At 60.6% G+C, this 55,188-nt stretch carries 57 protein-coding genes, 3 tRNA genes and 2 pseudogenes (2 of these 62 only partly in view); 22 read left to right on the forward strand and 40 right to left on the reverse strand.

What is annotated here, in order from left to right:
• Positions 1 to 1,116, forward strand: the 3' portion of a protein-coding gene (locus tag AC5QPF_RS24640; protein WP_494960289.1) for a conjugal transfer protein TraG N-terminal domain-containing protein. 426 nt of this gene lie to the left of the window's left edge; 1,116 of the gene's 1,542 nt are visible here — the last part of the coding sequence; its start codon lies off the left edge, out of view; the stop codon is at positions 1,114 to 1,116.
• Between the two features lie 47 nt (positions 1,117 to 1,163).
• On the opposite strand, the gene AC5QPF_RS24645 is transcribed toward AC5QPF_RS24640, so the two are convergent.
• The gene (locus AC5QPF_RS24645; protein WP_494960290.1) at positions 1,164 to 1,508 is read right to left on the reverse strand and encodes a hypothetical protein; all 345 of its coding nucleotides are present in this window, start codon (positions 1,506 to 1,508) and stop codon (positions 1,164 to 1,166) included.
• Positions 1,509 to 1,619: 111 nt separating this feature from the next.
• Between AC5QPF_RS24645 and AC5QPF_RS24650 the strand changes: the two genes are divergently transcribed.
• The 6 genes from AC5QPF_RS24650 to AC5QPF_RS24675 all read left to right on the forward strand — a co-directional run bounded on the left by AC5QPF_RS24650 (position 1,620) and on the right by AC5QPF_RS24675 (position 7,089).
• A complete protein-coding gene (locus AC5QPF_RS24650; protein ID WP_494960291.1) occupies positions 1,620 to 1,898 on the forward strand; it encodes a type II toxin-antitoxin system ParD family antitoxin in 279 nt (92 codons plus the stop codon).
• 8 nt (positions 1,899 to 1,906) lie between these two features.
• The gene (locus AC5QPF_RS24655; protein ID WP_494960292.1) at positions 1,907 to 2,254 is read left to right on the forward strand and encodes a type II toxin-antitoxin system RelE/ParE family toxin; all 348 of its coding nucleotides are present in this window, start codon (positions 1,907 to 1,909) and stop codon (positions 2,252 to 2,254) included.
• 123 nt (positions 2,255 to 2,377) lie between these two features.
• Complete coding sequence (locus tag AC5QPF_RS24660; protein WP_494960293.1) at positions 2,378 to 3,073, forward strand: hypothetical protein; 696 nt, start codon at positions 2,378 to 2,380, stop codon at positions 3,071 to 3,073.
• Between the two features lie 128 nt (positions 3,074 to 3,201).
• On the forward strand, positions 3,202 to 3,828 hold the full coding sequence (locus tag AC5QPF_RS24665; RefSeq protein ID WP_494960294.1) for a hypothetical protein: 627 nt from the start codon (positions 3,202 to 3,204) through the stop codon (positions 3,826 to 3,828).
• Positions 3,829 to 3,943: 115 nt separating this feature from the next.
• On the forward strand, positions 3,944 to 5,839 hold the full coding sequence (gene mobH / locus AC5QPF_RS24670; protein ID WP_494960295.1) for a MobH family relaxase: 1,896 nt from the start codon (positions 3,944 to 3,946) through the stop codon (positions 5,837 to 5,839).
• Positions 5,836 to 7,089, forward strand: a complete 1,254-nt coding sequence (locus tag AC5QPF_RS24675) for a tyrosine-type recombinase/integrase (RefSeq protein WP_494960296.1) — start codon at positions 5,836 to 5,838, stop codon at positions 7,087 to 7,089. Before mobH ends, AC5QPF_RS24675 begins: the two co-directional genes overlap by 4 nt.
• A gap of 337 nt (positions 7,090 to 7,426) precedes the next feature.
• On the opposite strand, the gene AC5QPF_RS24680 is transcribed toward AC5QPF_RS24675, so the two are convergent.
• The 18 genes and pseudogenes from AC5QPF_RS24680 to AC5QPF_RS24765 all read right to left on the reverse strand — a co-directional run bounded on the left by AC5QPF_RS24680 (position 7,427) and on the right by AC5QPF_RS24765 (position 21,064).
• Positions 7,427 to 7,502: transfer RNA gene (locus AC5QPF_RS24680), tRNA-Lys, on the reverse strand.
• A gap of 61 nt (positions 7,503 to 7,563) precedes the next feature.
• Complete coding sequence (gene queC, locus AC5QPF_RS24685; RefSeq protein ID WP_494960297.1) at positions 7,564 to 8,238, reverse strand: 7-cyano-7-deazaguanine synthase QueC; 675 nt, start codon at positions 8,236 to 8,238, stop codon at positions 7,564 to 7,566.
• 14 nt (positions 8,239 to 8,252) lie between these two features.
• Positions 8,253 to 8,900 (reverse strand): 7-carboxy-7-deazaguanine synthase QueE, encoded by a 648-nt coding sequence (gene queE / locus AC5QPF_RS24690; RefSeq protein WP_494960298.1) that lies wholly within the window; start codon positions 8,898 to 8,900, stop codon positions 8,253 to 8,255.
• A gap of 157 nt (positions 8,901 to 9,057) precedes the next feature.
• Positions 9,058 to 9,886 (reverse strand): annotated as a pseudogene (gene ybgF, locus AC5QPF_RS24695) (tol-pal system protein YbgF).
• A 6-nt stretch (positions 9,887 to 9,892) separates the two neighbouring features.
• Entirely contained in the window at positions 9,893 to 10,390 is a 498-nt protein-coding gene (gene pal, locus AC5QPF_RS24700; protein ID WP_003178634.1) for a peptidoglycan-associated lipoprotein Pal, read from the reverse strand.
• Between the two features lie 52 nt (positions 10,391 to 10,442).
• Positions 10,443 to 11,693: a Tol-Pal system beta propeller repeat protein TolB gene (gene tolB / locus AC5QPF_RS24705; protein WP_494960299.1), complete on the reverse strand. Its 1,251-nt coding sequence runs from the start codon at positions 11,691 to 11,693 to the stop codon at positions 10,443 to 10,445.
• A 47-nt stretch (positions 11,694 to 11,740) separates the two neighbouring features.
• Positions 11,741 to 12,829, reverse strand: a complete 1,089-nt coding sequence (tolA, locus tag AC5QPF_RS24710) for a cell envelope integrity protein TolA (RefSeq protein ID WP_494960300.1) — start codon at positions 12,827 to 12,829, stop codon at positions 11,741 to 11,743.
• Positions 12,829 to 13,281, reverse strand: a complete 453-nt coding sequence (tolR, locus tag AC5QPF_RS24715) for a protein TolR (RefSeq protein WP_494960301.1) — start codon at positions 13,279 to 13,281, stop codon at positions 12,829 to 12,831. Before tolR ends, tolA begins: the two co-directional genes overlap by 1 nt.
• Before the next feature lie 14 nt (positions 13,282 to 13,295).
• Positions 13,296 to 13,991 (reverse strand): protein TolQ, encoded by a 696-nt coding sequence (tolQ, locus tag AC5QPF_RS24720; RefSeq protein WP_494960302.1) that lies wholly within the window; start codon positions 13,989 to 13,991, stop codon positions 13,296 to 13,298.
• Positions 13,992 to 13,993: 2 nt separating this feature from the next.
• Positions 13,994 to 14,449, reverse strand: coding sequence for a tol-pal system-associated acyl-CoA thioesterase (ybgC, locus tag AC5QPF_RS24725; protein ID WP_494960303.1), 456 nt, complete (start codon positions 14,447 to 14,449; stop codon positions 13,994 to 13,996).
• A gap of 126 nt (positions 14,450 to 14,575) precedes the next feature.
• Positions 14,576 to 15,631: a Holliday junction branch migration DNA helicase RuvB gene (gene ruvB / locus AC5QPF_RS24730; protein ID WP_494960304.1), complete on the reverse strand. Its 1,056-nt coding sequence runs from the start codon at positions 15,629 to 15,631 to the stop codon at positions 14,576 to 14,578.
• On the reverse strand, positions 15,632 to 16,240 hold the full coding sequence (ruvA, locus tag AC5QPF_RS24735) for a Holliday junction branch migration protein RuvA (RefSeq protein ID WP_330076400.1): 609 nt from the start codon (positions 16,238 to 16,240) through the stop codon (positions 15,632 to 15,634).
• A gap of 67 nt (positions 16,241 to 16,307) precedes the next feature.
• Positions 16,308 to 16,832 (reverse strand): crossover junction endodeoxyribonuclease RuvC, encoded by a 525-nt coding sequence (gene ruvC / locus AC5QPF_RS24740; protein WP_494960305.1) that lies wholly within the window; start codon positions 16,830 to 16,832, stop codon positions 16,308 to 16,310.
• Between the two features lie 82 nt (positions 16,833 to 16,914).
• Complete coding sequence (locus AC5QPF_RS24745; RefSeq protein WP_494960306.1) at positions 16,915 to 17,661, reverse strand: YebC/PmpR family DNA-binding transcriptional regulator; 747 nt, start codon at positions 17,659 to 17,661, stop codon at positions 16,915 to 16,917.
• 122 nt (positions 17,662 to 17,783) lie between these two features.
• Complete coding sequence (gene aspS / locus AC5QPF_RS24750) at positions 17,784 to 19,559, reverse strand: aspartate--tRNA ligase (RefSeq protein ID WP_494964244.1); 1,776 nt, start codon at positions 19,557 to 19,559, stop codon at positions 17,784 to 17,786.
• Positions 19,560 to 19,653: 94 nt separating this feature from the next.
• Positions 19,654 to 19,869, reverse strand: coding sequence for an FmdB family zinc ribbon protein (locus AC5QPF_RS24755; RefSeq protein ID WP_494960307.1), 216 nt, complete (start codon positions 19,867 to 19,869; stop codon positions 19,654 to 19,656).
• Positions 19,870 to 19,992: 123 nt separating this feature from the next.
• The gene (locus AC5QPF_RS24760) at positions 19,993 to 20,352 is read right to left on the reverse strand and encodes a ribbon-helix-helix domain-containing protein (protein ID WP_494960308.1); all 360 of its coding nucleotides are present in this window, start codon (positions 20,350 to 20,352) and stop codon (positions 19,993 to 19,995) included.
• Positions 20,353 to 20,590: 238 nt separating this feature from the next.
• Complete coding sequence (locus tag AC5QPF_RS24765) at positions 20,591 to 21,064, reverse strand: ferritin-like domain-containing protein (RefSeq protein ID WP_494960309.1); 474 nt, start codon at positions 21,062 to 21,064, stop codon at positions 20,591 to 20,593.
• A gap of 299 nt (positions 21,065 to 21,363) precedes the next feature.
• Here AC5QPF_RS24765 and AC5QPF_RS24770 point away from each other — a divergent pair, with 299 nt between their 5' ends.
• Positions 21,364 to 21,957, forward strand: a complete 594-nt coding sequence (locus AC5QPF_RS24770; protein WP_494960310.1) for a cold shock domain-containing protein membrane protein — start codon at positions 21,364 to 21,366, stop codon at positions 21,955 to 21,957.
• A 71-nt stretch (positions 21,958 to 22,028) separates the two neighbouring features.
• On the opposite strand, the gene AC5QPF_RS24775 is transcribed toward AC5QPF_RS24770, so the two are convergent.
• Together AC5QPF_RS24775 and AC5QPF_RS24780 are read right to left on the reverse strand one after the other, a co-directional pair.
• Complete coding sequence (locus AC5QPF_RS24775) at positions 22,029 to 22,235, reverse strand: SlyX family protein (protein WP_494960311.1); 207 nt, start codon at positions 22,233 to 22,235, stop codon at positions 22,029 to 22,031.
• A gap of 3 nt (positions 22,236 to 22,238) precedes the next feature.
• On the reverse strand, positions 22,239 to 22,664 hold the full coding sequence (locus AC5QPF_RS24780; RefSeq protein ID WP_494960312.1) for an HIT domain-containing protein: 426 nt from the start codon (positions 22,662 to 22,664) through the stop codon (positions 22,239 to 22,241).
• Between the two features lie 782 nt (positions 22,665 to 23,446).
• On the opposite strand from AC5QPF_RS24780, the gene AC5QPF_RS24785 reads away from it, so the two are divergent.
• The 3 genes from AC5QPF_RS24785 to AC5QPF_RS24795 all read left to right on the forward strand — a co-directional run bounded on the left by AC5QPF_RS24785 (position 23,447) and on the right by AC5QPF_RS24795 (position 27,618).
• Entirely contained in the window at positions 23,447 to 24,757 is a 1,311-nt protein-coding gene (locus tag AC5QPF_RS24785; RefSeq protein WP_494960313.1) for an OprD family outer membrane porin, read from the forward strand.
• Positions 24,758 to 24,923: 166 nt separating this feature from the next.
• Entirely contained in the window at positions 24,924 to 26,639 is a 1,716-nt protein-coding gene (locus AC5QPF_RS24790; RefSeq protein WP_494960314.1) for a proline--tRNA ligase, read from the forward strand.
• Positions 26,640 to 26,664: 25 nt separating this feature from the next.
• Positions 26,665 to 27,618, forward strand: a complete 954-nt coding sequence (locus tag AC5QPF_RS24795) for a hypothetical protein (RefSeq protein WP_494960315.1) — start codon at positions 26,665 to 26,667, stop codon at positions 27,616 to 27,618.
• A gap of 40 nt (positions 27,619 to 27,658) precedes the next feature.
• Here the strand turns inward: AC5QPF_RS24795 and dinB are convergent, their stop codons facing one another.
• Positions 27,659 to 28,723, reverse strand: coding sequence for a DNA polymerase IV (dinB, locus tag AC5QPF_RS24800; RefSeq protein WP_494960316.1), 1,065 nt, complete (start codon positions 28,721 to 28,723; stop codon positions 27,659 to 27,661).
• A 216-nt stretch (positions 28,724 to 28,939) separates the two neighbouring features.
• On the opposite strand from dinB, the gene AC5QPF_RS24805 reads away from it, so the two are divergent.
• From AC5QPF_RS24805 to AC5QPF_RS24820, 4 genes and pseudogenes are all read left to right on the forward strand, one after another.
• A tRNA-Met gene (locus AC5QPF_RS24805) sits at positions 28,940 to 29,016 on the forward strand.
• A 135-nt stretch (positions 29,017 to 29,151) separates the two neighbouring features.
• A tRNA-Met gene (locus AC5QPF_RS24810) sits at positions 29,152 to 29,228 on the forward strand.
• 232 nt (positions 29,229 to 29,460) lie between these two features.
• Positions 29,461 to 32,087, forward strand: a pseudogene (mprF, locus tag AC5QPF_RS24815) (bifunctional lysylphosphatidylglycerol flippase/synthetase MprF).
• Entirely contained in the window at positions 32,087 to 33,382 is a 1,296-nt protein-coding gene (locus AC5QPF_RS24820; protein WP_494960317.1) for an AcvB/VirJ family lysyl-phosphatidylglycerol hydrolase, read from the forward strand. The pseudogene mprF and the gene AC5QPF_RS24820 overlap by 1 nt, the downstream one beginning before the upstream one ends.
• A 109-nt stretch (positions 33,383 to 33,491) precedes the next feature.
• On the opposite strand, the gene AC5QPF_RS24825 is transcribed toward AC5QPF_RS24820, so the two are convergent.
• Positions 33,492 to 35,390: a KUP/HAK/KT family potassium transporter gene (locus AC5QPF_RS24825; RefSeq protein WP_494960318.1), complete on the reverse strand. Its 1,899-nt coding sequence runs from the start codon at positions 35,388 to 35,390 to the stop codon at positions 33,492 to 33,494.
• A 268-nt stretch (positions 35,391 to 35,658) separates the two neighbouring features.
• On the opposite strand from AC5QPF_RS24825, the gene rimO reads away from it, so the two are divergent.
• The 4 genes from rimO to tsaA all read left to right on the forward strand — a co-directional run bounded on the left by rimO (position 35,659) and on the right by tsaA (position 39,142).
• Complete coding sequence (gene rimO / locus AC5QPF_RS24830; protein ID WP_494960319.1) at positions 35,659 to 36,996, forward strand: 30S ribosomal protein S12 methylthiotransferase RimO; 1,338 nt, start codon at positions 35,659 to 35,661, stop codon at positions 36,994 to 36,996.
• A 224-nt stretch (positions 36,997 to 37,220) separates the two neighbouring features.
• Positions 37,221 to 37,931: a S4 domain-containing protein gene (locus AC5QPF_RS24835; RefSeq protein ID WP_494960320.1), complete on the forward strand. Its 711-nt coding sequence runs from the start codon at positions 37,221 to 37,223 to the stop codon at positions 37,929 to 37,931.
• 43 nt (positions 37,932 to 37,974) lie between these two features.
• The gene (locus AC5QPF_RS24840) at positions 37,975 to 38,436 is read left to right on the forward strand and encodes a DUF1456 family protein (RefSeq protein WP_494960321.1); all 462 of its coding nucleotides are present in this window, start codon (positions 37,975 to 37,977) and stop codon (positions 38,434 to 38,436) included.
• 7 nt (positions 38,437 to 38,443) lie between these two features.
• Positions 38,444 to 39,142 (forward strand): tRNA (N6-threonylcarbamoyladenosine(37)-N6)-methyltransferase TrmO, encoded by a 699-nt coding sequence (gene tsaA / locus AC5QPF_RS24845; RefSeq protein ID WP_494960322.1) that lies wholly within the window; start codon positions 38,444 to 38,446, stop codon positions 39,140 to 39,142.
• Positions 39,143 to 39,325: 183 nt separating this feature from the next.
• Here tsaA and fpr read toward each other — a convergent pair whose 3' ends face one another.
• Entirely contained in the window at positions 39,326 to 40,105 is a 780-nt protein-coding gene (gene fpr / locus AC5QPF_RS24850; protein ID WP_330076184.1) for a ferredoxin-NADP reductase, read from the reverse strand.
• Positions 40,106 to 40,225: 120 nt separating this feature from the next.
• Here fpr and AC5QPF_RS24855 point away from each other — a divergent pair, with 120 nt between their 5' ends.
• Positions 40,226 to 41,152, forward strand: coding sequence for a LysR family transcriptional regulator (locus tag AC5QPF_RS24855; RefSeq protein WP_494960323.1), 927 nt, complete (start codon positions 40,226 to 40,228; stop codon positions 41,150 to 41,152).
• Here AC5QPF_RS24855 and AC5QPF_RS24860 read toward each other — a convergent pair.
• The 3 genes from AC5QPF_RS24860 to AC5QPF_RS24870 form a co-directional block, all read right to left on the reverse strand.
• A complete protein-coding gene (locus AC5QPF_RS24860; RefSeq protein WP_494960324.1) occupies positions 41,149 to 41,511 on the reverse strand; it encodes a diacylglycerol kinase in 363 nt (120 codons plus the stop codon). The genes AC5QPF_RS24855 and AC5QPF_RS24860 overlap by 4 nt on opposite strands.
• 74 nt (positions 41,512 to 41,585) lie before the next feature.
• The gene (gene erdR / locus AC5QPF_RS24865) at positions 41,586 to 42,236 is read right to left on the reverse strand and encodes a response regulator transcription factor ErdR (protein WP_494960325.1); all 651 of its coding nucleotides are present in this window, start codon (positions 42,234 to 42,236) and stop codon (positions 41,586 to 41,588) included.
• A 231-nt stretch (positions 42,237 to 42,467) separates the two neighbouring features.
• A complete protein-coding gene (locus AC5QPF_RS24870) occupies positions 42,468 to 43,178 on the reverse strand; it encodes a DTW domain-containing protein (protein ID WP_494960326.1) in 711 nt (236 codons plus the stop codon).
• A 215-nt stretch (positions 43,179 to 43,393) separates the two neighbouring features.
• Between AC5QPF_RS24870 and AC5QPF_RS24875 the strand changes: the two genes are divergently transcribed.
• The gene (locus AC5QPF_RS24875; RefSeq protein ID WP_494960327.1) at positions 43,394 to 43,813 is read left to right on the forward strand and encodes a PA3611 family quorum-sensing-regulated virulence factor; all 420 of its coding nucleotides are present in this window, start codon (positions 43,394 to 43,396) and stop codon (positions 43,811 to 43,813) included.
• A 10-nt stretch (positions 43,814 to 43,823) separates the two neighbouring features.
• Here AC5QPF_RS24875 and AC5QPF_RS24880 read toward each other — a convergent pair whose 3' ends face one another.
• Entirely contained in the window at positions 43,824 to 44,024 is a 201-nt protein-coding gene (locus AC5QPF_RS24880) for a hypothetical protein (protein ID WP_494960328.1), read from the reverse strand.
• Between the two features lie 424 nt (positions 44,025 to 44,448).
• Between AC5QPF_RS24880 and AC5QPF_RS24885 the strand changes: the two genes are divergently transcribed.
• Positions 44,449 to 45,570 carry a TIGR00730 family Rossman fold protein gene (locus tag AC5QPF_RS24885; protein ID WP_494960329.1) on the forward strand — a complete coding sequence of 374 codons (1,122 nt, stop codon included), beginning with the start codon at positions 44,449 to 44,451 and terminating at the stop codon, positions 45,568 to 45,570.
• Between the two features lie 82 nt (positions 45,571 to 45,652).
• Here AC5QPF_RS24885 and recX read toward each other — a convergent pair whose 3' ends face one another.
• The 12 genes from recX to AC5QPF_RS24945 form a co-directional block, all read right to left on the reverse strand.
• Positions 45,653 to 46,120: a recombination regulator RecX gene (gene recX / locus AC5QPF_RS24890; protein ID WP_494960330.1), complete on the reverse strand. Its 468-nt coding sequence runs from the start codon at positions 46,118 to 46,120 to the stop codon at positions 45,653 to 45,655.
• 8 nt (positions 46,121 to 46,128) lie between these two features.
• Positions 46,129 to 47,196, reverse strand: coding sequence for a recombinase RecA (gene recA, locus AC5QPF_RS24895; RefSeq protein ID WP_042121862.1), 1,068 nt, complete (start codon positions 47,194 to 47,196; stop codon positions 46,129 to 46,131).
• 104 nt (positions 47,197 to 47,300) lie between these two features.
• Positions 47,301 to 47,783, reverse strand: coding sequence for a nicotinamide-nucleotide amidohydrolase family protein (locus AC5QPF_RS24900; RefSeq protein ID WP_494960331.1), 483 nt, complete (start codon positions 47,781 to 47,783; stop codon positions 47,301 to 47,303).
• A 40-nt stretch (positions 47,784 to 47,823) separates the two neighbouring features.
• Complete coding sequence (locus tag AC5QPF_RS24905; RefSeq protein WP_494960332.1) at positions 47,824 to 48,321, reverse strand: lysis system i-spanin subunit Rz; 498 nt, start codon at positions 48,319 to 48,321, stop codon at positions 47,824 to 47,826.
• Positions 48,318 to 48,869, reverse strand: coding sequence for a glycoside hydrolase family 19 protein (locus tag AC5QPF_RS24910; protein ID WP_494960333.1), 552 nt, complete (start codon positions 48,867 to 48,869; stop codon positions 48,318 to 48,320). The genes AC5QPF_RS24905 and AC5QPF_RS24910 overlap by 4 nt, the downstream gene beginning before the upstream one ends.
• Positions 48,866 to 49,921 (reverse strand): contractile injection system protein, VgrG/Pvc8 family, encoded by a 1,056-nt coding sequence (locus tag AC5QPF_RS24915; RefSeq protein WP_494960334.1) that lies wholly within the window; start codon positions 49,919 to 49,921, stop codon positions 48,866 to 48,868. The genes AC5QPF_RS24910 and AC5QPF_RS24915 overlap by 4 nt, the downstream gene beginning before the upstream one ends.
• 58 nt (positions 49,922 to 49,979) lie before the next feature.
• Entirely contained in the window at positions 49,980 to 50,186 is a 207-nt protein-coding gene (locus tag AC5QPF_RS24920) for a tail protein X (RefSeq protein WP_494960335.1), read from the reverse strand.
• Entirely contained in the window at positions 50,161 to 51,003 is an 843-nt protein-coding gene (locus tag AC5QPF_RS24925) for a phage tail protein (protein ID WP_494960336.1), read from the reverse strand. The genes AC5QPF_RS24920 and AC5QPF_RS24925 overlap by 26 nt, the downstream gene beginning before the upstream one ends.
• 9 nt (positions 51,004 to 51,012) lie before the next feature.
• Entirely contained in the window at positions 51,013 to 53,544 is a 2,532-nt protein-coding gene (locus AC5QPF_RS24930) for a phage tail tape measure protein (RefSeq protein ID WP_494960337.1), read from the reverse strand.
• Between the two features lie 141 nt (positions 53,545 to 53,685).
• Positions 53,686 to 53,985 carry a phage tail assembly protein gene (locus AC5QPF_RS24935; RefSeq protein WP_494960338.1) on the reverse strand — a complete coding sequence of 100 codons (300 nt, stop codon included), beginning with the start codon at positions 53,983 to 53,985 and terminating at the stop codon, positions 53,686 to 53,688.
• Positions 53,986 to 54,002: 17 nt separating this feature from the next.
• On the reverse strand, positions 54,003 to 54,512 hold the full coding sequence (locus tag AC5QPF_RS24940) for a phage major tail tube protein (protein ID WP_494960339.1): 510 nt from the start codon (positions 54,510 to 54,512) through the stop codon (positions 54,003 to 54,005).
• A gap of 13 nt (positions 54,513 to 54,525) precedes the next feature.
• Positions 54,526 to 55,188: the 3' portion of a phage tail sheath subtilisin-like domain-containing protein gene (locus tag AC5QPF_RS24945; protein WP_494960340.1), read on the reverse strand. Its footprint extends 504 nt past the window's final position; 663 of the gene's 1,167 nt are visible here — the last part of the coding sequence; its start codon lies beyond the right edge, outside the window — the gene reads right to left on this strand; it ends in the stop codon at positions 54,526 to 54,528.

Here is a 55,188-nt window from a genome sequence, read left to right on the forward strand (position 1 = left end):
TTGAATAGCGGCGCTGTTGCAGCAATCCCCTGCGGTACAGATCTCAGGCAAATGCGCATGGAGGTCGACGCGATGAGGATCGGTAACCCCCTGCTCGCGCAAGAGGTAGCAGACTTCACCCATGATTGCTTCGGCCCATCTCGGGCGCGCCTGTTCATGCGTCAGCCCGACATTGGATCGATAGCCAAGGACCAGAAGGCCCTGCAGGACCTGAACTGGATCGGGTCCCACTATCTGCTGAATACAGCGGGGTACTACGACACGGACTACTCCAGAACTCCCCGTACATCCTGGCCGTATGACACGAAACGTGATGACGGGATGCCCCAGGTGACCGGTGGTGGTGGGTACCCCACCTGCAAGCAGTGGTGGTCAGACGGGAACATCGGCCTACGGGACCGACTGAAAGCCCAGGTCGATCCGAGCCTGCTGAACCAGTTTCTTGGATGGGCAAAGTGGCTGTCCCAGGAAGAAGTAACCGACTCGATGATTCGCCAGCTCGTGTCGCCATCCAGCCAGATCAGCGGCGACGTCTACACCGACTATGGCGGGCAGGTCGATGGAACCGTATGGAATGGCCTTGCTCGTGCAGGGGGAACACTAGGGGTCGCAATCGGGTCAGTTGCTTACTTCCCAGGCATGGACATGGTTAGGCAAGCGTTACCCATGATCATGGCATTCCTCAAGATGGCTCTAATTATCTGCATTCCGCTTGTGCTGATAATTGGCGCATACAGGATTGAGGTTGCGATTACTATATCCGTGACGATGTTCGCCTTAATCTTTTTAGACTTCTGGTTTCAACTAGCCAGATGGGTCGATAGCACAATTATCGACGTTTTGTACGGCTCAGGCTCACCGCATTTGTCCTTCGATCCCGTGATGGGTCTGAACACCACTACTCAAGATGCTATTCTTAACTTTGTAATGGGGTCCATGTTCATCATGCTGCCTACCTTCTGGGTTCTAGCTCTGGGCTGGGCTGGAGTGAACACTAGCGGTGTAATAAATGGACTATCCAACGGAGTTAAAGGCGTACAAGGCGCCGGTGAGGCCGGTGGAAAATTCGCGACAGGCGCAATATCAAAAGTAGGAAATTCAGTTATAAAACCATAAATAAAATTGCCGTTAACGCTAGTTAACGGCATACCCTTCTAGAAACATTAAGAAGTCAGGTCGTAAGGATTCTCAACATCCCCCCGTACGGTCAAAGGACGACCCAAAACATCACGACCATAAGGTGCCTGAAAACTCTCCCACTCCTCATCAGTCCAAGCTTGCCCAGGGCTTCTGTACCCATATGCTGCCAACGCAATGATACCGACCCAGATCGCAGCCGAGGCCAGCCAACTGAAGGAGCTAACCAAGACGGCCAGCAATATAGTTCCAACTAACGCTCTTTTGATCCAGCGCAAAACAATGCTTCGATCATGCATGCAGAAGCGAGCCACGCCTCCCAGAGCCCGGCCTAAGCGAAAGGCAATCGAGTGTTTGGTGGCAACAGTCATGATCCATCTCCTTGCTCGGTGAGAGCATCTTGCCATCAGATATACGACACCTTTGGCATTTTCGCAAGGGTATGGCATAAAACGCCATCACCACTTATCAGGTCCACATTCATGGCCACCCACAACGTCGTCGTTCCTAAGCCGATGGAGCAGTCCATAGATGATCTCGTCAACACAGGTCGCTACCAGAACTTCAGCGAGGTCGTACGGGCAGGCATACGGATGTTGCTCGAGCACGAAGCAGCTGAGGCAGCCCGGCTCGAAGCCCTGCGAAACGCTACATCACTTGGCATCATGCAGGTCGAAGCGGGCCAGTACGAAGAAATTGATCCAGCTAACCTCACGGCCTATCTCGACAACCTTGGAAGCCGAGCGAGCAGTAAAGCATGAGTAGGGCCATGATTCGCATAGCTCCCCAAGCATGCACCGACATCGCCGATACCCTCCGTTTTACCCACGTGAGATTAGGCGAGTCTGTCAGGAATCGGTATCAAGACCTGCTACAGACAACATTCCATCGCATTGCAGAACAACCAGCGCTCCCCGGCAGCAGAATTCGCGATGAGCTTTCACCTGGACTTCGCAGCCTGCATCTGTCATTCAACGTGCTGGAGACTACTGAAGGCCGCGCAATCAGTCCTCGTCACATTGTCTTCTATCGCATAGGGACAGACCAGGTTATTGAGATCATCCGAGTCTTACATGATGCGATGGAGGATACCAGGCACTTGCAGCATCTACTGTAAGGTGCAGAGCGCTCAAAAGGAGACGGTTTGAATGTCATACAGCAGAAACCCCATAGCCTCAGGGCATCGATGCTAAACGACGAGATATTATCTTCAGAAGTGACCAATCAGAATAGATAAATCATGACAGACGAAACCCAGAACAAAATAGACTACCACTACTCCCTGATAGCCAGCGTCATCAACCGAGATAGCCGCGCAAAAATAAAAGACATAAAAGACTACAGAGAACTTATTGACAAAACACTCCGTCCTCTAGACGAAAAATACACAAACCGCTACAAAGTCGAAGAAAATGACGACCCTGAAACGATAGCAATTCTGAACAATATCACACGAAGAATACACTACAGCAGACACAATGAAATCCTGATAAAAACTTTAGTTCTAAGCATTTTTAGCACCTTTGAATCAATATTCGTTTCCGCCAGCACATTCATTATAGCGATAAACGATCAGACAGAAGAATTTAAAAAAGATCTAAGAACAACAAAATACCGCTTCAAAAAGAACATAACACGCCACAAGCTATTTCTCACAAGATTCGGCATCGAACTCAACCCGGAACATTGGCGTGCAATTGAAAATCTTAGCAACCTAAGAAACATCATCGCACATGCTGACTGCCAAATAACCGACGAGTACAAGAATACCGCCAAGACACTCGCAAATTCATCTACACACATACACAACAAAAAATATTGGCTAGATATTGACGCTGCCTATATTGACGAGATAATCCCTATTGTGGAGTCGACGTTTTCTCTTTTCCAACAACAAATCCTTAAATTACCTCCACTGAAATCCCAAGCTGAGTAAGCCCTCTTCAAAAGGGATAAATGGGCCAAAATGGAAATGGGATTGAATGGATAATGGAATGGATGACAAGGGTAAAAGCCCTACCCCAAAAGGTCACAACCCAAAATGAACTGTAAAAAGGAAAAGCTATGACAAAGGCACCCGTATGGTTTGAAAAGACTGTCGAATACGCGTATGTGGCTCGGCTAGTTCTCAGTCGAAAAATGGGATTTGCAGCTCCGCTGGCAGGTGTACACGAGAGATATGCAGGCGACGCAGTTTTCGGGGTGGCGGATAAGTTTGTTCTCATTGAGTTCAAGAGAACTCGTGAGGTCCTACCATCTGAATTATCTTTATTTCTTGATTACGAAAAAGCAAAAAAAGAGCTTTCAAACTACACTCATCACTATTTTATTTATGGCGTACTTGAAGAGGGTGCTCTCCAATTGAGAGCCGAGTATTATTTCGACACCAACGAAGAAAAGTCTTATTACAACCCTATTGAAATTCTGGCCTGCGGCATTCCAAAACAGGAGTTTGACATATACATTAAATTGTTGGCAGCACATAAAGTTCCAGATGGGCGTGTAGGGAGCGCGGGAGGGATGACACCAGAAACGTTTTCAACGGTCCTCGGAGTTAGCCAAAAGGGAGATGTAGTAGAAACCCATGCGCTGCATGAATATGCACCGGATTTGTTCCCCCCACCTCCTAGACCAGACCATACTCCTAGCCCGCAACAGAAGCAGGCGACCACTCCGACCCCCAAGTTTTAGTGAGTTTCTGCCCATGAATGATGGCCATATGCCAAGAAATCCATAACCGCAGAAATTCGCTTTTCCGTTGATGCCATCTTGGCATTAGGAGAAAAGCCCGCTCCATGCACACGCCATGGAGCAACCTATGCAACTCCTCTCCTGGTTCAGTCGCAAACCGGCTAAACCAACACCAGAAGCCTCACCGCGGGGCTTCCACCTGCCCACGAAGGCTGCTGCTCTGCTGCAGAGCCCACTCCGTCAGCAGCTCCTGGAGAATATCTGGCGCAGGGCTTCGCTCTCACGAGCTCAGTTCAATACTCTCTACCTCAAGCCCCTCGAGCGCTACGCAGAGCTGGTGCAACTGCTCCCTGCTTCAGAAAACCATCACCATGCCCACCTTGGGGGCCTTCTGGACCACGGCCTGGAGATCATGGCTTACGCCCTCAAAATCCGTCAGACGCATCTTCTACCGATCGGAGCCCCACCGGAGTCGCAGTCGGCCCAAGCTGAAGCATGGACCGCAGCCGCAGCGTATGGTGCGTTGCTGCACGACTTAGGAAAGATCGCTGTTGACCTCCGCGTGGAGCTGGAGGATGGCCGAGCGTGGCACCCGTGGCATGGACCGATCAGCCGCCCCTACCGGTTCAAGTACGTCAAAGGCAGAGAGTACCAGCTACACGGTGCTGCTTCGGCCTTGGTGTATATGCAGATCTTGGACACCGGAATCCTTGACTGGCTGAGTGGCTTCCCTGAGCTATGGAGGCAACTTATCTACCTCCTCGCAGGCCAGTACGAGCATGCCGGCATCCTTGGCGAGATTGTGGTGCAGGCGGACAAAGCCTCCGTTGCCCAGGAACTGGGGGGGAATCCAGAACGCGCACTCGCAGCTCCCAAACAGTCGCTCCAGAGGCAACTGGCGGAGGGTCTTCGATTCTTGGTGCGAGAGAAGCTCAAACTCAACCACCCGGACGGGCCAGCGGATGGGTGGCTGACGCAGGATGCGCTATGGCTGGTGAGTAAACCTGCAGCAGACCAGCTCCGGGCATACATGCTGACCCAGGGCATAGAGGGAGTTCCTACCTCCAATGCCCCGTTTTTCAACATGCTGCAAGACCAGGCCATCATCCAGACCAACTCGCAGGATAAGGCGATCTGGAAAGCCACCATCGATAACGGCCGCGGCTGGAAAAATAGCTTCACCTTCTTGAAGATCTCGCCCGCACTCGTCTGGCCCAAACCGGACGATCGCCCGCCCCATTACAGTGGCACCCTGACCCTGGAGCAGGAACCAGGAGCAGTCACGCAGTTGAGTCCGAGTGAAGAAACAGTCTGCGCGGTACCGGATGAGCCAGTCGACTTGGATCGCAACTCTCCTCAGCCGCCGGCCCGGCCTCCAGCTTTGGTACAGCCAGCCCCAAGCGAATGGATCCAATCGTCGGAACGTGAAGAACTCCTGTCACTGTATAGTAATATTACTACGCCATCAGAAGAGCTAATTGCTAGCCAAGGCTCAGCAGCCGCCTCCCCTCCCAATCAAGGACCCGGAGAGGTAGAGCCGGCTGACGATTCTCTAGCAGTCATAGCAAGGAATGCTGCACCAAAAGATGTCACAAAAATGCCTACGAGTAGTTCGCTGGGAGTGGCTTTCATCGCTTGGGTGAAAGCAGGCGTCGCCTCCCACAAATTGATCATCAACGACACAAAAGCCCTGATTCATACCGTCGACGACACCGCAATGCTCGTTACACCCGGGATCTTCAAGCGATATGTGCTGGAGCATCCTGAGCTTGAGAAAACTGTCGGTAAACCGGGGACAGCGGCCTGGCAACAAATCCAACGCGCATTTGAGAAAGAGAAGAGGCACCTGAAGACCAGCAAGCAGTTGAACATCTGGACCTACGATGTAATAGGTCCAAGGAAGACCACCCAATTGAGGGGTTACCTGCTTCTCGACCCGAAGCTGTTATTCCCTGAGCAGCCCATGAATAACCCGAGCTTGAAGCGGGTGACGGAAGGGGCCGCTGAATGACACCCGAGAAACTGCTCCGGGAATACCTGGTCGATCACGAGCTCCGCCCTGCCAGCGCGAAGATCTATGGCGCGGCAATGAAGACGCTGGAGAAGAACTTCGGCAAGGATGTGGACGTCGAATCACTCGATCGACGGGACATTCTCGGCTTGAGAAACAAGCTGATTGAGGGTGGCCTATCAAAGCGCAGCTGGAACACCTACTCCAATCACCTCCGAACCATCTGGGGCTACGGCATCGAGTACGGGATTCTGCCCAACACTGATGTGAACCCATTCAAGAAGACGACGGTAATTGCCCCGAAACGACCGAGCAAAATCATTGCCGGCGAGGCGATCGTCCGTGCGCGGCGATGGCTCAGAAGTCTGGCCGACCAGGAAGAGTCAACGGGCGAGCGCGCAAAAATCACGCCTGGGTGGTTCTGGCTCGTAACATTCGAAATATTCTATTACACCGGCATTCGACTGAACGCGCTGCTGTGCATTCGGTTGAAGGACGTCGACTGGGATCGACAGCTCATCCTGGTACGAGGTGAAACAGAAAAGACCCACCGGGAATTCCGGATCCCGATCATGGACGGCCTTGCGCCTCATATGCGCCGGCTCATCGATGAAGCTGCTCAGGCTGGCTTTACCGCCGAAGACCAACTCTTCAACGTCAATCGTTTCTCTCGCCATTACAAGCGTCGCGAAATGAATTCCGACCAGGTCGAGGCGATGTACAAGAAGCTGATCATCAAACTCGGAGTTCGGATGACTCCGCACCGGTTCAGGCACACGCTTGCGACCGATCTGATGAAGCAGCCGGAAAGAAACATCCACCTAACCAAGAACCTGCTGAACCATTCGAACATCGCTACCACGATGAGCTACATCGAGGCCGACTATGACCACATGCGAGACGTGTTGCACGAGCGGAGCATGCAGCAGGGAGCATTACGTCTTGTGCGGCGGGTGGATGACAGTGGGGCACCAAAACCGCGAACAGAAGAAAACCAGGCACGTAAAGAACCTGGTCAGCGACGAACAAACCAACAAGATCATTACGGAGGTGGCGCGACTGCACCAGAACATCTGCTGATTGAGTTCAAGCAGGTCTGTGCCAGCGCTTTGCTACCGCCTGAAGATCTCTTCCAGCCTAGCCTTCTATTCAGCCTGATGGCATCGACGACAGGTTCCACACCCTTTGCTCGATCTCATTCGGCTGACGCAGGCACCGTCTACAACGCACGTGCCTCCCCGAAGCGATGAATCGACGAATGGCAATCAGCCACTAAATCGACAGCTCAAGAAAGTCAGATAGGCAAAGCTGTCCCAGGTTTTTGGTGCTAGGAAACTGGCGCCATGCCTTTGGCTGCGCGGGTTTTAGCGGCAACTTGAATGGAGGCTTTGCAGAGCTGAGCACCCCGCAAATCCGCTAAGTCATTGAGTTTTTTGGCCCAGACACGAAAAAGCCCGCCATAAGCGGCGGGCTATTCCATATTGACATCACGCTGAAGCGAGCCTAAGGTTCGCTCCAGACGGCTGCAAGACTAGAAACTGGCTGGCAAGCCCCCCTTCCTAGTACATCACGAACCGCTGTGAATAGTGGTGGGTCGTGTAGGATTCGAACCTACGACCAATTGGTTAAAAGCCAACTGCTCTACCAACTGAGCTAACGACCCGTTGGATGGCGCGTATATTACTGTTTTCTAACAGGAAATCAACACCCCACAGCAAAAAAAATCAAAAATATCGCGTTGGGTCCTGAACACCGGCCACAGCAAAGCCTTCCGCGCGCAGGCGGCAACTGTCGCATTTGCCGCAGGCACGACCCTCATCGTCCGCCTGGTAGCAGGAAACGGTGAGGCTGTAGTCGACGCCGCGGGCCATGCCGGCCTGGACGATCTGCGCCTTGCTCAGGTTCTGCAGCGGCGCCTGAATACGGAACCCCCGCCCTTCCACACCAGCCTTGGTCGCCAGGTTGGCCATGCGCTCGAAGGCTGCGACGAACTCAGGGCGGCAATCCGGATAGCCGGAATAGTCCACCGCGTTGACGCCGATGAAGATGTCCCGCGCTTCCAGCACCTCGGCCCAGCCCAGGGCCAGGGACAGGAACACGGTGTTGCGTGCCGGCACGTAGGTCACCGGGATACCTTCGCTGGGCGCTTCCGGTACGTCGATGCTGCTGTCGGTCAGCGCCGAACCACCAATACCGTTCAGGTTCAGGCCGATGACCTTGTGCTCCACCACGCCAAGGTCGCGGGCTACCTGGGCCGCCGCGTTCAGCTCGGCACGATGGCGTTGGCCGTAGTCGAAGCTCATGGTGTAGCAACTGTAGCCTTCGGCCTTGGCCATGGCGACCACCGTGGCCGAGTCCAGGCCGCCGGACAGCAGGATTACCGCGCGTTTCTCAGTCATTGCTCAAACTCCTCTCAGCGTCCCGGCTCGTCGTTCCAGAGCAGCTTGTGCAACTGCATCTGCAAGCGAACCGGCAGGTTGTCGGCGACGATCCAGTCGGCCAGGTCGGTGGCGCTCAATTCATGGTGGCTCGGGGAAAACAGCACTTCGCCCGCGCGTCTGTCGAGGCCGTACTGGATCAGTTTGGACACCGCCCAATCGTAGTCCTCGCGGGAGCAGAGAACGAACTTGACCTGGTCGTTGGCGGTCAGCAGATCGATGTTCTCGTAGCGGTTGCGATGGACCTCGGCGGAGCCCGGGGTCTTCAGGTCCACGACGCGGCTGACGCGGGTGTCTACGGCGGAAATATCCATCGAGCCGCTGGTTTCCACAGAAACCTCGTAGCCGGCGTCGCAGAGTCGCTGCATCAGGGGAATGGCATTCGGCTGGGCCAGGGGCTCGCCACCCGTGACGCAGACATAGCGCGGCCGGAAGCTGGCGACCTGTTCGAGAATCGAATCGAGAGTGCGGATCGTACCGCCGCTGAAGGCATAGGCGCTGTCGCAGTATTGGCAGCGCAACGGACAACCGGTGAGACGCACGAATACCGTGGGCAGCCCAGCGGTGCGCGTTTCACCCTGCAAAGAGTAAAAGACTTCGGTGATGCGTAATGTGTCTTGCATGGTCGCCACGGGCGTGACAGCTATACAGGCCGTCCGCCTCCGTCAGGCACCGTCACGGACTCGACATAGCGTTATCCGCGACAGCGTTTCAATAAAAGGGCACAGATTCTAACGAAAAAACCCGCGACAAGCGCGGGTTTCTTTCAAAGGATGCGACTCAGAGCTTCTGCAGGTCGCGCTGGGCCAGTTGCGCGGCGGAGGTGCCGGGGTACTGGGTGACCACTTGCTGAAGGATGCCCTTGACCCGGTCGGTGTGACCCAGGCGGCGCTCCACGTCGGCCAGCTTGTACAGCGAATCCGGCACCTTGTTGTGCTTCGGATACAGCTGGCTGACCTTGGCGAAGGCCTGGCCAGCGCCTTGCAGATCGCCCTTGGCCAGGTTCACTTCACCCAGCCAGTACTGGGCGTTGCCGGCGTACTGGCTGTTCGGGTACTTGCGCAGGAAGGCGTTGAACGCCTGTGCGGCCTTGTCGAAGTCCTTGGCCTTGATCAGGTCGAAGGCTGCATCGTAGTAGAGCTTTTCCTTCGCCGGATCGCCAGGCTCGCTGCTTGCGGCCGGCTGGTTGGCCGGTGCAGGCGTGTTGCCGAGGGCAGGTGCCGGAGCACTGCCGTCAGCCGAATTCTCGGGGGTTGCGGACGGTGCAGGTGCCGCGCCGCTGGAAATACGCCGATCCAGGTCCTGGTAACGCTCCAGGCCTTCCTGTTTCAGACGAGAACACTTCGTTCTGCAGGATCTCGATGGTGTTCTGCTGCCGATCGATCTGTTCCTGCATCTGTTGCAACTGCATGAAAAGCTGGCCCTGCGCCGAGGCAGGGGTTGAAACCCCTCCCCCGGCGTAGGCGCCGTTCGTACCGTAACCTGCAGGCGGATAACTGCTTGCGCCGTTATATCCACCAGCATTGTCATCGACAACAGGAACCTCAGCCGCTGCCATGAGAGGCAGAGTGAGAGCCAGGACGGTTACAGCACGACGGCACGCTCGCATATCGAATTACTTACGCAGTTCGACGCGACGGTTTTGAGCCCAGGACTGCTCGTCGTTGCCGGTGGCAACTGGACGCTCTTCGCCGTAGGAAACCAGTTCCAGCTGAGCTGGGGAAACGCCTTGCAGCACCAGGTAGCGCTGAACGGCCTTGGCACGACGCTCGCCCAGAGCCATGTTGTATTCGCGAGTACCACGCTCGTCGGTGTTGCCTTCCAGGACGACGCGAGCGCCGTTGGCTTTCAGGTCCTTGGCGTGAACGTCCAGAGCGCGCATGGCTTCTGGCTTCAGGTCCGAGCTGTCGTATTCGAAGTAGAAGGTGGTGATTGCGCGCAGAGCAGCTTCTTCGCTCAGGCTGCCGTCGACAGCACCGGTGTTGGCGCCGTAGCCAGCGTTCGGGTCAACAGCGCCTTCGCCAGCGTTGTCACCGCCTTTCGAGGAGCAACCTACAGCTACGGCCATGGCCAGAGCCAGCGCAGCAAACTTACCAAACTTCAGCATTTCCATCGTGAAACTCCTAATGAACCCCAGTGTGTTAAGTAAAACGTGTATCGCCGCATCAGTTCAGGTAAGGGGACCAGGACGGTTCTCTGACTTCGCCTTGAGCGGTAGGAAGCGGGAGCCTCACGCGTCCGTTGAGAGAGACGAGCATCAAGACTCCCCGGCCCTGCTGGCGGGTGGCGTAGATTAGCATGGTGCCGTTTGGCGCAACAGTGGGAGACTCATCAAGGTTGGTGTCCGAGAGAATCTTTACACTGCCCCGTTGCAGGTCTTGTGCGGCAACTTTGAAGTTGGTGAAACCTTCCTGGCGATGAATCATTACCAGGGTCTTTTCATCCGCGGAAAGTTTCGGGTTGGCGTTGTAGTTGCCGACGAAAGTCACGCGCTCGGCGCCACCGCTACCGATGGTGGTCTTGTAGATCTGTGGCTTTCCGCCCCGGTCGGAGGTGAAGTACAGGGTCGAACCGTCCTTGCCGAAGAACGGCTCGGTATCGATGGCCGGGTTGTTGGTGACGCGGGTCATCTGACGCGAATTCATGTCCATCACGTAGATTTCCGGGTTGCCATCGCGGGACAGCACGAACGCCAGGCGGTTACCGTCGGGCGACCAGGCTGGAGCGCCGTTCAGGCCTTCGAAGTTGGTGATCTGCTCGCGGCGGCCAGTATCGATGTGCTGGACGAAGATACGCGGGCGACGCTGCTCGAACGACACATAGGCAATGCGTTTGCCATCCGGGGCGAAGCGTGGCGACAGGATCGGCTCGCGGGATTGCAGCAGGGTCACTGCACGGGCACCGTCGTAGTCAGAGCGTTGCAAAGTGTAACGAGTGCTGTTGGTGGAGAAACGCTCGGCAGTCACGTACAGCATGCGGGTGGAGAATGCCCCCTTGATGCCGGTGAGCTTTTCGAACGACTGATCGGCGATGTAGTGGGACATGTCGCGCAACTGGTCGGTGGTACCCGAAACACTGCCGGTCAGCACCTGTTGCTCGGTGGCGACGTTGAACAGCGCGTACTGCACCTGCAGGCGACCGCCGGACGGCACGATGCTGCCAACCATGACGTACTGGGCACCCAGCGCCTTCCAGTCACGGAAGATCACTTCACTGGCCTGGCTCGGCAGGCTGATCATGTTCTGCCGCGGGATCGGTGCGTAGTAACCGGAGTTGCGCAGGTCGTTGCCGATGATGTCGGCCATGTCCTCGGGCAGCACGGCGCCGCCCTGCAGACCGAACGGCACCACGGCGATCGGTGCCGCGCGGTCGCTGCCGCTGGTCACCAGGATGTTCTTTTCTTCTGCGTTGGCCATCCCTGCTGCGCAGCAGAGAACGACCAGCAGTCCTCTAAGAAGGTTAATCACAAGGCAAGGTCCTCAGGTGTGAATGTCATCTTGAATGAACGGTACGGAGCGAAGTCGCTCGGTTTCAATCCCTGCATCTCGGTCAGGCGGCCAATGCCCTTGACTGCCGCGACGGCGGAGCTGTCGAACGGTCCGTCACCACTGGAGCGTGCCACGCTGACATTGGTAATGGTGCCATCCGGCAACATGTTGATCTGCAGGACCACGGTCATGTTCTTGCGCGCTGAAGGAGGACGCGCCCAGCCTTCGGCCGCACGGGCACGAATCAGGTCGTCGAAGTCGCCGGCGACCTGGTCGCCCTGCTCGTCCGCCAATGCCTGCTGGCGCTCGGTGGTGTCGGACAGCAGCTCGGCCAGAGCCTGGGCTTTCTTGTCTTCCGCCGCCTTGCGGGCTGCTTCGGTGGCCTTCTTCTTGGCCGCGTCGGCTGCCGCCTTCTTCTTCGCTTCCTCGGCTGCCTTCTTCTTCGCCTCTTCGGCGGCAGCCGCTTTCTTCTTGGCATCCTCGGCCGCTTTCTTCTTCGCGTCCTCGGCTGCCTGTTTCTTGGCTTCTTCAGCAGCCTGCTTCTTGGCCTCTTCTTCAGCCTTTTTCTTGGCTTCTTCCTCGGCCTTCTTCTTGGCGATATCGGCTAGCTGCTTCTCTTCAGCCTTCTTGGCTTCCTCGGCTTTCTTCGCCGCTTCGGCCTTCTTGGCCTCGTCAGCCGCCTTCGCTGCCTCGGCTTTCTTCGCTTCTGCCGCCTGGCGAGCTTCCTCGGCCTTTTGAGCCGCTTCCTCTTTCTTTTGTTCCGCAGCCTTCACCGCTTCCTGTTTCTGCTGCTCGACCTTCTTCTGCTCCATCTGCTCTTCTTCAGTCTGGCGCGAAGCAGTCTTCTTCGCTTCCCCGGCAATCTTCTGATTGGTCTGGGTGGTCGCCTGGCTCTTGGATTTCAGCTGGTACAGGGTCGCCTGGACAATAGGCTTGGCCGGCGGCAGCTCAGGCGTCATGGCGAAGCTGACGAACAGCATGCCGAACACCAGGACGTGCAGCGCGATGGCCCAGACACTGGGCCAGAAGTAGCTTTCCGAGGCGGATGGCTCTCGCTGTTGCATCAGGGCGCCTCGGTAATCAGGCCAACGTTACCGACACCGGCCTTCTGCAACCCGCCCATGGCACCCATGACCGCACCGTAGTCGACCGCCTTGTCGCCACGGATGAAGACCTGTGTCTGTTTGCCCTGGTCACGACCGGCGGCGATGATCTTGGTCACCGCGTCGGTCATTTGCGGCAACGTCATGGCCTTGTCCATCTGCTTGTCGGTGTCGACTTCGCTACCGAGGTTCCAGTAGTAGGTCTTGTCGGCCTTGATCGAGATGGTCAGGATCTGGACATTGTTGTCCTGCGGCAAGGCTTCGCTGGAAACCTTGGGCAGGTCGACCTTCACGCCCTGGTTGAGCATGGGTGCGGTAACCATGAAGATGACCAGCAGTACCAACATCACGTCGATGTAGGGCACCACGTTCATCTCGGCGACCGGCTTGCGTTTGTGGCGAACTCGGGCCATTGGTTTCTACCTGATCACTCTTCGCTGGTGTGCACTTTGCGGTGCAGGATCGCCTGGAATTCGTCGGCGAACGTGTAGTAACGGCCGATCAGCACTTCACTGCGGGCAGCGAAACGGTTGTAGGCGATAACGGCAGGGATGGCGGCGAACAGGCCGATCGCGGTGGCGATCAGGGCCTCGGCGATACCCGGGGCAACCGTGGCAAGGGTGGCCTGCTGGGCGCTGGCCAGGCCACGGAAGGAGTTCATGATCCCCCACACGGTACCGAACAGACCGACGTACGGGCTGGTGGAACCGACGGTGGCGAGGAACGGCAGACTCTGCTCGAGCTTCTCTTCCTCGCGGGAAATAGCGACGCGCATGGCACGGCCGACACCTTCCATCACCGCATCAGGATCGACGCCTGGCTGCTGGCGCAGACGGGAGAATTCCTTGAAGCCGGCCCGGAAGACCTGCTCCACGCCCGAATCCGGATCAGGGTTGCTGCCCGCCTGGCGATACAGCTTGGACAGATCGATACCCGACCAGAAGCGCTCTTCGAAGCTGTCCAGGGCACGACGACCGGCGCGCAGCATGGTGCTGCGCTGAAAAATCATGATCCACGAAGTCACCGATGCGGCAACCAGTGCCAGCATGACCAGCTGCACCACGATGCTGGCATTGCTGACCAGGCTCCACATGGAGGTATGGTCGACGACGTTAGCTTCCACGCTTAATCTCCTGCGTTTGTATGTATGCCCGGACTGCCCGCCGCGATGAAGGCTGATCGCAGCTCGGAGGGAATGGCCCGGGGTTTGAACGTATCGGCGCGCACACAGGCCACCAGGAACTGCCCTTCGCAGAGCAGCGTTGCATCACTTTCGCGCCAGACCTGCTGCACGAAACGCAGGCTGGCACGATTCAATTCAAGCACTTGTGCGGTTACCCGCAATTCGTCGTCCAGACGGGCCGGCGCGTGATAGCGCGCTTCGGCGGAGTGAACCACGAACAGGGTGTTCTCTTGCGCCAGCGCCGACTGGGCAAAGCCCAGGTCGCGCAGCCGCTCGGTGCGGGCGCGTTCCATGAATTTCAGATAATTGACGTAATAGACCACGCCACCCGCATCGGTGTCCTCGTAATAGACGCGATAACGATGTGCGAACGGCTCAACCCCATTTTGCGCGCGCATACTCTAGTGCTAACTCCTCAGCTTGCCAATCCGCTCCGCCAACTGTTTTTCACGGATGTATGTCGTATTGCCAGCGCGGTATGCCGCAGTCCGCGGATAGGACCACAAAAGTACCGATTAAATCTGTCACTCATCGCTCAAATCGGAAAAATCACTGCTACCGGATGCTTCACCCAGCCGATTCGGGATGTTCAGCCCGAAATGCAGGTACGCATGCCGCGTCACTACCCGGCCACGCGGCGTGCGCATGATGTACCCCTGCTGGATCAGATACGGCTCCAGCACGTCCTCGATGGTATGGCGCTCCTCGCTGATAGCCGCGGCCAGGCTGTCGACACCCACCGGACCACCGTCGAACTTCTCGATCATGGTCAACAGCAGGCGCCGGTCCTGATGGTCGAAACCACGTTCGTCGACATCCAGCAGGTTCAAGGCCATGTCCGCCACACCTTTGGTGATCTCACCCTTGCCACGCACCTCCGCGTAGTCACGTACACGTCGTAACAAGCGGTTGGCGATTCGCGGTGTACCACGGGCACGGCGAGCGATTTCGAAGGCGCCCTCATCCTCGATCGGCAGACCGAGAATCCCACCGGAACGACTGACGATTGTGGCCAGGTCGGCGTCGCTATAGAACTCAAGACGCTGGACGATACCGAAGCGGTCACGTAGCGGGTTGGTCAGCATGCCAGCGCGGGTGGTGGCACCGACCAGGGTGAAGGGCGGCAGGTCCAGCTTGATCGAGCGCGCCGCCGGGCCTTCGCCGATCATGATGTCCAGCTGGAAGTCTTCCATGGCCGGATACAGCACTTCCTCGACCACCGGCGACAGGCGGTGAATCTCGTCGATGAACAGCACATCATGGGGTTCGAGGTTGGTCAGCAGCGCGGCCAGATCGCCCGGGCGCTCAAGGATCGGCCCCGAGGTACTCTTGATCGACACGCCCATTTCCTGGGCGATGATATTGGCCAGGGTGGTCTTGCCCAGCCCCGGCGGGCCGAAGATCAGCGTATGGTCGAGGGACTCGCCACGGCCACGGGCAGCCTGGATGAACAGCGCCATCTGCTCGCGCACCACCGGCTGGCCGATGTACTCGGCCAGGCGCAGCGGACGGATCGCGCGATCCTGGACCTCTTCCCGGTCGCGGCCGGTGGCGGTTATCAAACGGTCGGCTTCGATCACTTAAATCATCCCTTTCAGGCTGCGCCGGATCAGCTCTTCGCTGCTAAGGCCCTTGGCGTCCACGGCGGCCACCGCACGACTGGCCTCCTGAGGTTTATAGCCCAGGGAAATCAGGGCGCTGACCGCATCCGCCTCGGCGGTGGAGACCGTCGGCAACGGCGCCGGCCCGTTAGGCACCAACTGGAACATGCTCGGCACGGTTTCCCAGGCCTTGAAGCGGTCCTTCAGTTCGACCAGCAAGCGCTCGGCAGTCTTCTTGCCGACACCGGGCACCTTGACCAGGGCCGAGGTGTCCTGAGCCTGGACGCAACGCACCAGCTCGTCGACGTCGAGCCCCGACATAAGCGCCAGTGCCAGTTTCGGGCCCACGCCGTTGAGACGGATCAGCTCGCGGAACAACTCACGCTCGCGCTTCTCGAAGAAGCCATAGAGCAGGTGGGCATCCTCGCGAACGATCAGATGGGTATGCAAGGTTACCGTTTCGCCCAGCTTGGGCAGGCGATAGAGGGTGGTCATCGGCACTTCCAGCTCATAGCCGAGGCCGTTGATGTCGACAATCAGGTGCGGCGGCTGCTTTTCAGCCAGGGTGCCGCGCAAACGTCCAATCACGTTCAGGTCCTTTCTCATGAGCGCTGGCTGGATGCCGGGCGCGCATCTATATAAAGCAGGGATGCTATCAGAGACGCAGGCGTCCGTTGCGACTGCGCGCGACACTCAGGCCATGAGGCACCAGGCTGGAGCGGGTATGGGCATGGCACAGGGCGATGGCCAGGGCGTCGGAGGCGTCGATCTGGGGTTTCTGGGTCAGTTTGAGCAGGTGCATGACCATCATCTGCACCGCTTCCTTGTTGGCCCCGCCGCTGCCGGCCACGGCCTGCTTGACCTGACTGGCGGTATATTCGGCGATCTCCAGCCCGGCCTCGGCCGCCGCGACGATGGCCGCGCCCCTCGCCTGGCCAAGCTTGAGCGCCGAGTCGGCGTTACGCGCCATGAACACCCGCTCGATACCCATGGTCACCGGGCCGTGCAGGCGAATGATCTCGCCCACCCCGCGAAAAACGATCTGCAAGCGCTCAGGCAACTCACCGCTACCGGTGCGAATGCACCCCGACGCCACGTACTCGCAGCCGCGCCCGGTGTGACGCACCACACCGTAGCCGGTTATCCGCGAGCCGGGGTCGATACCAAGAATCAGAGTCATAACGCCTGCGTGACTAAAGGTGCAAATACAAAAGCCGGCCCCACCTGCAGGCGGGACCGGCCTCGGACCAATCGGACAAACCTCAGCCGAGCTTTTCCATGACCTCGTCAGGAATTTCAGCATTGGAGTAAACGTTCTGCACGTCGTCCAGGTCTTCCAGCATGTCGATCAGTTTCAAGACTTTCTGCGCGCCGTCCAGGTCCAGTTCGGCACTGGTGGTCGGCTGCATGACGATTTCCGCGTCGGCAGCCTTGAAGCCGGCGGCTTCCAGGGCGCTGCGCACGGCGTAGAAACTGGCGAACGAAGTGAACACGTCCAACGAGCCGTCACCATTGCTGACCACGTCGTCGGCATCGGCTTCCATCGCCGCTTCCATCAGGGCATCTTCATCGACGCCCTCGGCGAAGCTGATCTGGCCCTTGCGTTCGAACAGGTAGGCCACGGAACCGTCGGTACCGAGGTTGCCGCCGCACTTGCTGAAGGCATGGCGTACTGCCGCCGCGGTACGGTTGCGGTTGTCGGTCATGGCTTCGACCATGATCGCCACGCCGCCCGGGCCGTAGCCCTCGTAGCTCAGTTCCTCGACGTTGTCCGCCTCAGCGGTACCAGCGCCACGGGCGATGGCACGGTCGATGATGTCGCGACTCATGTTGGCGCCCAGCGCCTTGTCCAGCGCCAGGCGCAGGCGTGGGTTGGACGCCGGATCGCCACCGCCCTGCTTGGCGGCGACGGTCAGCTCACGGATCCACTTGGTGAAGATCTTGCCTCTCTTGGCATCCTGGCGCTCTTTGCGGTGCTTGATGTTCGCCCACTTGGAATGGCCCGCCATAACTGACTCCAAAAATCCTTGAAACAAAATCACGCGCCGCCCGGCTCGATGCGGGACGACACAACTAAATCGGGTGCCTCAAAGCAAAGGCGCATCCCGTGGGATGCGCCTTTTCGGTCCGCTTACTCAGCCTTCTGCTGTTCGCGCAGACGGATGTGCAGCTCGCGCAGGGCCTTGGCGTCGACCAGGCCTGGGGCCTGGGTCATGACGCACGCGGCGCTCTGGGTTTTCGGGAAGGCGATCACTTCACGGATCGACTGCGCGCCGGTCATCAGCATGACCAGGCGATCCAGACCGAAGGCCAGACCACCGTGAGGCGGCGCGCCGAATTTCAGTGCGTCGAGGAGGAAGCCGAACTTCTCTTCCTGCTCCGCCGCGTCGATGCCCAGCAGACGGAACACCGCCTGTTGCATTTCCTTGCGGTGGATACGGATCGAACCACCACCCAGCTCGGTACCGTTGAGAACCATGTCGTAGGCACGGGACAGGGCAGTGGCCGGATTGGCCTCCAGCTCTTGCGGGGTGCACTTCGGCGCGGTGAACGGGTGGTGCAGCGCGGTGAAGCTGCCGTCTTCGTTTTCTTCGAACATCGGGAAGTCGACGACCCACATCGGCGCCCACTCGCAGGTGTACAGGTTGAAGTCGGCACCCAGCCTGATCCGCAGCGCGCCCAGGGCCTCGCTGACGATCTTGGACTTGTCGGCACCGAAGAAGACGATGTCGCCATCGACCGCGCCCACGCGATCGAGGATCACGTTCAGGTTGGCTTCCGGAATGTTCTTCACGATCGGCGACTGCAGGCCTTCAACGCCTTTGGCGCGCTCGTTGACCTTGATGTACGCCAGGCCCTTGGCGCCATAGATGCCGACGAACTTGGTGTACTCGTCGATCTTGCTGCGCGGCATGCTCGCGCCGCCCGGCAGACGCAGGGCGGTGACGCGGCATTTCGGATCGTTGGCGGGACCAGCGAAGACCTTGAAGTCGACATCCTTGAGCTGGTCGGCAACGTCCACCAGTTCCAGCGGGATACGCAGGTCCGGCTTGTCGGAACCGTAGCGGCGCTGGGCCTCCTCGAAGGTCATGTGCGGGAATTCGCCGAACTCCAGGTCCAGGACTTCCTTGAACAGCTTGCGGATCATGCTCTCGGTCAGTCCGATGATCTCGGACTCGTCGAGGAAGCTGGTCTCGATGTCGATCTGGGTGAATTCCGGCTGGCGGTCGGCACGCAGGTCTTCGTCGCGGAAACACTTGGCGATCTGGTAGTAGCGGTCGAAGCCGGCGACCATCAGCAGTTGCTTGAACAGCTGAGGCGATTGCGGCAGAGCGAAGAAGCTGCCGGCGTGAGTGCGGCTCGGCACCAGGTAGTCACGCGCGCCTTCCGGGGTGGCGCGGGTCAGGATCGGGGTTTCGACGTCGAGGAAGCCGTTTTCGTCGAGGAAGCGACGGATGCTCGAGGTGATGCGCGAACGCAGGCGCAGCTTGTCGGCCATTTCCGGACGGCGCAGGTCGATGAAACGGTAGCGCAGGCGGGTTTCCTCGCCGACATCGGAGAATTCGTTCAGCGGGAACGGTGGGGTTTCCGCTTCGTTCAGCACTTCCAGCTCGTAGCCCAGCACTTCGATGGCGCCGGAGGCCATGTTCGGGTTGACTGCACCGGCCGGACGCGGACGGACCTTGCCGGTGATCTTCACCACGTATTCGCTGCGCACGCGGTCGGCGGCGGCGAAGCTGTCCGCGCGATCCGGGTCGAAGACGACCTGGGCCATGCCTTCGCGGTCACGGATGTCGAGGAAGATCACCCCGCCGTGGTCGCGACGACGATGGACCCAGCCGCAAAGGGTGATTTCCTGACCGTCCAGGCTCTCGTTCAGTTGGCCGCAATAGTGGCTGCGCATCATGATGGTGGTTTCGCTTCTCGTCATTCGTGAATTCGGTAAGGCCTTGACGGCCCGAAAGGGTCAATAGTGCAAGACCCGGGCAGTACAGTTCAACTCAGTCGCCGCTGCCAGCCAGGTTCTTTTTCGCACCGGTCTTGAAATCGGTCTCGTACCAGCCTTTGCCACTCAGGCGGAAGCCTGGGGCGGACAGGACCTTCTTCAGTTGGGGCTGCTGGCAGGCCGGGCAATCGGTCAGCGGGGCCGCGCTGATCTTCTGGAGAACTTCCATCTGATGGCTGCAGGAACCGCATTGATAGTCGTACAGGGGCATGGGGCGTTTCTCAAAGGACCCTGCGCGGGCCGCGCCGCACAGTAAAAGGCCGGATTATATATGGTTAGCCGGGGCTGTGCAGCCTACGGGCAGCGCCCGCATCACGAACGGTCGCACCGGGTGCTACTCGCAGGCCCGGTCTGGTTGCGAGGCGCCCTCCTCGCTTCCCCCGTTCATCAGAAACACTACGCAGATAACCCGCACCAGACCGCTGAAATTCTTCACCCCACCATGGCGCAGGTGCACCTCGCGGTCGACATGGGACAACACCGAGTTGACCGTGCAACCGTTGGCTTGGGCTATTCGCTCCAGCACCGCCCAGTAGATGCTTTCCAGGCGCAGGCAGGTGGCGAAGCCGTTCAGTCGCACCGAGCGCGACAAGGGCTGGGCGAGTTGCATGTTGAAATCCGATTCGAAGGGATCGATCTCGATGGACCGCGGGTCGCCGGGCTTGCGCACGCTCGGGTTCAAGGTTCGGGACATTGCAGCACCACGCCTCAAGACAGGGGAATGAATGCATGCGGGACCGCTCCGCACACCCTTGCCATGAAGCGCCGATGCCGCGCCCGAAACCAGCAGACGCCTGCACTCTTGGCGTAGGACCGGTCGCCAATCCCGGACCTATCGATAACCCGTGAAAACGCTTCCAGGGCCCATTTCACAGGCACGAAAAAGCCCGGCCTCTGCGAGAGAGGCCGGGCTTTTTCGTGCCTTGCGCGGGTTACTTCGGATCCAGCAGCACGCGCAGCATCCACGCGGTCTTCTCATGCACCTGCATACGCTGGGTCAGCAAGTCGGCGGTCGGTTCGTCACTAACCTTGTCGGTCAGCGGGAACAGACTGCGCGCAGTGCGAACCACAGCCTCCTGGCCTTCCACCAGGTACTTGATCATCTCGTCCGAGCTTGGCACGCCCTCGGTTTCCTTGATCGACGCCAGTTGCAGGTACTGAGCGTAGGTACCCGGTGCCGGGAAGCCCAGGGCACGGATACGCTCGGCGATGGAATCCACGGCCAGCGCCAGCTCGTTGTATTGCTCTTCGAACATCAGGTGCAGCGTACGGAAGCTCGGACCGGTCACGTTCCAGTGGAAGTTGTGCGTCTTGAGGTAGAGCACGTAGGTATCCGCAAGCAGGCGGGACAGGCCGTCGGCAATGGACTTGCGATCTTCTTGGCTGATTCCGATATCGATTGCCATGTAAAAATTCCTTCCTCTGATTTTCGGTTCAACGGTACTGGCCCCACTGTATCAAGAGTTTTCCCCATCTGCAGCTTCAGAGCCGCGACACAGCGCTGCAGGCCGTGCGCGCCGGGCGTCCCGCTGATTTGAGTAGGCCCGGTCTTTGCTGTTAAATAGAAGCCGTGTCGTCATGGCAGATCGTCAGCGCCATGACGCATAGGCTGGAACCCCCACCCTTTTGCGCCTTTTTCATGCACCGTGCACCGTGGGCCCAGCTCTTCCTGTGATCCGCCTAATAAGATGCGAGCCAAACCATCATGTTCAAGATCGTCCACCTCCTGACGGGCGCAGCGGCCTTGCTGCTGTCCTTCATTCCCAGCCTCCGCGCCGACGTCACCCCGTACCTGCTGCAACACGATGCCATCTACCTGGCCCTGTTCGGCCTGGCCAACCTGATCCTCGCGCCGGTGGTACCGCAGTACTACAAGGGCGCGCGCCAGTACCTGCAGGTCAGCGCCAGCGTCCTGCTGGTCCTGACCGTGGTCCTCCAGGCACTGGGCCTGCTGGTGCTTCCCGAACTCGGCAGCCTGCCCGCCCTGGTGGCCGCGCTGTTCGCCGCGGTCCTGCACCTGAGCGCCGGCTTCATGAAGCCGGCCAAAGCGCGCAGCAATGCCGTCAATGCCAGCTACGACATGGGCAAGCGCGATACCGGTACCGTGAAGTGGTTCAACACCTCCAAGGGCTTCGGTTTCATCTCCCGTGATTCGGGCGACGATATCTTCGTGCACTTCCGCGCCATCCGCGGTGAAGGTCACCGCGTACTGGTGGAAGGCCAGCGCGTGGAGTTCTCGGTGATGAACCGCGACAAGGGCCTGCAGGCCGAAGACGTGATCGCCGCCCCGCGCCGCTGACACCCTCGCCGGCAGCAAAAAGCCGCGACAGTCCTTGGAGGACGTCGCGGCTTTTTTTCGTGTGCGATATTTCAGTAATGCGGCGGAGGTGCTTCTTCTTCGCTGGCCTCGTACTGCCCCATCACCTCTTCGTAGCGTTTGAGCAAGGCGGCCATCTGCAGTTGCAGCCGTTCTACTACCCTCTGCTGCTCGACCAGCACGTCATTGAGGGTCGCCAGGGTGTCATCCTGGAACGCCAGGCGGCTTTCCAGCTCCATTACCCGCTCTTCAAGACTCATTGTTCAAGCCTCCAGAAACTGGAAGTCATCGCCCAGTACCGCTTCAAGACGCTGGCGCACTTCACTCAACTGAACAGCGGAATATTCAGTTGCAGGTTTGGCACCCCAGACAGGTGCCGGCCACGCGACGTCAGTACGACGCCGCACGATCACATGCATATGCAACTGACTGACAACATTACCGAGTGCAGCAACGTTCATCTTGTCGGCGGCAAAACAACCCTTGAGCGCTTCACTCAAGAATTGGGTTTCCTTCCAGAGTTGCTGCTGGTCGGCGTCACTTAGTTGAAACACTTCACTGATGTCGGCGCGACGCGGAACAAGAATGAACCAGGGATAGTTAGCATCCTTACTAAGTAACAAGCGGCAAAGAGGAAAGTCTCCCAATGCGAAAGTGTCTTGTTCAAGGCGCGAATCCAAAGCGAACACGGGGTAGTCTCCTCATCGATCAGTGCGATCCGCCGCAGCGGACCCTGGTGCGCAGGATACTCCGATCAGCGTCGGCGGGCACGAATACACCGGCCAGGCCCCGAAAAGCAGCAGTATTTCGAGGGACCTGCGGGTCTGCACACCTCTGTTTCTGCGGCTAGGTAACAAAATGCTACTTTCCGCACCAAAATGGCGCCTGGCGAACCGCAGAAGAGCGTCTAGTATCCCCAAACTACCCACTCAGAGCCTCGCAACGGTAACGTCCTGACCAGAAAGTCCATTTATTACTTATTCCAGAAAGATACCGACGAAAGAGCCGACCGATCTTTCACCCCCGGTTTTGCTGCGCTTTTTCGAAAAAAGATCAGCAAACGTGAAAATTTCATCAGCGCCGGATATTTTTGAGCACGCTTGTTGCATCAGTGATCGCCACGGTCGGCACGCCACCTGCATGGACTGATGGCGCAGGACGAATAACAACAGCCGCACGGGCAACCAAGGAGTTTGGGAATCAAGGTGTTAGCGCGTAGACGCAGGCGCCTGGTTCAACCGAAACAGCGCTGGAGTTGCACGACCCGGTTGAAAAGGGACGTGATTTGCGACATGGATATAACTATTTGCGACACGACCATAAAGTTACCGAAAGGTTCCGTTCGCAAGTATCGCTTAGCCTAGTCAGCGTGATATACATTTCCGCCGACTCAAACAAGAAAGAGCAGTCCCAATAAAAAAACCAGCTGGGACAGCAGCAATCTTCCTAAAAACCAAAGGAGCAAATCACGATGCGCGTGATGAAGTGGAGCATGATCGCCCTGGCCGTAGCCGCCGGGACCTCGCAAATGGCTGTAGCGTCCTCGCAGGACGATTCCAAGGGTTTCGTTGAAGACAGCAAGCTGAGCGTCAAGACCCGCATGCTGTATTTCAGCCGTGACTTCCGCAACGCACCAGCTGGCTCGCAGAGCCGTGTAGAAGAGACCGGCCTGGGCTTCCTGGGCACCTTCGAGTCCGGCTTCACCCAAGGCACCGTTGGTGTCGGTGTCGACGCCATTGGCATGCTCGGCCTGAAGCTGGACACCGGTGATGGTCGTGCCGGCGCCGGCCTGTTCCCTCAAGACTCCGAAGGCCGTGCCGAGGACTCCTACAACAAGGGCGGTGCAGCAATCAAATTCCGTGTTTCCGATACCGTGCTGAAAGTGGGCGACCAGTTCACCGCCATGCCGGTATTCGCAACTGACGACAGCCGCCTGCTGCCAGAGATCGCTCGCGGCACCTTGATCACCAGCAACGAGATCAAAGGCCTGACCCTGAATGCTGGCCGCTTCACCAGCCTCACAGCACAAGCTGCCTCCTGGCGCGACAGCATCAATGGCCGGGATAGCGACACCGGCCTCAAGAATCCTGGCCTGACGAGCGCGAACGTTGTCGGTGGCACCTACGCGTTCACCGACTCGCTCAGCACCACCCTCTACTACTCGAAAGTCGAAGACTACTGGCGTAAATACTACGGTAACGTCAACTGGGCACTGCCTCTCTCCGACAAACAAGGCCTGGTGTTCGACTTCAACATCTACGACACCAAGAGCGACGGCAAAGGTCTGCAACGCGCCTACAACGATCGCGTAACCAAACTCGACAACCGCGCATTCAGCCTGTCGGGCGCTTACAACGTTGGCGCTCACACCTTCACCCTGGCATTCCAGAAAGTGACCGGTGATGGTGACTACGGTTACGGCGTGGATGGTGGTGGTACCGTCTTCCTGGCCAACTCCATCGCTCGCTCCGACTTCAACGCCGAAGACGAGAAATCCTGGCAGGCTCGCTACGACCTGAACTTCGCCGAATACGGCATCCCAGGCCTGTCCTTCATGACCCGCTACGCCAAGGGTACCGACGCCAATACCCGTACTACCGACAACGGCAAGGAATGGGAACGCGACATCGATGTGAAATACGTGCTGCAAGAAGGCCCTGCCAAGGACCTGAGCCTGCGCGTACGTCAAGCTACCTACCGCTCCTCCGATGGCGTCTACTACGGCTCCAACTCGATCGACGAACTGCGTCTGATCGTCGAGTACCCACTGAGCATCCTGTAAGCCCTCCCGGCCCGCAGACCTCAGTACGAAAAAGCCCGGCCCTGCCGGGCTTTTTCATTTCCGTCAGTCACTTGCGCCACATTCACTTTCCTGCGTTCTATACGTCACCGATTCCCCCCCGTACAATGCGGGGTCATTTCAGTTAAGCAACCGACAACGGCCTATCATGCGCACCAGTCAATATTTGCTCGCCACACAAAAAGAAACCCCTTCCGACGCGGTCGTCATCAGCCACCAGCTCATGCTGCGTGCCGGCATGATCCGCAAGCTCGCCTCCGGCCTGTACACCTGGCTGCCGATGGGCCTGCGCGTGATGCGCAAGGTCGAAGCCGTGGTTCGCGAGGAAATGAACGCCGCCGGCGCTCTGGAAGTGCTGATGCCGGCCATTCAGCCCGCCGAGCTGTGGCAGGAGTCCGGTCGCTGGGAGCAGTACGGCCCCGAGCTGCTGCGCCTGAAGGACCGTCATGGTCGCGAATTCTGCGTCGGTCCGACCCACGAAGAGGTCATCACCGACCTGGCCCGCAACGAACTGAGCAGCTACAAGCAGCTGCCGCTGAACATGTACCAGATCCAGACCAAGTTCCGTGACGAGATCCGTCCGCGCTTCGGCCTGATGCGCGGCCGCGAATTCATCATGAAGGACGCCTACTCCTTCCATGCCGACCAGGCTTCCCTGCAGGAAACCTACGACCGCATGCACCAGGCGTACTGCAACGTGTTCACCCGCCTGGGCCTGAACTTCCGTCCCGTACAAGCCGACACCGGCTCCATCGGCGGCAGCTACTCCCACGAATTCCACGTGCTGGCCGAGTCCGGTGAAGACGATGTGATCTTCAGCGACAGCTCCGACTACGCCGCCAACATCGAGAAGGCCGAGGCCATCCCGCGCGAGACCGTGCGTCCTGCGCCGAACGAAGCCCTGCGCCTGGTCGACACGCCGAACACCAAGACCATCGCCGCCCTGGTAGAAGGCTTCGACCTGCCGATCGAACGCACCATCAAGACCCTGATCGTACACGGCGCCGAGAAAGGCAAGCTGGTTGCCCTGATCGTCCGTGGCGACCACGAACTGAACGAAATCAAGGCCACCAAGCTCGAGCTGGTCGCCGATCCGCTGGTCATGGCCAATGAAGAGGAACTGCGTGCCGCCATCGGCGCCGGCGCTGGCTCCCTCGGCCCGCTGAACCTGCCGCTGCCGTGCATCATCGACCGTTCGGTCGCCCTGATGAGCGACTTCGCCATCGGCGCCAACATCGATGACAAGCACTACTTCGGCGTGAACTGGGAGCGCGACCTGCCGGTACCTGAAGTCGCCGACCTGCGTAACGTGGTCGAAGGCGACCCAAGCCCGGACGGCCAGGGCACCCTGCAGATCAAGCGCGGTATCGAAGTCGGCCACATCTTCCAGTTGGGCACCAAGTACAGCGAAGCGCTGAAGTGCCAGGTTCTGGGCGAGAATGGCAAGCCGGTCACCCTGGCCATGGGCTGCTATGGCATCGGCGTATCCCGCGTAGTCGCCGCCGCCATCGAGCAGAACTACGACGACAAGGGCATCATCTGGAGCGACACCCTGGCGCCATTCCATATCGCCCTGGTACCGCTGCGCTACGAAACCGAGGAAGTCCGTGCGGCCACCGACAAGCTGTACGCCGAACTGACCGCCGCCGGCTTCGACGTGCTGCTGGACGACCGCGACAAGAAGACCAGCCCCGGCATCAAGTTCGCCGACATGGAACTGATCGGCATTCCGCATCGCATCGTGGTCAGCGACCGCGGCCTGGCCGAAGGGAAGCTGGAGTACAAGCACCGTACCGAAAGCGAGGCCCAGGCCCTGCCGGTGGCGGATGTCGTGTCGTTCCTGCAAGCCCGTATCCGCCGCTGATCGATAGCCAACGCAAGAAGTCACCATGTTCAAGCGAAGTACCTTTACCTTCGGGGGCGCCACCTTGTGTGGCGCCCTGCTCCTCAGCGGTTGCGCCAACCAGATGTCCCAGCGCAGCGAGCATGAGGAACGCATCGAGCGCAAGCTGCTCGAGCACAGCCTGCAGATCGATGTCGGGGAACCCAAGGTACTCGAGCTGCCGCAACGTCGTGTGCGCATCCACGAGCAGAAGCACTTCGAAGTCACCGAGTTCGAAGTGACCCGCCGCTATGATCGCTATACGCCGTACCAACCCTGGCGGGAAATCTACGAGATCCCACTGGGAGCTGTGGCCGTGGTGGCTGGCGTCGGTGCCAACGTGGTGAATATATTCGCCTTGGGCAGCCTGCCGGACAGCGTGACCAAGGACTGGCTCAGCTACGGCTTCGCAGGGCTCAACCCGTTCATGAACACGCAGTCCAACGGGCGCGCCCAGCAGAACCTGGCCGGCATCGACGAAGTACAGAAGGACAAGCGCCAGGAATACAGCAGTGTTCCCTGGAGTGAACGTCCAGTCGAGGTCAAGGCCGGCAAGATGTCGCACGAACTGACCACCGATCGCAACGGCGTCCTGCGCCTGAATCTGCTGGACAGCCCGTTCAGCGAGCAGAACCTGACCCATATCGGCACCCTGCACTTGTCGGTGGCAGATGAGGACAGTGCGGTACGCGCCGATGCCAGCCTGCTGGTCAGCGGTACCCTGCGCAACAAGTTGGTGGAAGCTCACGGCCTGATCTTCGATGATCTCGAAGAGGACGACGTCAGTCAGTGGGTGCATCGGGTCAAACGCCTGTCAGACCTGGGTCTGGAAGAGGAAGCCAGCGAGCTGGAGCAGAGCCTGATCGAGCTGACGCGCAATGATCCGGAGTTGCAGCAGGAGTTCCTGAAGTCGCTGACGAAGGATGCGGGGCGCCTGGTAGCCGATCCGGGCGCGCACTGACAGTTAGATAGCTGGGGCTGCTTTGCGGCCCCAAGCTGTTTCAAGGCGCCGGAAATAGCTCCAACTGCTCATGGGCACCGCGCAAATCCTGAAGCCTCACCCCAATCCCCAATAGCCGAACCGGCCGCCCTCCCCGCGCAAACGCCTGGCTGAGCAACTGCTGGTAACTCTGCAGATCCCGCCCCGCCCCCGCCTGCTCCAGGGTGGTCTGGCTGAAATCATGGAACTTGACCTTCACGAACGGCTTGCCGGGTCGATAGCTGCTGTCGATACGAGCCATGCGACCGTTCAGGGATTCCAGCAACTCCGGAAGCTTCTCCAGACAGCTCGCCAGATCCGGCAAATCCTGGTCGTAGGTGTTTTCCACGCTGACCGACTGCCGCCGACTGTCATTCTGCACCGGCCGCTCATCGATACCCCGGGCCAGGTTGAACAGCCGTTCACCAAAACCACCAAACTCCCTGACCAGCGCCAACCGCTCCCACTGGCGAAGATCCAGGCAGGACACGATTCCCAGGCGATGCAGCTTGTCCGCCGTGACCTTGCCCACCCCATGCAGCTTGCTTACTGGCAACTGCGCAACAAAATCCTCCACCTCGGCGGGCGTGATTACAAAACAGCCGTTGGGCTTGCGCCAGTCGCTGGCGATCTTGGCCAGGAACTTGTTCGGTGCGACCCCCGCCGACACGGTGATATGCAGGCGCTGGGCGATCTTGCGCCGGATATCCTGGGCGATCAGAGTGCCGCTGCCAGAGCAACGCGGGCTTTCACTGACATCCAGGTAGGCTTCGTCCAGCGACAGCGGTTCGATCAGGTCGGTGTATTCACGGAAGACGTTATGGATTTCCCGCGAGGCTTCTTTATAAGCATCCATGCGCGGCTTCACGATCAGCAGATCCGGGCACAAGCCCAGTGCGTGCCGCGAGGACATCGCCGAACGGACGCCGAACGCCCGGGCTTCATAGTTGCAGGTGGCAATCACGCCTCGACGCTCGGCAGAGCCGCCCACCGCCAGCGGTCGCCCGGCCAGACGCGGGTCGTCACGCATCTCGATAGCCGCGTAGAAGCAATCGCAGTCGATATGAATGATCTTGCGCTGAAGCATGGATGACCGTTAATGCGGAAAAGTCGTACGCGCAGTATCTCACCCGGCCTGCCGAACCGCATCAAACCTCTGCATAAGCCCCGGATAGCGCGCCGCGCCGCCTGCGACTGGCTGACAAGTCATCACCCAGGAATGCTAACCATTTGAAGAAAAAAGGATTTTTTTGAACTTATGCTTGACAGGGAAAGCCATCCCTGTAGAATTCGATCTCACAGGCGCGGGATGGAGCAGCCTGGTAGCTCGTCGGGCTCATAACCCGAAGGTCGTCGGTTCAAATCCGGCTCCCGCAACCAGATTCAAGAAAAAGGCCAATCGAAAGATTGGCCTTTTTCGTTTGCCTGCGATTCAGGCCGAAAAGGTTTTTCAAGAAAATCAATAATTAAGCATTGACAGCCAGATTCAAGGCTGTAGAATGCGCACCCATCAGACGCGGGATGGAGCAGCCTGGTAGCTCGTCGGGCTCATAACCCGAAGGTCGTCGGTTCAAATCCGGCTCCCGCAACCAGATACAGAAAAAGGCCAATCGAAAGATTGGCCTTTTTCGTTTGCGTCAAAAAAACCTCGCCAGCCACCTCTCTCTGGCTGCCATGTGAATATTCTTTAACTATCATGACCCTCACGGATCCGTCTGAACGCTAGTAATATTCAGACATTATTATTCCATAGGGATTGGTACATTGACCGGATACTCCCATCCTGTCGCGCACAATCCCCGAGGTGATTGATGCGCCCAACCGCTGAAACCGAAATTCCCGTTACCGCCGCGCACCCCATCGCTGCCAGCCGCCTGCGCTGGCTCGATCTGTTGAGCAAGTACCGTCAACCCATCGGTCTGGCCGTGACTCTGCTGCTGTTCGGGATAGCCCTGATCGCTTGCCGCCATCTGCTTAGCGAGCTGGATATCTATGCCCTGCACGATCAGATCCTGGCCACGCCCAAGCCTGCGCTGGCCGGCGCGCTGCTAGCGACCATCGTCGGGTTCATCACGCTGCTCGGCTATGAATGGTCAGCCAGCCGCTACGCCGATGTGAAGTTGCCCGCTGGCAGTCTGGTCATGGGCGGTTTCTGCGCCTTCGCCATCGGCAACGCCATTGGCCTTTCGCTGCTTTCCGGCGGCTCGGTGCGCTATCGCCTGTATGCCCGCCAGGGTATCGGCGCCGCCGAAGTAGCGCGCATGACCCTGTTTGCCAGCCTGTCGCTGGGTTGCGCCCTGCCGCCACTCGCCGCCCTGGCCACCTTGAGCAACCTGTCCGCCGCATCGGAAGCACTGCGCCTGCCGCAAGGCCTGCTGGCCAGCATCGCCATTGCCGTGTTGCTGCTCGCCACCGCCTTGGCCTATGGCCTCTACCGCCGTCGCCTGCCGGAGCAGCCTTTCCCCCATGCCCTGCTGAGCCGCGTCGGACGCCGTACCTTGCGTCTGCCGGGTGCCCGGTTGACCCTGTTGCAACTGGTCATCACCGCGCTGGATGTCGCCGCTGCGGCAACCGTACTCTATTTGCTGCTGCCGGAAGCCCCGCCCTTTGGCGCATTCCTGCTGGTGTACCTGCTGGCCCTGGCGGCCGGCGTGCTCAGCCACGTCCCGGGCGGCGTCGGCGTATTCGAGGCGATCCTCCTCGCCGCTTTCGCCAACCAGCTTGGCGCCGCGCCATTGGCAGCGGCGCTGCTGCTCTATCGCCTCATCTATGTGGTGCTGCCGATGCTGGTGGCCTGCGTGGTACTGCTGGCCAGTGAGGCACGGCGCTTCCTGTTCGCCCAGCAGGCGATCAAGGTTGCCTCGGGCATGGCCGCACCGGTACTGGCGGTGCTGGTATTTCTCTCTGGCGTGGTGCTGTTGTTCTCCGGCGCCACCCCGGAAATCGACACCCGCCTGAAGCATCTTGGCTTCCTGATTCCACATCGCCTGATCGACGCCTCGCATTTCGGCGCCAGCCTGATCGGCGTGCTCTGCCTGCTCCTGGCCCAAGGCCTGCGTCGCCGCCTGTCGGCGGCCTGGATGCTGACCACCATTCTCCTGCTGATCGGCGCCCTGCTCTCCCTGCTCAAGGGTTTCGACTGGGAAGAAGCCAGCATCATGATCTTTACCGCCAGCCTGCTGGCTGTGTTCCGACGCTCGTTCTACCGCCCGAGCCGCCTGCTGGAACTGCCATTCTCGCCGATCTACCTGATGGCCAGCGCCTGCGTGGTCGGTGCGTCGATCTGGTTGCTGCTGTTCGCCTACCAGGACGTACCCTACAGCCATCAACTGTGGTGGCAGTTCACGCTCGATGCCGACGCCCCGCGTGGCCTGCGCTCGGCCCTGGGCAGCGCGGTGCTGCTGGTGGTCCTGGCCCTGACCTGGCTGCTGCGTACCGCCCGCCCGGTGATCCACCTGCCGACCAATGACGAGCTGCAACGCGCCAACCGTATCCTGCTAGCCTCGGACCAGCCCGACGGCGGTCTGGCCCTGACCGGCGACAAGGCGCTGCTGTTCCATCCTGACGACGACGCCTTCCTCATGTACGCGCGCCGCGGCCGCAGCCTGGTGGCACTTTACGATCCGATCGGCCCGACCCAGCGTCGTGCCGAGATGATCTGGCAGTTCCGCGACCTCTGCGACATCTACCACGCCCGCCCGGTCTTTTATCAGGTGCGCGCGGAGAACCTGCCGTTTTACATGGACATCGGCCTGACCGCGATCAAGCTCGGCGAGGAAGCGCGGGTCAACCTGCTGCGCTTCGACCTGGAAGCCAAGGGCAAGGAGATGAAAGATCTGCGCTACACCTGGAACCGCGGCGGGCGCGATGGTCTAAGCCTGGAAATCCATGAACCTGGCCAGGCGCCTCTGGATGAACTGAAAGCCATTTCCGACGCCTGGCTGACTGGCAAGAACGTGCGCGAGAAAGGCTTCTCCCTCGGTCGCTTCAGCGAGGATTACCTGCAGCATTTCCGCATTGCCCTGATTCGCTTCCAGGGCCAGCCGGTGGCCTTTGCCAACCTGCTGGAAACCCACAGCCGAGAGCTGGCCAGCCTCGACTTGATGCGCGCCCATCCGGAGGCGCCGAAGCTGACCATGGAATTCATGATGATCGGCCTGATCCAACACTATAAACAGCATGGATATGCCCGCTTCAGCCTTGGCATGGTACCCCTGTCGGGCCTGCAGCCGCGGCGCGGCGCGCCACTGACCCAGCGCCTGGGTTCGATGGTGTTCCAGCGCGGTGAGCAGCTCTACAACTTCCAGGGCCTGCGCCGCTTCAAAGACAAGTTCCAGCCAGACTGGGAACCCCGCTACATGGCCGTCCCCGCCGGACTCGATCCGCTGGTCGCACTGGCCGATACCGCCGCCCTGATCGCGGGCGGTCTTACAGGATTGGTGAAACGCTGATGATTCGACGTTACTGGTATTACCTGCTCGGCGCGCTGATCGTGGCGCTGCTGGCAGCCGCCGTGGGCTTCTGGGTCTGGACCCGTCCCGCCCCCGAAGCCCATCTGGAGCACATCACCCTCAGTGATGGCAGCAGCCTGACCCGCGCCACCCCAGGCACCGACGCCAAGGCCCGGGTGGTGATCGCCTCGCCGCAGGACCAACTGCTCAGCGACAAGCAACTGCTGGACCTTAGCCAAAGCGGTGAAGCACAACTGGTCCAGGTTGCATTGCCGCCCAGCGACTGCAACCTGCAGCAACAGGCCGTACAACTGGCCACGCAACAGCTCAAGGGCTCACCGACCCTGGTCGCCGGTATCGGCCCGGGCGCCAACCTGGCCTGGGACTGGCTGGCTGCACAGAAGGACGACAAGGCCCAGGCCATTTCCGTGGACTTCAATGTGGAGCGTGCCGGCTGCTCGATCACCTCCGCCAAGTCGGCGCCTCACGGGCACTGGAACGTGGCCTGGAACGACAGCCCGGACGACGCCAGTGCCGCCTTCGTGCGCGACCAGGCCAATGCCGAGACCAGCATCTCCGACTACGACATCCACCTGCCACAGGTGCTCAAGGCTCAACTGACCCACGCTCTGGTGGGCGGCGACGGCAACGCCATGAGCATTCCCGTGGTGGAAGTACCGGCTGGCCAGACCACCGACACCGTGACCCTGTTCCTCTCCGGTGATGGCGGCTGGCGCGACCTGGACCGCGACGTCGCCGGGGAAATGGCCAAGCTGGGCTATCCGGTGGTGGGTATCGACACCCTGCGCTACTACTGGCAGCACAAGACCCCGGAACAGACGGCCGTCGACCTGTCCGAGCTGATGCAACACTACCGGCAGAAATGGGGCACCAAGCGCTTCGTGCTGACCGGTTATTCCTTTGGCGCAGACGTCCTGCCGGCGATCTACAACCGCCTGCCGGATGAAGACAAGAAACGCATCGACGCGGTGATCCTGCTGGCGTTCGCCCGCAGCGGCAGCTTCGAGATCCAGGTGGAAGGCTGGCTGGGCCAGGAAGGCAAGGAAGCGCCGACCGGTCCGGAAATGGCGAGGATGCCGGCGGCCAAGGTGCTTTGCGTGTATGGCGTGGAAGAGACCGACGAGAGCGGTTGCACCGATACCACCGCCGTGGGCGAGAAGCTCAAGCTGCCGGGCGGGCATCACTTCGACGAGAACTACCCGGCATTGGCCCGCAAACTGATCGGCGAGATCGAAAGCCGGCAGGGCAAGAACAGCGTCGCTGAACAGAACTGATGCCTGACTTGAGGGCCTCTCGCCGGCAACGCCGGCTCCCACAGGTTTCGCGGTGCACGCGGTCCTTTTGGGAGCTGGCGAAGCCTGCGATGAGGCCTTCAAAAACACCCTAGATCTCGACCTGGGTCCCCAGCTCGATCACCCGGTTCAGCGGAAGATTGAAGAACCTCAGGTTCCCGTTGGCATTCTTCAACAGGAATGCGAACAGATTCCCCCGCCACCGCGACATCCCCTCCAGCCGTGACGAAATCACCGTCTCCCGACTCAGGAAATAGGTCGTGCGCATCGGGCTGAAATCCAGCTCGTCGAGATGGCACAGGCGCAGTGCCCCAGGCACGTCCGGCTCATCCATGAAGCCAAAGTGCAACAGTACGCGGAAGAAGCCGTCGCCATAGGCCTCGACCTCGAAGCGCTCCTGCTCCGGCACCCGCGGCCGGTCTTCACTCACCACCGTCAACAACACCACCTGGCTGTGCAGCACCTGGTTATGCAGCAGGTTGTGCAACAGCGCATGGGGCACGGCGTCCGGACGCGCAGTCAGGAACACCGCGGTGCCCTCGACCCGATGCGGAGGCTGCACGCGAATGCTGCCGATGAACACCGGCAAGGGCAGCGCGCCTTCGTCGATACGATCGACGAGGATCTGCTTGCCTCGCTTCCAGGTACTCATCAACAGCAGCAGGACAGCACCCGCCAGGACCGGGAAGGCACCACCCTGCACCACCTTGGGCAGGTTGGCGGCGAAGAACAGGCCATCCACCAGCAGGAAACCGACAAGGATCGGCACTGCCAGCAGCGGCGGCCATTTCCACAGCAGCAGCATGACCGAGGACACCAGCAGTGTGGTCATCAGCATGGTCCCGGTTACCGCCACGCCGTAGGCTGCCGCCAGGGCGCCGGAGGACTCGAAACCGATCACCAGCAGCACCACCGCAACCATCAGCGACCAGTTCACCGCGCCGATATAGATCTGCCCCTGCTCATCACTGGAGGTGTGCTGGATCTGCATGCGTGGGATATAGCCGAGCTGGATGGCCTGACGGGTCAGGGAGAAGGCCCCGGAAATCACCGCCTGGGAGGCGATCACGGTGGCCAGGGTGGCCAGGGCGATCAGCGGCAACAGGGCCCAACCCGGCGCCAGCAGGTAGAACGGGTTGCGCGCCGCGTCCGGGTTCTGCAGGAGCAAGGCACCCTGGCCGAAGTAGTTAAGCACCAGCGCCGGCAGCACCAGGCCGAACCAGGCGCGGGCGATGGGCTTGCGGCCGAAGTGGCCCATGTCGGCGTACAGCGCTTCGGCACCGGTCAGTGCCAGCACCACGGCACCGAGGACCGCCACGCCAATGCCCGGGTGGACAATGAAGAAGCGCACCGCCCATACCGGGTTGAAGGCCTTGAGCACTTCGGGACTCTGCGCGATGCCGTGCAGGCCCAGCAGGCCGAGCACCACGAACCAGGTCACCATCACCGGCCCGAAGAGGATACCGATCTTCGCTGTCCCGTGTTTCTGCACCAGAAACAACGCCACCAGGACGACCAGGGCGATTGGCACCACCCAGTGATCGATACCGTCAAAGGCCAGTTCCATACCTTCCACTGCGGACAGGACCGAGACCGCCGGAGTGATCATGCTGTCGCCATAGAACAGCGCGGCACCGATCAAGCCGCAGGCCACCATCATCGCCCGCAGCTTCGGCCGCGCGCCCACCGCCCGCGTGGCCAGGGCCGTCAGCGCCATGACCCCGCCCTCGCCCTGGTTATCGGCACGCAGAATAAAGGTCACGTACTTGAACGACACCACCCAGATCAGCGACCAGGCGATCAGCGACAGGATGCCCAGCACACCATCATGGTTGACCGGCACCCCATAACCGCCGGTAAAGACTTCCTTCAGGGTATACAAGGGACTGGTACCGATATCGCCGTACACCACCCCGACAGCTGCCACCAGCAGACCCAACGAGCGCGTCGCGCCGTGCCCCGCCGAGGCTTCACTGCTTGCCTGACCCATCAACCACTCCCGCGAACATGAACCGGAAACCGGTGAATTTCGTACCAGACGCTATGATTTTTGTCGTCGGCAGAACCCTGTCGCCCCTGTCCGAAAATGTCAGGGGCACAACGCGGCGAAGCATAGCGCAGCGTTCGTCGTTTTTCTGCTGGTCAAGCAGACGAACGCTCGCTAGAATTGCGCACTTTTTGATCAGAGGCGCCTGGAAGCGCCCAGCAGGGCTGCCTTTCGTCATGTACGCGGCAGCCCCTCTACACCGAGGTTAGCCATGTCCACCACCGCAACCCCCACCACGCCAAAGGTAGGATTCGTCTCGCTCGGATGCCCGAAGGCTCTGGTTGACTCCGAACGCATCCTCACCCAGCTGCGCATGGAAGGTTATGAAGTCGTGCCCACCTATCAGGACGCTGATGTGGTGGTGGTCAACACCTGTGGCTTCATCGACTCGGCCAAGGCCGAATCCCTCGAAGTGATCGGCGAAGCCATCAAGGAAAACGGCAAGGTCATCGTCACCGGTTGCATGGGCGTCGAGGAAGGCAATATCCGCGACGTGCACCCGAGCGTGCTGGCCGTCACCGGCCCACAGCAGTACGAGCAGGTGGTCAACGCCGTGCACGAAGTCGTGCCGCCGCGCCAGGACCACAACCCGCTGATCGACCTGGTGCCGCCACAGGGCGTCAAGCTGACTCCGCGCCACTATGCCTACCTGAAGATTTCCGAAGGCTGCAACCACAGCTGCAGCTTCTGCATCATCCCGTCGATGCGCGGCAAGCTGGTCAGCCGTCCGGTCGGCGAAGTGCTGAGCGAGGCCGAGCGCCTGGTCAAGGCCGGCGTCAAGGAGATCCTGGTGATTTCCCAGGACACCAGCGCTTACGGCGTCGACGTCAAGTACAAGACCGACTTCTGGAACGGTCGCCCGGTCAAGACCCGCATGCTGGAACTGTGCGAAGCCCTCAGCAGCCTTGGCGCCTGGGTTCGCCTGCACTACGTCTACCCATACCCGAACGTGGATGACGTGATCCCGCTGATGGCCGCCGGCAAGATCCTGCCGTACCTGGATATCCCGTTCCAGCACGCCAGCCCGAAAGTGCTGAAGTCGATGAAACGCCCGGCCTTCGAAGACAAGACCCTGGCGCGCATCAAGAAATGGCGCGAGCAGTGCCCGGACCTGATCATCCGTTCGACCTTCATCGTCGGCTTCCCCGGCGAGACCGAGGAAGACTTCCAATACCTGCTGGACTGGCTGAGCGAAGCCCAGCTGGACCGCGTCGGCTGCTTCCAGTACTCCCCGGTGGAAGGCGCGCCGGCCAACGACCTGGGCCTTGACGAAGTTCCGGACGAGATAAAGCAGGACCGTTGGGACCGCTTCATGGCTCATCAACAGGCCATCAGCAGCGCCCGCCTGCAACTGCGCATCGGTCGCGAGATCGAAGTGCTGATCGACGAAGTCGAGGAGCAGGGCTCGGTGGGCCGCAGCTTCTTCGATGCACCGGAAATCGACGGCAACGTCTTCATCGACGGCGACCATGGCTACAAGCCGGGCGACAAGGTCCGCTGCCGCGTGGTGGACGCAGACGAGTACGACCTCTGGGCCGAACCGATCTGAGATCGGTCCCGCTGAACAGCCCCGCCTTCTGGCGGGGTTTTGTTTTCCGCGACCGGCTTGTTTTTGGACGACAACTACCAAAGACAACTCCTACAAAATCTGAGCAATTCGACTGACAGATATCGTCAGTCGGTTCCGAATAGCCCCAGGCGCGAAATGTTGCCGGACCCGAGCTCTCCTCGGCGGTTACAATGGACGCCTTTCCCTGTCCCACGGCCCTCTTCATGTCCGAAACCACCCGTCTTTCCAAATGCCTCGTTGCCCAGATCGGCTGCTCCCGCCGCGAGGCCGAACTGTATATAGGCGGAGGCTGGGTCACGGTGGATGGCCAGGTCATCGACGAACCGCAGTTCCCGGTCGACCAGCAGGTAGTCGCCCTACTCCCAGGCGCCAAGCCCGAGCCACTCGAGCCGGTGACCCTGCTGCTGCACCAGGAATCCGGCCAGGACGCCGAAAGCGCCCGCAACGCCATGAACCCCGACAACTGCTCAGAAGCTCACGTCGGTGAGCGCCGCGTGCTGCGTGGGCACTTCGCCCGGCTGACCTGCCTGGCCCCCTTGCAGGCCGGCGCCAGCGGACTGCAGGTCTACAGCCAGGACTGGCGCACGGTGCGCAAGATCGACTCCGACCTGAACAAGCTCGAACAGGAGTACGTGGTCGAAGTCCGCGGCCAGATCATTGGCACCGGCCTTGAGCGGCTGAATCGCGGTTTCAACTGGAAGGGCCACGAACTGCCGAAGATCAAGGCCAGCTGGCAGAACGAGACACGCCTGCGCATGGTGCTGAAGAACCCGGCGGCCGGGCTGGTGGAACTGCTCTGCCGCAGCGTCGGCCTGGAAGTGGTCGGCATGCGCCGCATCCGCCTCGGTGGCGTGGCCATGGCCAAGCTGCCGGCCGGACAATGGCGCTACCTGGAAAGCAAGGAAAAATTCTGAGCCACGCCGTACTGGCGAAGCTCCCGATCAGGATCACATTTTCATGATGCACAACGACGTACTGCGCAGCGTGCGCTACATGCTGGACATTTCCGACACCAAGATGGCGCAGATCGCTCGCGCCAATGGCTTCAATGTCACCGACGCGGACATGGCCAGCTACCTGAAGAAAGACGAGGACGCCGGCTTCCGGCAGTGCCCGGACGACGCCCTGGCCCATTTCCTCGATGGCCTGGTGATCTTCCGCCGTGGCCGCGACGAGAGCCGCCCGCCCCTGCCAGTCGAACTGCCAGTGACCAACAACATCATGCTGAAGAAGCTGCGAGTCGCTTTCGAACTGAAGGAAGACGACCTGCACGCGGTGCTCAAGTCGGCCAACTTCCCGGTCTCCAAGCCGGAACTTAGCGCACTGTTCCGCAAGGTCGACCACCACAACTACCGCCCGTGCGGCGACCAGTTGCTGCGCAACTTCCTCAAGGGCCTGACCCTGCGTATCCGTGGCTGAACGGCACATGGACCATCGCGTCTCGCCGGTCGGTTTCGTGCGCTCCTGCTTCAAGGAGAAGTTCGCCATTCCGCGCCAGCCGCACCTGGCACCGGCGGCGCGGGGCGTGCTGGAGCTGGTGCCGCCGTTCGATACGGGCGAGGCGGTGGCCGGGCTGGAGCAGAGCAGTCATGTCTGGTTGCTGTTCCTGTTTCATCAGGCGCTGGAAGACAAGCCTCGGTTGAAGGTGCGTCCGCCGCGGCTGGGTGGCAATGCCTCGATGGGGGTGTTCGCCACCCGGGCGACCCATAGGCCCAATGGCATCGGGCAGTCGGTGGTGCGCCTGGAGAAGGTCGAGCCGGGGCGGCTGATGCTGTCGGGGATCGACTTGCTGGATGGGACGCCGGTGCTGGATATCAAGCCTTATGTGCCCTATGCCGACAGTGTTGCCGAGGCCAGCAACCAGATGGCCAGTGCGCCGCCTGAACCGATTGCGGTGCAATGGAGCGAAAGCGCCCTGCCACAGGCCCATGACCATGCACTGCGCCTGGGCGAGCCGCTGGTGGAACTGATCGAACAGTGCCTGGCGCAGGATCCGCGGCCGGCCTATCAAGTGCCACCGCCGGAGCGAGTGTATGGGGTGAGGTTCTGGGATGTGCAGGTGCGCTGGCACTATCCGGTGCCGGAGCGGATCCGGGTGCTGGAAGTAGTGGTTGATCCGCAATAGATACTGCCTTCAAGGGCCTCATCGCTGGCAAGCCCGCTCCCACAGGTTGAGTGCAAACCTGAAACTCGCTGCAATCCTTGTGGGCTAGCTGGCTTGCCAGCGATAGAACCCTGAAGAACAATACAAATACTTCAAGCATAAAAAACGCAGACCAGGGTCTGCGTTTTTTGTATCTCTCGATGCTTACTTCTCGACGAAAGCACGCTCTATCAGGTAGTCACCCGGCTCACGCATGCGCGGCGAAATCTTCAGACCGAAGCTGTCCAGCACTTCGCTGGTTTCGTCCAGCATGCTCGGGCTACCGCAGATCATCGCGCGGTCGTCCTGCGGGTTGATCGGTGGCAGGCCGATGTCGCTGAACAGCTTGCCGCTGCGCATCAGGTCGGTCAGGCGACCCTGGTTCTCGAATGGCTCGCGGGTAACGGTCGGGTAGTAGATCAGCTTTTCACGCAGCGCTTCGCCGAAGAACTCGTTCTGCGGCAGGTGCTCGGTAATGAACTCGCGGTAGGCGACTTCGTTCACGTAGCGCACGCCGTGGACCAGGATCACTTTCTCGAAGCGCTCGTAGGTTTCCGGATCCTGGATGACGCTCATGAAAGGCGCCAGGCCAGTGCCGGTGCTCAGCAGGTACAGGTGCTTGCCCGGGTTCAGGTCGTCGAGGACCAGGGTGCCGGTTGGCTTCTTGCTGATGATGACCTCATCGCCTTCCTTCAGGTGCTGCAGTTGGGAGGTCAGCGGACCGTCCGGCACCTTGATGCTGAAGAACTCCAGGTGCTCTTCCCAATTCGGGCTGGCGATGGAGTAAGCACGCATGAGCGGGCGGCCGTTGGGCTGCTGCAAGCCGATCATCACGAACTGACCGTTCTCGAAGCGCAGGCCCGGGTCGCGGGTGCACTTGAAGCTGAACAGGGTGTCATTCCAGTGATGCACACTGAGGACACGTTCGTGGTTCATGTTGCTCATGTAAGGGGGCTCCTGAGAAAAACGCAGCGCTAACCGAGAGCGCGATTGCGCGATAGTTTAATGCGGAGGACAATATCTGTTAACTGGATTATCAAGATATGTCTTATCGGTTATATAGATATGCGATTTACGCTTCGTCAACTTCAGGTCTTCGTCGCTGTCGCCCAGCACCAGAGCGTTTCCCGCGCTGCCAGTGTGCTGGCGCTCTCGCAATCGGCGGCCAGTACCTCCATCACTGAACTGGAGCGGCAATCCAGTTGCCAACTGTTTGATCGCGCCGGCAAGCGCCTGAGCCTCAATGCCCTGGGCCATCAGTTGTTGCCCCAGGCGGTGGCCCTGCTCGACCAGGCCAAGGAAATCGAGGACCTGCTCAACGGCAAATCCGGTTTCGGCTCGCTGGCGGTGGGTGCCACGCTCACTATCGGCAACTATCTGGCGACCTTGCTGATCGGCAGCTTCATGCAGGTTCACCCGGAAAGCCAGGTCAAACTGCACGTGCAGAACACTGCACATATCGTGCAACAGGTTGCGCACTACGAAATTGACCTGGGTCTAATCGAGGGTGACTGCAATCATCCGGATCTCGAAGTGCAGCCGTGGGTTGCCGACGAACTGGTGGTGTTCTGCGCACCGCAGCATCCCCTCGCGCAACGCGGCCACGCCAGCCTTGAAGAGTTGACCCGGGAGGCATGGATCCTCCGCGAGGAAGGCTCCGGCACCCGCCTGACCTTCGACCAGGCCATGCGTCATCACCGCTCCACGCTGAATATCCGTCTCGAACTGGAGCATACCGAAGCGATCAAGCGCGCCGTGGAATCCGGGCTGGGCATCGGCTGCATCTCGCGCCTGGCCCTGCGCGACGCCTTCCGCCGCGGCAGCCTGGTCCCGGTGGAAACCCCGGAACTGGACCTGGCGCGGCAGTTCTTCTTTATCTGGCACAAACAGAAATACCAGACCTCGGCGATGCGCGAATTTCTCGAACTGTGTCGGACCTTCACCGCCGGCGTGCAGCGCAGCGATGAGATCGTCCTACCGAGCATCGCTTAGAGCAGGATCACGCCCCACACCACCGCCACCATGGTCAGTGCCACGAATTGCGCGGCGCTACCCATGTCCTTGGCGTTCTTTGACAGGGGGTGGCGATCCAGGGAAATGCGGTCGATCGCAGCTTCCACTGCGGAGTTGAGCAGTTCGACGATCAGTCCGAGCATGCACACCGCGATCAGGATCGCGCGTTCGGCACGACTGACCTCAAGCCAGAACGCCAGCGGTACCAGGATCACGTTGAGCAGCACCAGTTGGCGGAACGCCGCCTCACCGGAAAATGCCGCGCGCAGGCCGTCGAGGGAGTAGCCTGCGGCATTGAAAACACGTTTGAGGCCGGTCTGGCCTTTGAAGGGCGACATAGAGAACCACTTCCGACTGTGGAGAGCGGTGCAGACTAGTGCACCGCGGGTCAAAAAACCGTGAAGATGATGGCCTATCCGTTGGCCACCGACTCCAGCTGTTGCAAGAGAAGCGCCGCTTGGGTCCGGGTGCGTACACCCAGCTTGCGGAAGATCGCGGTGACGTGGGCCTTGATGGTCGCCTCGGAGACGCTCAGCTCGTAGGCGATCTGCTTGTTCAGCAGCCCTTCGCAGACCATGGTCAGCACACGGAATTGCTGGGGCGTCAGGCTGGCCAGGCCTTCGCTGGCGGCCTTGGCCTCGGCGGAGACATCGACCTTCTCGAAGGCCTGCGGCGGCCACCAGACCTCGCCGTCGAGCACCTTGCGCACGGCGTCCTGGATGTCTTCCAGCGGGCTCGACTTGGGAATGAAGCCACTGGCCCCGAATTCCCGCGACTTGACGACGACGGAAGCTTCTTCCTGGGCCGACACCATTACCACCGGAATCTGCGGGTACTGCCCACGCAGCAGCACCAGGCCGGAAAAGCCATAGGCGCCCGGCATGTTGAGGTCGAGCAGCACCAGGTCCCAGTCGGATTTTTCCGTAAGACGGGTCTCCAACTCGGCAATGCTGGCGGCTTCCACCAGGCGAACATCGCTGCCCAGTCCCAGGGTCACGGCCTGGCGCAAGGCGCTGCGGAAAAGCGGGTGGTCATCGGCAATCAGGATTTCGTACGTGGCCATCGATCTAATGATCCTGTTCTGTGCAGGTTCCGGAGACGCCGGGACCTGGCGAAGCAACTCAAGGCGACGGCAGCGAGGCCGGATGCCGAAAAGGCATGCTGGCCAGGCCCGCGACGCGCCCGAATCGGCGCCAAGGATGCCGAGGCGGAACCGGGTGGTCAAGTTCGGTCCCGGCCCGTTCCGGCGCCGCGTTCATCATTATGAAGCAAAGCGCAAGACTTGCCCCTTGGACTATAGGAAGGGCTTGAGGCGCTGATGGACGGCGTCGTCGAGATCCAGCGGTAACTGGAACTTGGCCCCCAGGTAATGAGCGCTGAAGACATCGAGGTAAGCGTCCAGCGCCTGCGCGGCGATCTGGTCCCCGGCCAGTTCAAGGCACATCGCCGCCACTTCCGCGGTACAGAAGTGGTCGTCACGCTTGGAACGGCGCAGGCGGTAGCGGGAAATCTGTTCCGGCTCCAGGCTCAACACCGGGAAGCGCTCCAGGTAAGGACTTTTGCGGAACATCTTGCGTGCCTCGGTCCAGGTGGCGTCCAGCAGGATGAACAGAGGGCGCTTGCCTGCTTCGTGCCTGACTTCGGTAACCACTCGCGAGGGCTCGACGAACTCTCCGGGGAACACGATATAAGGCTGCCACTGAGGCTGGTCGAGCAGCGCCAGTAATTGCTCGTCCACCACCGTGCGTTGCCAGCCAAAGGCATTGGTGTCGGCGAGGATGTCGGCAATCAGCCAGCCGGTATTGGTCGGTTTCAACGGCTCGGTATCGTGCATCAGCAGGCACATCGTCGAACCGGCCTCGACCTGCGGCCGCCAGGCGCACAGGCAATAGTCGAAGATCACCCGGCACGCCGGGCAACGCGGTGCGCGGGAGCCACGGGCGAGGAAGGGTTTGATGCTGCGGGCCAGACGTTCGGCGCGCAGGCGCGAAACGGCATGGCTCATGTCGGATTACGGCGAGAAAGGAAGAAAAAAGGCACAGCACAAGCTCGGCGGGGCGAATTGCGCGGGAGTGTACGGCACATCGCTTTGCCGTGCAGGGAAATATCCCACTCCACTATAATCCCCGACTTGTCGATGGTTGCGACTGACTACGCCCGTGACGGAACACGGCGTGCGGATACGGGTCAAAGCGCCAGTTACCGAATCTGGAGAAATGAATGCTGCGTTTCATCGCCCCCACCCTGGGCCTGCTGCTGGTCCTGCCCCTCGCCGCCAATGCCGCGTCCAAGCAGGAATACGAACTGACCCAGATGCTGGAAAAGGTCGCCCGGGAAAGCAGCGTGGGCACTCCGCGCGCCATCAACGAGGACATCCTCGACCAGGGCTATACCGTCCACGGCCCCCAGTTGATCAACCACCTCAGCGTCCGCGCCAGCCATGCGCAACAGATGCAGGCCAACCCGGACAAGGTCCGCGATCAACTGGGCGCCAGCGTCTGCTCCAACAACGGCTATCGCCAGCTGCTGGCCCGCGGCGCGGTGCTGACCTATCAGTTCACCGAGTACAAGACCAATCGCCCGGTGGCGACGGAAAACTTCAACGCCCAGAGCTGTGGAATCAACGGCAAGAAGAAATGACCGTGGCGCTTCACATCAGTTGACTGCTTTCGCGCCGTTGTTCCTCATCGGCGCGCAATTCCGCGACCAGCGCCTGCAGATAGCGCGAACGGCGTTCACCGCCTTGCAGCCGACGCAGGCATTCCTCTTCGATGCTCAGGTTGTTGGCCCGAGCCGCATTTTGCAGAAGCCGGAACAGCTGGCTATCGACCTCAAGACTGACACGTTGCATATGCAACCTCCCTGTGCCGCGTATTACTTACTTTCAGTTAACCAGACCGCCACATAAATTGGATCCGATCTGACGAGTGGCACAAGGGAGCATGCGAAAGCGAATAAAACGATTATCTGTCATCACGTTATGCGCACATGCTCAACAAAGCGCAAACACGTGACAGGGTCTAGATTGATTACAAATACCTTTCATCTTCCGGACAGAAAAAGGAGGCTGTCCGATCACCACGTGCCAGGCGCCAACCATCCCGACAACGACAAGACAAGGGATCCAGATCATCACTGCGACGAGACCTTCTTCAGGTCTACTGCAATGCCGGGCATGTGCCCAGGCCTGCGCAGCCAGCGACACGGCTCGTGTCGCGGCCAGGTCCCGATCCTGACCTGGTCTGAGGTTTTGCTGCACAAAGGAGACGTTTTCAATGCCTTACCTACCCAACGAGCTGCTGGCCAGCCACTTCAAGAACCAGGGTATCGACCTCGAACACATCGACCGGCAACTGAGCCTGGTCGCCGCCAACAGCCCCAACCTGCCGCTGTACCGGGACATGATGCTCACTGTGCTGCGCATGGCCCACGACGACAGCAACCGCTGGAACGCCAAGATCACCCTTCAGGCCCTGCGCGAACTCGATCATGCGTTTCGGGTGCTGGCCCAATACAAGGGCCGACGCAAGGTCACCGTGTTCGGCTCGGCGCGCACGCCAGTCGAACACCCGATGTACGCGCTTGCCCGGGAACTGGGCGCCACCCTCGCCCGCTCCGGGCTGATGGTGATCACCGGTGCCGGCGGCGGCATCATGGCCGCGGCCCACGAAGGCGCCGGCGTCGACAACAGCCTCGGTTTCAATATCACCCTGCCCTTCGAACAACACGCCAACGCCACGGTGGACGGCACAGACAAGCTGTTGCCTTTCCATTTCTTCTTCATCCGTAAGTTGTTCTTCGTCAAGGAAGCCGATGCGCTGGTGCTGTGCCCGGGTGGTTTCGGTACCCTAGACGAGGCCCTGGAAGTCCTTACCCTGATCCAGACCGGGAAGAGCCCGCTGGTACCGGTGGTGCTGCTGGATGCCCCCGGCGGCAGCTTCTGGCAGGAGGCGCTGGATTTCATCATCCGGCAGTTACAGGAAAATCGCTACATCCTGCCCAGCGATCTGAAACTGCTGCGCCTGGTGCACAGTGCCGATGAGGCAGTCGCGGAAATCAATCAGTTCTACAGCAACTACCACAGCAGTCGCTGGCTGAAGGACCAGTTCGTGATTCGCATGCAGCATCCGTTGAACGATGCGGCCTTGCTCGATATGCAGGTCGCCTTCGCCGATCTGCGCCTGAGCGGGAGCTTTGTCCAGCACGCCTATTCGGCTGAGGATCAGGACGACGTCCAGTTCAGTCACTTGCATCGCCTGGTGTTTGCCTTCAATGGGCGCGATCAGGGGCGTCTGCGGGAGTTGGTGGACTTTATCAATCTGCCGGAGAACCGGGTGGCGTCTGCGGCGAGTTCGGCAGCGCCACAACGCGTACGGGAACCGCTAAAGGTCACTTGATTGCAAAAACAATGGGGCCGCTTTGCGCCCCTTCGCGACGGTTCGGCGCGAAGGGGCGCAAAGCGGCCCCAGATGTCTGAAGTCAATCGTCCAGGCTTCGCCCGCTCAACAGCCGGCCAACCTTGTCCATCGAATAACCACGATAAACCAGGAAGCGCGTCTGCTTGGCCCGCTCGCGAGGATCACTTGGCAACTGCCCGGCAAACTTGCGCCGCCAGACATCCGCCAACTGCGCCTGCCAGTCGATATCAGCTTCCCGCAGAGCCTGCTCCACGTCACCACGCGGCAGACCACGCTGGTTCAGCTCCTCGCGGATCCGCGCCGGACCATACCCCGCGCGTGCGCGCGAACTGATATAGCTTTCAAGGTATCGGGCTTCACTCAGCAGCCCCTCGTCCGCCAGGCGGTCGAGTTCGTGCTCGATCATCTCAGGAGTAGCACCGCGCTGACGCAACTTGCGCGTCAGCTCGGCGCGACCGTGCTCGCGGCGCGCGAGCAGGTCCATGGCTGTCCGCCTGACGGCGACGGGGGTGTCGAGTACGACGGACATGGGCAGGATCAGAAGTCGGCGTCAGCGTCGGCCAGGTCTTCAGCGGACTCGTTCTGAGCGGCCGCTTTACCGGCTGCATCGACAGCACCAGCGCTGAGCAGTTTCTCGCGAATCTGCTTCTCCAGGGTCTCGGCGATTTCCGGGTTCTCGGCGAGGAACTTGGCCGAGTTGGCCTTGCCCTGACCGATCTTGCTGCCCTGGTAGCTGTACCAGGCGCCGGATTTTTCCAGCAGACCGTGCAGCACGCCCAGGTCGATGATCTCGCCGTTGCGGTAGATGCCCTTGCCGTAGAGGATCTGGAACTCGGCCTGACGGAACGGTGGAGCGACCTTGTTCTTGACGATCTTGACGCGGGTTTCGCTGCCGACCACCTCGTCGCCTTCCTTCACCGCGCCGGTACGGCGGATGTCCAGACGGACCGAAGCGTAGAACTTCAGGGCGTTACCACCGGTGGTGGTTTCCGGACTGCCGAACATCACGCCGATCTTCATGCGGATCTGGTTGATGAAGATGACCAGGCAGTTGGCGTTCTTGATGTTGCCGGTGATCTTGCGCAGGGCCTGGGACATCAGGCGGGCCTGCAGACCCACGTGCATGTCACCCATTTCGCCTTCGATCTCGGCCTTGGGTACCAGGGCGGCCACGGAGTCGACGATGATCACGTCGACGGCGTTGGAGCGCACCAGCATGTCGGTGATTTCCAGGGCCTGCTCGCCGGTGTCCGGCTGCGAGACCAGCAGGTCGTCGACGTTCACGCCCAGCTTGCCGGCGTACTCCGGATCCAGCGCGTGCTCGGCGTCGACGAAGGCGCAGGTGGCGCCCATTTTCTGCGCCTGGGCGATGACCGACAGGGTCAGGGTGGTCTTACCGGACGACTCGGGACCGTAGATCTCGACGATACGGCCTTTTGGCAGGCCGCCGATGCCGAGGGCGATGTCCAGACCCAGCGAGCCGGTGGAGATGGCCGGGATTGCCTGGCGCTCATGGTCGCCCATGCGCATGACCGCGCCTTTACCGAATTGACGTTCGATCTGACCCAGGGCCGCAGCCAAGGCACGCTTCTTGTTGTCGTCCATTGAAGTCCTCACGTAATCGATAGGGCCTGACGGCCAGAAACAACTGTATAAGTAGCCAGTATTATTCCACAGGGAATTATTTCCGCCTACCCCCGATTCGTGAATTACTCCGCGCGAAGGTGTAACAAGCCCTCTAGCGCGGCGATCACCGTTTGTCGGCGTACCGCTTCGCGGTCGCCGTCGAACTGCCGTCGCTCGCTGCTGACATGACTGCCGTCGCCCCAGGCCAGCCACACGGTGCCCACCGGCTTGGCCGGCGAGCCGCCATCAGGCCCGGCGACACCGCTCACCGCCACGGCGAAACGCGCGCCGCTGGCCGCCTGGGCGCCACGCACCATGGCCTCGACCACCTCCTGGCTGACCGCGCCGACCTGGCCGAACAGCACCTCCGGCACCTGCAACTGACGGGTCTTCTGCGCATTGGAATAGGTCACGTAGCCGGCCTCGAACCAGGCCGAACTGCCGGGGATGCGAGTGATGGCCTCAGCGATGCCACCGCCGGTGCAGGACTCGGCGGTGGTCACTTGGGCATTGAAACGACGCAGATGTTCCCCCAGCCGGGCGGAAAGTGCGGTGATCGGGTCCATGGCAGCCTCCTTGGAAAAACTGCCGCCTACCCTACACCACTCAGAAGCGCAGCGCGCGCACGTAGGCCTGGCAGGCGCGCAAGGCGATCAGTCCCTGGTCGCCGTCGTCGACGATGGCGACAATTCGTCGAGCATGCGCCGGGTCAAGTCGGGCTCGCGGGGGGTCATGAACCACGCCGCCGGTGCCGGTGGTGGTTGGCACAGCGGGGGCACCGGCGTCGCTGGCAAGGAGGACTGACAACCGCAGGTCAGCAGTAGCCAGCCGGTCACGCAGACGGGCTTGAGCCTGTTGAGCATCGATAAGCTCCTGATAATGGGTCTGGTCGACAGCCTGCAGGCGCTGTTCCAGCGTCAGTCGCTGCCGTCGTTCGTCCTGCAGTTGCGCCGTGGCGATTTGCGCCTGCTGCTGACGCTCGCGAGCGTAAGCCTCCTCACGCAGCGCGGCCTGGCGACCATGACGCCATTCCTGGACTTGCCAGGTCAGTGCACAGGACGCCAGAACCAGCAGCGCCAGGGCGGCGACCCGCAGGCGGCTCAACACAACACCTCGCGGGCTCGGGCCCAGAGTTTCAGGCGGTCTTCGAGACCGTTCAGGCCGCCATTGATATGCCGGGTGATGCGATTGAACTCACCGCGATCCGCCAGCTGGTTGAGCCCACGCGAATGCCAGAACCAGGCCGCCGACTCGGTGGCCCACTGGGGTTCCTCGAGCATCTGCGGGCGCGCCAGCAGGCGTTCGTCCTCGAACAGCGCCATGCTGCAGGCGCGGTAGTTGTTGCGCCCGGTGACCTGGATCAGGCCGCGGCCACAATACAGCTGGCCGTCGCCGTCGGCCTCCGGGGTGTTACCCAGGCGCAGGGCCAGGCTGCCGGTGTCGTAGCGGGCCAGGTATTGCTCGGAACCCAGCTCCTTTACATAGCGCAGTTGCCCGGACTCATGGCCGATCTGGGCGAGAAAGGCCGCCACCCGCCGCGGCGTGTCGATCGACCAGTGGGCCATGGCGGCATTCAGCGGTGCAACGAAAACGCCCGCTGTAGAGCGGGCGTTGGGATAGATACGAAACAGTTCGGCTTCGGTCAGATTCATTTCCGGCCCTCGCTTTGCTCGGCCTTGAGCGGTTTGGTCTGCCTGGTTTTCTGCGTCTTCGCCGTGGACTTGCCCTGGTTGGTACCGTTGCACTGGACCGTGGTATCCCAGCCGCTGGCGGTGAAGGTCTGGGTGACGGTGTCGATCAGGTACTCACCATCGAGACCATCCTTGAAACCCTGCACATGCAGCATGCGTTCGGCGAACAGGTCGGTACGCCCGGCCATTTCCAGGTACACCGTGGCAGTGCTGCGCTTGAACGCCTCCAGGCGCGCCTTGGCAGCCTGATCGGCGGCCGATTTGTTGGGATAGATGTGGCGGTCGATGAACACCGCACTGACATCCTCGGGTTTGTTCTCGTTTTCCTTCTCGACCGTTTTCTGCTGCCCGGTCGCAGGGTCCTGATGGCGGGTCTGCACCGCCTTCACGGTGGACCGGTCCTGCAGATGAAACTTCCAGCGCCGTACATCGCTGATGGCCAGGCTGACCACACCGAGGTCCTTGCCACTGGCGCTTTTGCCACCTTGCCTGGGCAGCACCAGCAACACGCCGTCGCCGATCTTGGCGGTACAACCGTACTGCTGGGCAATGCGGGTCAGAAAATTGAAATCCGATTCGTCCCGCTGATCGACCCGGGGAACCACGGTGGTCACCGGACACTGCGGCTGCCAGCCATTGCGCGCGGCGATGTCGCGGACGATCTGTTGCAGCGACACGTTCTCCCAGCTACCGCTACGGATGGTCTTGCCAGTGCCACGCATGTCCGCAGCCTTGCCACGGATTTCCAGGGTCGAGGCCGGCCCGGAAACATCGATCTGATCCACCGTGTAGCGCCCCAACCGCGTCAACTCCTGCCCGGCATAGCCGAGGTAGACCTCAAGCTGTGCCCCGCGCTTGGGCAAGGCCAGGGCACTGTCGCGATCGTCGAGCTTGAGTTCGAAGTCATCGGACTCCATGCCGGTCTTGTCGGTGGTGCGCAGCAGCAGCACACGGTCGTTGATCAGCGCGGTGATGTCCTTGCCGTCGGCGACGATACGAAACACAGGTTGCATGTTCAAACTCCAGAAAAGACAAGCCCCGCACTGGGCGGGGCCTGGTACGGCGAAGGGCTCAATCCCACAGCAGGACCGTGGCATCGGTGACCGCGGACAACGTCGGCAACCGGATCAGCACGCCTGCGCGAAACGGCTGGACCTCGTCGGCCAGCCCCTGGTTGGCGTCCAGTACTACCTCGACGCTGCCGCGCAGATGGCCGTAGTAGTGCTGGCACAGGGTGTCGAGCAGGTCCCCTTCAGACGTTCTGCATATCGTTGCCATAGCTCACGAACTCCAGGGTGAAGGCTTGTTTTCCAGGGATGCCACCAGCGCGGATACTGTCCTGGGTTTCACTGACACTGGTCAGGCACCAGCTCCCGAGAAACTCCCCGAAACCGGTAGTCAGGCTCAGCGGCCGCAGTTCCTGGCCAATGCTGCGCAAGCGTTGCAGTTGGCCCAGCCCACCTTTGAAGCCAGGGAAAATCACACCTTCGATGGTGATCTTGTCATCCCCCAGGCCGATCGCCTGCTGCGCCTTGCTGCGCGACAGACGCTCCTGGGCGGCCCAGTTGAATCCCTTGGTGCGCTTGAACTGGTGGAACGCCGCAGTATCCAGGTTGAAGTAGAAGGGCTCGCCGCTCGGCAACGGCTGCAAGACCAGCAGATGGGGGTAGGGCTTGACCGCTTCTTCCGGCGGGGTCGTCGCGGGTGCGAAGGTCCCGGTCGGCAGGATCGAGCCCAGCGCGGGACTGATCTTGCCGGCCATTCGGTTGATTGCAGCAGCGGCCTTGCCCGCCTGCTCGGAGAAGGACTCCAGGCGGCTTTCGACCTCGCTGACCACGCTGACCGCCTGGTTGTATTTCGCGGCGACCATGCCCACGGTCGATTGCGCCACCTCGATGGCGCGCATCGTGCGTTGCAGCTTCTTGCCGATGACTTCGCCCACGAAGGGCAGGTTTTCCAGTTCGGTCGCTGCACCGGTGACATCGCTGATGGCGCCATTCAAGGGCCCCAGCATTTCATCGGCGCTGCGCCGTCCGGCCTCGCCCGCTGTCACCAGGGAGCGCAGGCTGGATTGCAGTTGTTCCATGTAGGCCATGGGGGATCCTTATGCGACATAGGTGGCGGCAGGGTTGTCCCACATCTGGTTGCCGCGATTCGCTTGGGCAGCCAGGTCGGCAAACAACCGCTGGATCGCTGGCGCCAGCTGGCTGACCAGGTCATCGGGATTGGCGATGGTGCCCTGCACGGTGATGGGAATGCTCGGCGAAATGGTGAAGTACTGCGCGGACGGACTGGCGGCGGTGGGTGCCCTGAACGCATCGGCAGCGCCAGCAGGCAGGCCGGGATTTGGTGCGTCGGCGGCCAGCGCCTGCGCCACCACGCCGATCTGCGGTACCGCCACTGGCCCGGGCTTGACAGCCTGAACGGAACCATTGGAATCCAACCCGTCGCTGCCGACGGCGCGGTTGGCCTGATGCTGCTGGCCGGCGGCATCGGACGACTTATCCTCGCGGCCCATCAGGCGCTTGCCCAGCCAGCCGCCCAGGTCTTCCCCGGCCATGCCTCCCAACGCTGCCCCTATGAGTCCGCCCAGCGCCGTTCCCACGATGGGTACGACCGAACCGATCGCTGCTCCCGCTGCGGCGCCTGCCAGGGTGCCGCCGAGATTGCCGGCAGCGGCCCCATAGCCTTCGGCTTTCTGTTCCGTAGTGGTAGCGGTCTGGAACGTATCCAGTGCCATCAATCCAGCGTCGACGAATCGACCTCCGGGAACTGCCTTCAGGAATCCACGCCCCTTGCTCGCAACTCCTGTTGTTCGAGGGGCGGCTTGAGCCGGGGGATGAGTATCGACCGGCGATGTACCGCCGACAAAACCGAATGAAGAGTAGGAATCGTCGATCCCGGTAACCATGCTCAGGACTTTCGATGCCCACGACTTTCGCGCTGGCGCTGCCACGGAAGTCCGTGGCCCGAACGATGCGAATGACGCCTGTGATGGTTGATGGACGCTCGATACCTGACGCGCCTGGTAGGCAGGTGCAGCAAACGACCTCATGGGCGCCTGGTAACCGGGCGAAGCCGCTGGAGGCGTAGCGAAGGAAGAGGACACACGCCGGCCCCGGGAAGGTCCATAGCCACCTGGCGAGTAGGAACCACCACGTGACAGACTCGAAACGGCGTTGCCAACCACCACGACCCTCACCGGCCCGTTGCGTTGACCCAGGGGACTCTCGCCGCCACCTGCGTTTGCAGAATCGCCACGACCTCGTCCGAACTCCTTGACCAGGCCACGCCCGACATCCACCACGCCCTTGACGCGCTTGTAGGCACCGATCACTGCCCCCAACGCCACGAACCCCGCCGCGACGCTGGATACCACCAGCACCAGTTTCTGCGAGCCGTTGATCAGCGAGGTCAGCTCGCGAGCAACTGCGGTGAAACCTTCCGCGACGAAATCGGAAGCGGGCCGGATGGCGTCGCCATAACTGCGCTTCAGGTCGTCATAGGCATTGGCCGCGCCCTTGAGCTTGTATGCCGAGGTGTCGCTGCGAGCCTTGAAGTCGTCGTCGAAGGTCTTGCTTCCGCTCCGCGAAGGGTCGTTGGACAACGACATAAAGCGCGCTTGCGCTGCCTCGTCACCCGCTCCCTTGCGCATCTCTTCGGCACTGCCAAGCTTGTCGGCAGAGATGAGCGTCCTGATCTCCTTGACGCCCTCTTCCGCCCCTCCCTTGGCCGTGCCTTGCACTTGCAGCAGCGCTCCCAGACGAAGGACCGGCTTCAAGCCAACGGCGGATCCCTCTTTCATTTCGGCCAGTAGTTTGGGCAGTGACCGGGTAACCTCGGCGATGCCGATCTTGCTGCCCTTGCTCTGCTGTGCCAGGCCTCCGAGTACGTTTTTCAACACCTCGGGATCCGTTATTCCGGATTTCGTCGCCAGCGCGGCAACCAGTCCGGCGGAGTCCTTGCCCTCCAGTCCCTGGCCGACCGAGAACTGCGCAGCGACCTGCGCAAGCCCCGCTGCGTTATCCAGGCTCATGCCGGCAGCGGTCATCTGCCCGATCATCGCCAGTACGTCAGTACTGGCCATCCCGCTTTCCTCCCCGACCCGGACAGCCCCGGCCGAGATTTCCTCCTGCTTCTTGCGCGCCTCGTCACCGGCGGGCACACCGGCAGCCGCGACCAGGTCCATCGCTTTCACCTGGAAGTCGGCACTGGCCTTGATCGGCACCATGACCGTCTTGAAGCGGGTCGTGGCATTGGCGATGGCGGCCTTCCCTTCCGCGATCTGCTGATGCCCCTTTTTCTGCTGTTCGATACCCTCCATCACGCGCCCCAGCGAAGCGTATTTCTCGCTCAGCCGCGTGACGTCGACACCTTGATCCTTGAGGTTCTTGTGGATTTTCGCCAGGTCGTCCTGCAGCGTGATCGCGGCGACCGAACCCTTGTCTTCGACAGCCGCGAAAGCCTCGCCCAACCGTTGGGCCTCCACGATGGTGCCCATCAGCGCCTTGGTCTGGCTGGTCTTCGACTCCAGGCTCTTGAGACGGTCTTCGATCATGCTGAAAACCGTACCCACCGTGGAACCGACCACACCGCCAATCCCCAGCTCCAACCCTAATGACAGCTTGCTCGCCATTTGATCCTCCTATGGGTGCAAACCCGGACTCAGTCCGTAAGCCACCAGACCATGTCGGGGTACGACATGGTCATGATCTCGGCGGCAGAGAAGTTCAGCTCCTTGGCGAGCCGCTTCGCTGCCGCCTTCTGGCGTGCGGGGTCAAAGCTCGTCGTCCTGCACCAGGCGAAAATACCCGGCCTGTACACGGCTGTAGTCCTTGAGGGTGAGCCCCTCCAGGTCCTTGATGCCGACTTCGGCCAGGGAGGCGAACAGGTTCAGTTCCCGTTGTTCGTCGTCGGTGCCGCCACCCTGCGCGGCACGCAGGTCCCGTACCGTCGGTGCCCGCAGCGACAGGCTGTCGACCTGCACACCGTTGGCCTCGGTTGGACGGCTGAGCCTGATTACCACGCGCTCGGCGCTGACGGTCATCCAGCCGGGTACTTTCGTTGCTTGCGTCATACGAGCTTGTCCTTGTGTCAGAGACCGAGGGCGGTCCGTTGGGCGGCGAGCTGGTCAACGCCGTTGATCACGCGTTTCATGCCCAGCGGATCGATCTCGTACATCAGCCGGCCATCGATCTCCAGCTTGTAGTAGGTCAGCGAAACCACGTGGTTGCTCTCCGGTTTCTCGGCGGCTTTCCAGTCGCCCATCTCGACTTCCTTGAGCATGCCACGCAGGGTCACCACCACCGGGGTGATCGCGCCTTTGAGGCCTTTGAAGGCGCCACGGAAGGTGCCGTTGAACGCCGAGCTGTCGGCCAGGCCGAAGAACTTCAGCGCTTCGCGGCGGATGCCGGTGGTCTTGAACGACGCACTCAGCGCCTCCATGCCTTGATCGATCTCGATCGCTGCATCCATCCCACCGACCCGGTGGGTTTCGACCTTGATGGCGAGTTTGGGCAAGGTCAGGCTGGTAACGTCGCCCTGGAAGCTGACGCCATCGACGAACAGGTTCAGGTTGGCCAGGGTTTGCGGAATCATTGCCATGTGTTGTTGCTCCTTAAGCGGCCTGGTCGAGGACTTCGGTCAACCACTGGTTGGTGACCTCGACACGGAAGTTGGGGTTTTCTGCAGGGGGTACGTCGGTGAAGCGGATGTTCCAGTACACCTTGCCCTGCTCCAGCTGGCTGGCAGTGTTGAGCTCGGTGTCGGCATACACTTCGAAATTGATGATTGCGCCCTGGGCCTTCAGGTCGCGCATGAAGTTCTCCAGGCCCTCGGTCACGTCCTTGACGTAGGTCGCGGTGATCGAGCGGTCCACGGCCCACTTGTGGCCGTAGAGGATCGCGTCCATGACGATGTCCATGGTCCGCACGCGGGTGACGAACGACCATTTCGGGTCGCTGGACAGGGTGCGGTTGCCCCACAGGCGGAAGCCGTCGTCGCGGATGATGGTGGTGATGTTGGCGTTGTTCAGCAGGTTGGCGCGGCAGCTCGCGTCGCCGTCCAGGAACTCCACCGGGCGGCTGGTGCCGGTGATGCCGACGAACTCCTTGTTCGATGGCGAGGCCCAGAAGCCGTACTCGTTGTCGGTCCAGGCGAACAGGCCGGCGACCCAGGCCGAGGCTGGTGCATCGACGGTCTTGTCAGTGACGGTGTCCCAGTACTGCACGCCCGGGTCGACCATGAACGCACGCTTGGCGCCGAAGTTTTCCGCGTAGGC

It is taken from the genome of Pseudomonas sp. Con_6 (genome assembly GCF_059379395.1).

Bases quoted from the DNA above. Each gene is read 5' to 3' on its own strand.
- AC5QPF_RS24900 (WP_494960331.1), bottom strand. From the start codon at position 47,783: ATGGACCCGATCACCGCACTTTCCGCCCGGCTGGGGGAACATCTGCGT.
- AC5QPF_RS24875 (WP_494960327.1), top strand. From the start codon at position 43,394: ATGCTGCGTTTCATCGCCCCCACCCTGGGCCTGCTGCTGGTCCTGCCC.
- AC5QPF_RS24915 (WP_494960334.1), bottom strand. From the start codon at position 49,921: ATGCAACCTGTGTTTCGTATCGTCGCCGACGGCAAGGACATCACCGCG.
- AC5QPF_RS24820 (WP_494960317.1), top strand. From the start codon at position 32,087: ATGATTCGACGTTACTGGTATTACCTGCTCGGCGCGCTGATCGTGGCG.
- AC5QPF_RS24660 (WP_494960293.1), top strand. From the start codon at position 2,378: ATGACAGACGAAACCCAGAACAAAATAGACTACCACTACTCCCTGATA.
- AC5QPF_RS24940 (WP_494960339.1), bottom strand. From the start codon at position 54,512: ATGGCAATGATTCCGCAAACCCTGGCCAACCTGAACCTGTTCGTCGAT.
- AC5QPF_RS24920 (WP_494960335.1), bottom strand. From the start codon at position 50,186: ATGGCAACGATATGCAGAACGTCTGAAGGGGACCTGCTCGACACCCTG.
- ybgC (WP_494960303.1), bottom strand. From the start codon at position 14,449: ATGCGCGCGCAAAATGGGGTTGAGCCGTTCGCACATCGTTATCGCGTC.
- tsaA (WP_494960322.1), top strand. From the start codon at position 38,444: ATGGACCATCGCGTCTCGCCGGTCGGTTTCGTGCGCTCCTGCTTCAAG.
- AC5QPF_RS24880 (WP_494960328.1), bottom strand. From the start codon at position 44,024: ATGCAACGTGTCAGTCTTGAGGTCGATAGCCAGCTGTTCCGGCTTCTG.
- AC5QPF_RS24860 (WP_494960324.1), bottom strand. From the start codon at position 41,511: ATGTCGCCCTTCAAAGGCCAGACCGGCCTCAAACGTGTTTTCAATGCC.
- erdR (WP_494960325.1), bottom strand. From the start codon at position 42,236: ATGGCCACGTACGAAATCCTGATTGCCGATGACCACCCGCTTTTCCGC.
- AC5QPF_RS24775 (WP_494960311.1), bottom strand. From the start codon at position 22,235: ATGAGTCTTGAAGAGCGGGTAATGGAGCTGGAAAGCCGCCTGGCGTTC.
- recA (WP_042121862.1), bottom strand. From the start codon at position 47,196: ATGGACGACAACAAGAAGCGTGCCTTGGCTGCGGCCCTGGGTCAGATC.
- tolB (WP_494960299.1), bottom strand. From the start codon at position 11,693: ATGGCCAACGCAGAAGAAAAGAACATCCTGGTGACCAGCGGCAGCGAC.
- rimO (WP_494960319.1), top strand. From the start codon at position 35,659: ATGTCCACCACCGCAACCCCCACCACGCCAAAGGTAGGATTCGTCTCG.
- AC5QPF_RS24785 (WP_494960313.1), top strand. From the start codon at position 23,447: ATGCGCGTGATGAAGTGGAGCATGATCGCCCTGGCCGTAGCCGCCGGG.
- AC5QPF_RS24745 (WP_494960306.1), bottom strand. From the start codon at position 17,661: ATGGCGGGCCATTCCAAGTGGGCGAACATCAAGCACCGCAAAGAGCGC.
- AC5QPF_RS24655 (WP_494960292.1), top strand. From the start codon at position 1,907: ATGATTCGCATAGCTCCCCAAGCATGCACCGACATCGCCGATACCCTC.
- AC5QPF_RS24840 (WP_494960321.1), top strand. From the start codon at position 37,975: ATGATGCACAACGACGTACTGCGCAGCGTGCGCTACATGCTGGACATT.
- AC5QPF_RS24675 (WP_494960296.1), top strand. From the start codon at position 5,836: ATGACACCCGAGAAACTGCTCCGGGAATACCTGGTCGATCACGAGCTC.
- AC5QPF_RS24910 (WP_494960333.1), bottom strand. From the start codon at position 48,869: ATGAATCTGACCGAAGCCGAACTGTTTCGTATCTATCCCAACGCCCGC.
- AC5QPF_RS24645 (WP_494960290.1), bottom strand. From the start codon at position 1,508: ATGACTGTTGCCACCAAACACTCGATTGCCTTTCGCTTAGGCCGGGCT.
- AC5QPF_RS24870 (WP_494960326.1), bottom strand. From the start codon at position 43,178: ATGAGCCATGCCGTTTCGCGCCTGCGCGCCGAACGTCTGGCCCGCAGC.
- AC5QPF_RS24925 (WP_494960336.1), bottom strand. From the start codon at position 51,003: ATGGCCTACATGGAACAACTGCAATCCAGCCTGCGCTCCCTGGTGACA.
- AC5QPF_RS24930 (WP_494960337.1), bottom strand. From the start codon at position 53,544: ATGGCGAGCAAGCTGTCATTAGGGTTGGAGCTGGGGATTGGCGGTGTG.
- tolR (WP_494960301.1), bottom strand. From the start codon at position 13,281: ATGGCCCGAGTTCGCCACAAACGCAAGCCGGTCGCCGAGATGAACGTG.
- AC5QPF_RS24825 (WP_494960318.1), bottom strand. From the start codon at position 35,390: ATGGGTCAGGCAAGCAGTGAAGCCTCGGCGGGGCACGGCGCGACGCGC.
- dinB (WP_494960316.1), bottom strand. From the start codon at position 28,723: ATGCTTCAGCGCAAGATCATTCATATCGACTGCGATTGCTTCTACGCG.
- AC5QPF_RS24885 (WP_494960329.1), top strand. From the start codon at position 44,449: ATGCCTTACCTACCCAACGAGCTGCTGGCCAGCCACTTCAAGAACCAG.
- AC5QPF_RS24835 (WP_494960320.1), top strand. From the start codon at position 37,221: ATGTCCGAAACCACCCGTCTTTCCAAATGCCTCGTTGCCCAGATCGGC.
- queE (WP_494960298.1), bottom strand. From the start codon at position 8,900: ATGCAAGACACATTACGCATCACCGAAGTCTTTTACTCTTTGCAGGGT.
- AC5QPF_RS24650 (WP_494960291.1), top strand. From the start codon at position 1,620: ATGGCCACCCACAACGTCGTCGTTCCTAAGCCGATGGAGCAGTCCATA.
- AC5QPF_RS24935 (WP_494960338.1), bottom strand. From the start codon at position 53,985: ATGACGCAAGCAACGAAAGTACCCGGCTGGATGACCGTCAGCGCCGAG.
- pal (WP_003178634.1), bottom strand. From the start codon at position 10,390: ATGGAAATGCTGAAGTTTGGTAAGTTTGCTGCGCTGGCTCTGGCCATG.
- AC5QPF_RS24665 (WP_494960294.1), top strand. From the start codon at position 3,202: ATGACAAAGGCACCCGTATGGTTTGAAAAGACTGTCGAATACGCGTAT.
- recX (WP_494960330.1), bottom strand. From the start codon at position 46,120: ATGTCCGTCGTACTCGACACCCCCGTCGCCGTCAGGCGGACAGCCATG.
- AC5QPF_RS24755 (WP_494960307.1), bottom strand. From the start codon at position 19,869: ATGCCCCTGTACGACTATCAATGCGGTTCCTGCAGCCATCAGATGGAA.
- AC5QPF_RS24760 (WP_494960308.1), bottom strand. From the start codon at position 20,352: ATGTCCCGAACCTTGAACCCGAGCGTGCGCAAGCCCGGCGACCCGCGG.
- AC5QPF_RS24795 (WP_494960315.1), top strand. From the start codon at position 26,665: ATGTTCAAGCGAAGTACCTTTACCTTCGGGGGCGCCACCTTGTGTGGC.
- AC5QPF_RS24765 (WP_494960309.1), bottom strand. From the start codon at position 21,064: ATGGCAATCGATATCGGAATCAGCCAAGAAGATCGCAAGTCCATTGCC.
- fpr (WP_330076184.1), bottom strand. From the start codon at position 40,105: ATGAGCAACATGAACCACGAACGTGTCCTCAGTGTGCATCACTGGAAT.
- aspS (WP_494964244.1), bottom strand. From the start codon at position 19,559: ATGATGCGCAGCCACTATTGCGGCCAACTGAACGAGAGCCTGGACGGT.
- ruvC (WP_494960305.1), bottom strand. From the start codon at position 16,832: ATGACTCTGATTCTTGGTATCGACCCCGGCTCGCGGATAACCGGCTAC.
- queC (WP_494960297.1), bottom strand. From the start codon at position 8,238: ATGACTGAGAAACGCGCGGTAATCCTGCTGTCCGGCGGCCTGGACTCG.
- mobH (WP_494960295.1), top strand. From the start codon at position 3,944: ATGGAGCAACCTATGCAACTCCTCTCCTGGTTCAGTCGCAAACCGGCT.
- AC5QPF_RS24855 (WP_494960323.1), top strand. From the start codon at position 40,226: ATGCGATTTACGCTTCGTCAACTTCAGGTCTTCGTCGCTGTCGCCCAG.
- tolA (WP_494960300.1), bottom strand. From the start codon at position 12,829: ATGCAACAGCGAGAGCCATCCGCCTCGGAAAGCTACTTCTGGCCCAGT.
- AC5QPF_RS24770 (WP_494960310.1), top strand. From the start codon at position 21,364: ATGTTCAAGATCGTCCACCTCCTGACGGGCGCAGCGGCCTTGCTGCTG.
- AC5QPF_RS24790 (WP_494960314.1), top strand. From the start codon at position 24,924: ATGCGCACCAGTCAATATTTGCTCGCCACACAAAAAGAAACCCCTTCC.